This is a genomic window from Actinacidiphila glaucinigra, assembly GCF_900188405.1.
Classification (GTDB): Bacteria; Actinomycetota; Actinomycetes; order Streptomycetales; family Streptomycetaceae; genus Actinacidiphila; species Actinacidiphila glaucinigra.
The window spans coordinates 1-57671 of record NZ_FZOF01000034.1; the positions used below are offsets into that span (position 1 = coordinate 1).

46 protein-coding genes and 4 pseudogenes (1 of these 50 running past the window's edge) are annotated in these 57671 nt (G+C 68.5%); 22 read left to right on the top strand and 28 right to left on the bottom strand.

Annotated elements, in window-relative coordinates; all coding sequences use genetic code 11:
- The first annotated feature begins 48 nt into the window (after window positions 1–48).
- The 3 genes from CHF15_RS38365 to CHF15_RS38375 all read left to right on the top strand — a co-directional run bounded on the left by CHF15_RS38365 (window position 49) and on the right by CHF15_RS38375 (window position 2815).
- Window positions 49–798 carry an MFS transporter gene (locus CHF15_RS38365; protein WP_143681727.1) on the top strand — a complete coding sequence of 250 codons (750 nt, stop codon included), beginning with the start codon at window positions 49–51 and terminating at the stop codon, window positions 796–798.
- 478 nt (window positions 799–1276) lie between these two features.
- Complete coding sequence (locus CHF15_RS38370) at window positions 1277–1582, top strand: DUF427 domain-containing protein (RefSeq protein ID WP_089228577.1); 306 nt, start codon at window positions 1277–1279, stop codon at window positions 1580–1582.
- A gap of 99 nt (window positions 1583–1681) precedes the next feature.
- Complete coding sequence (locus tag CHF15_RS38375; protein WP_089228578.1) at window positions 1682–2815, top strand: PP2C family protein-serine/threonine phosphatase; 1134 nt, start codon at window positions 1682–1684, stop codon at window positions 2813–2815.
- Window positions 2816–3121: 306 nt separating this feature from the next.
- Here CHF15_RS38375 and CHF15_RS38380 read toward each other — a convergent pair whose 3' ends face one another.
- The 10 genes and pseudogenes from CHF15_RS38380 to CHF15_RS38430 form a co-directional block, all read right to left on the bottom strand.
- The gene (locus tag CHF15_RS38380; protein WP_089228579.1) at window positions 3122–3706 is read right to left on the bottom strand and encodes an RNA polymerase sigma factor; all 585 of its coding nucleotides are present in this window, start codon (window positions 3704–3706) and stop codon (window positions 3122–3124) included.
- 636 nt (window positions 3707–4342) lie between these two features.
- Entirely contained in the window at window positions 4343–4717 is a 375-nt protein-coding gene (locus CHF15_RS38385; RefSeq protein ID WP_179280153.1) for a transposase, read from the bottom strand.
- A 60-nt stretch (window positions 4718–4777) separates the two neighbouring features.
- Window positions 4778–5242: a DUF5709 domain-containing protein gene (locus CHF15_RS38390; protein WP_089228581.1), complete on the bottom strand. Its 465-nt coding sequence runs from the start codon at window positions 5240–5242 to the stop codon at window positions 4778–4780.
- Window positions 5243–5803: 561 nt separating this feature from the next.
- A complete protein-coding gene (locus CHF15_RS38395; RefSeq protein WP_089228582.1) occupies window positions 5804–7210 on the bottom strand; it encodes an FAD-dependent oxidoreductase in 1407 nt (468 codons plus the stop codon).
- A 345-nt stretch (window positions 7211–7555) separates the two neighbouring features.
- The gene (locus tag CHF15_RS38400) at window positions 7556–8311 is read right to left on the bottom strand and encodes a ferredoxin reductase (RefSeq protein WP_089228583.1); all 756 of its coding nucleotides are present in this window, start codon (window positions 8309–8311) and stop codon (window positions 7556–7558) included.
- Window positions 8281–8880 (bottom strand): molybdopterin-dependent oxidoreductase, encoded by a 600-nt coding sequence (locus CHF15_RS38405; protein WP_089228584.1) that lies wholly within the window; start codon window positions 8878–8880, stop codon window positions 8281–8283. The genes CHF15_RS38400 and CHF15_RS38405 overlap by 31 nt, the downstream gene beginning before the upstream one ends.
- A gap of 254 nt (window positions 8881–9134) precedes the next feature.
- Window positions 9135–9908 carry an SDR family NAD(P)-dependent oxidoreductase gene (locus tag CHF15_RS38410; protein ID WP_089228585.1) on the bottom strand — a complete coding sequence of 258 codons (774 nt, stop codon included), beginning with the start codon at window positions 9906–9908 and terminating at the stop codon, window positions 9135–9137.
- Window positions 9909–10199: 291 nt separating this feature from the next.
- A pseudogene (locus tag CHF15_RS38415) lies at window positions 10200–11211 on the bottom strand (IS256 family transposase); the annotation flags it as partial.
- Window positions 11129–13177, bottom strand: a complete 2049-nt coding sequence (locus tag CHF15_RS38420) for an AfsR/SARP family transcriptional regulator (protein WP_245939273.1) — start codon at window positions 13175–13177, stop codon at window positions 11129–11131. The gene CHF15_RS38420 and the pseudogene CHF15_RS38415, both read right to left, overlap by 83 nt.
- Window positions 13178–14444: 1267 nt before the next feature.
- Window positions 14445–14846 carry a winged helix-turn-helix transcriptional regulator gene (locus CHF15_RS38430; protein WP_245939274.1) on the bottom strand — a complete coding sequence of 134 codons (402 nt, stop codon included), beginning with the start codon at window positions 14844–14846 and terminating at the stop codon, window positions 14445–14447.
- 106 nt (window positions 14847–14952) lie between these two features.
- Between CHF15_RS38430 and CHF15_RS38435 the strand changes: the two genes are divergently transcribed.
- A complete protein-coding gene (locus tag CHF15_RS38435; protein WP_089228586.1) occupies window positions 14953–15798 on the top strand; it encodes an NAD(P)H-binding protein in 846 nt (281 codons plus the stop codon).
- A gap of 586 nt (window positions 15799–16384) precedes the next feature.
- Here CHF15_RS38435 and CHF15_RS38440 read toward each other — a convergent pair.
- The 7 genes and pseudogenes from CHF15_RS38440 to CHF15_RS38465 all read right to left on the bottom strand — a co-directional run bounded on the left by CHF15_RS38440 (window position 16385) and on the right by CHF15_RS38465 (window position 25193).
- On the bottom strand, window positions 16385–16672 hold the full coding sequence (locus CHF15_RS38440; RefSeq protein ID WP_245939275.1) for a hypothetical protein: 288 nt from the start codon (window positions 16670–16672) through the stop codon (window positions 16385–16387).
- 282 nt (window positions 16673–16954) lie between these two features.
- Window positions 16955–17187: pseudogene (locus CHF15_RS46110) on the bottom strand (ATP-binding protein); the annotation flags it as partial.
- 72 nt (window positions 17188–17259) lie between these two features.
- Entirely contained in the window at window positions 17260–18156 is an 897-nt protein-coding gene (locus CHF15_RS38445; RefSeq protein ID WP_089228588.1) for a Bax inhibitor-1/YccA family protein, read from the bottom strand.
- Between the two features lie 430 nt (window positions 18157–18586).
- The gene (locus CHF15_RS38450; RefSeq protein WP_089228589.1) at window positions 18587–19789 is read right to left on the bottom strand and encodes an epoxide hydrolase family protein; all 1203 of its coding nucleotides are present in this window, start codon (window positions 19787–19789) and stop codon (window positions 18587–18589) included.
- Window positions 19790–20968: 1179 nt separating this feature from the next.
- Window positions 20969–21481 (bottom strand): peptide-methionine (S)-S-oxide reductase MsrA, encoded by a 513-nt coding sequence (gene msrA, locus CHF15_RS38455; RefSeq protein ID WP_089228590.1) that lies wholly within the window; start codon window positions 21479–21481, stop codon window positions 20969–20971.
- 412 nt (window positions 21482–21893) lie between these two features.
- Complete coding sequence (locus CHF15_RS38460; protein WP_089228591.1) at window positions 21894–23093, bottom strand: epoxide hydrolase family protein; 1200 nt, start codon at window positions 23091–23093, stop codon at window positions 21894–21896.
- Window positions 23094–23861: 768 nt separating this feature from the next.
- Window positions 23862–25193, bottom strand: coding sequence for an aminotransferase class I/II-fold pyridoxal phosphate-dependent enzyme (locus tag CHF15_RS38465; protein ID WP_179280163.1), 1332 nt, complete (start codon window positions 25191–25193; stop codon window positions 23862–23864).
- A gap of 131 nt (window positions 25194–25324) precedes the next feature.
- Between CHF15_RS38465 and CHF15_RS38470 the strand changes: the two genes are divergently transcribed.
- On the top strand, window positions 25325–25891 hold the full coding sequence (locus CHF15_RS38470; RefSeq protein WP_245939276.1) for a pyridoxamine 5'-phosphate oxidase family protein: 567 nt from the start codon (window positions 25325–25327) through the stop codon (window positions 25889–25891).
- Between the two features lie 377 nt (window positions 25892–26268).
- On the top strand, window positions 26269–26676 hold the full coding sequence (gene msrB, locus CHF15_RS38475; protein WP_089228594.1) for a peptide-methionine (R)-S-oxide reductase MsrB: 408 nt from the start codon (window positions 26269–26271) through the stop codon (window positions 26674–26676).
- Window positions 26677–27976: 1300 nt separating this feature from the next.
- Here msrB and CHF15_RS46645 read toward each other — a convergent pair.
- Complete coding sequence (locus tag CHF15_RS46645) at window positions 27977–28258, bottom strand: hypothetical protein (protein WP_179280154.1); 282 nt, start codon at window positions 28256–28258, stop codon at window positions 27977–27979.
- A 349-nt stretch (window positions 28259–28607) separates the two neighbouring features.
- Here CHF15_RS46645 and CHF15_RS38485 point away from each other — a divergent pair, with 349 nt between their 5' ends.
- Entirely contained in the window at window positions 28608–30038 is a 1431-nt protein-coding gene (locus tag CHF15_RS38485) for a dihydrolipoyl dehydrogenase family protein (RefSeq protein WP_089228595.1), read from the top strand.
- 708 nt (window positions 30039–30746) lie between these two features.
- Window positions 30747–31430, top strand: coding sequence for a sigma factor-like helix-turn-helix DNA-binding protein (locus CHF15_RS38490; protein WP_089228596.1), 684 nt, complete (start codon window positions 30747–30749; stop codon window positions 31428–31430).
- A gap of 17 nt (window positions 31431–31447) precedes the next feature.
- Here CHF15_RS38490 and CHF15_RS38495 read toward each other — a convergent pair whose 3' ends face one another.
- Window positions 31448–31927 carry a MarR family winged helix-turn-helix transcriptional regulator gene (locus tag CHF15_RS38495; protein ID WP_089228597.1) on the bottom strand — a complete coding sequence of 160 codons (480 nt, stop codon included), beginning with the start codon at window positions 31925–31927 and terminating at the stop codon, window positions 31448–31450.
- 442 nt (window positions 31928–32369) lie between these two features.
- On the opposite strand from CHF15_RS38495, the gene CHF15_RS38500 reads away from it, so the two are divergent.
- From CHF15_RS38500 to CHF15_RS38525, 6 genes are all read left to right on the top strand, one after another.
- Window positions 32370–33350: an alpha/beta hydrolase gene (locus tag CHF15_RS38500; RefSeq protein ID WP_089228598.1), complete on the top strand. Its 981-nt coding sequence runs from the start codon at window positions 32370–32372 to the stop codon at window positions 33348–33350.
- A 672-nt stretch (window positions 33351–34022) separates the two neighbouring features.
- A complete protein-coding gene (locus CHF15_RS38505) occupies window positions 34023–34295 on the top strand; it encodes a hypothetical protein (RefSeq protein ID WP_089228599.1) in 273 nt (90 codons plus the stop codon).
- 206 nt (window positions 34296–34501) lie between these two features.
- Window positions 34502–37282 carry an ATP-binding protein gene (locus CHF15_RS38510; RefSeq protein WP_245939277.1) on the top strand — a complete coding sequence of 927 codons (2781 nt, stop codon included), beginning with the start codon at window positions 34502–34504 and terminating at the stop codon, window positions 37280–37282.
- An 82-nt stretch (window positions 37283–37364) separates the two neighbouring features.
- Window positions 37365–38084 (top strand): alpha/beta fold hydrolase, encoded by a 720-nt coding sequence (locus CHF15_RS38515; protein WP_179280155.1) that lies wholly within the window; start codon window positions 37365–37367, stop codon window positions 38082–38084.
- Between the two features lie 350 nt (window positions 38085–38434).
- Window positions 38435–38890 (top strand): SsgA family sporulation/cell division regulator, encoded by a 456-nt coding sequence (locus CHF15_RS38520; protein ID WP_089228601.1) that lies wholly within the window; start codon window positions 38435–38437, stop codon window positions 38888–38890.
- 455 nt (window positions 38891–39345) lie between these two features.
- The gene (locus tag CHF15_RS38525) at window positions 39346–39945 is read left to right on the top strand and encodes an SMI1/KNR4 family protein (protein ID WP_143681728.1); all 600 of its coding nucleotides are present in this window, start codon (window positions 39346–39348) and stop codon (window positions 39943–39945) included.
- Window positions 39946–40663: 718 nt separating this feature from the next.
- Here the strand turns inward: CHF15_RS38525 and CHF15_RS38530 are convergent.
- The 3 genes from CHF15_RS38530 to CHF15_RS38540 all read right to left on the bottom strand — a co-directional run bounded on the left by CHF15_RS38530 (window position 40664) and on the right by CHF15_RS38540 (window position 43865).
- The gene (locus tag CHF15_RS38530; protein WP_089228603.1) at window positions 40664–41806 is read right to left on the bottom strand and encodes an LLM class flavin-dependent oxidoreductase; all 1143 of its coding nucleotides are present in this window, start codon (window positions 41804–41806) and stop codon (window positions 40664–40666) included.
- Between the two features lie 456 nt (window positions 41807–42262).
- Window positions 42263–43135: a class I SAM-dependent methyltransferase gene (locus CHF15_RS38535; protein ID WP_089228604.1), complete on the bottom strand. Its 873-nt coding sequence runs from the start codon at window positions 43133–43135 to the stop codon at window positions 42263–42265.
- A 139-nt stretch (window positions 43136–43274) separates the two neighbouring features.
- Window positions 43275–43865, bottom strand: a complete 591-nt coding sequence (locus CHF15_RS38540) for an XRE family transcriptional regulator (RefSeq protein ID WP_089228605.1) — start codon at window positions 43863–43865, stop codon at window positions 43275–43277.
- An 80-nt stretch (window positions 43866–43945) separates the two neighbouring features.
- Between CHF15_RS38540 and CHF15_RS38545 the strand changes: the two are divergent.
- The 4 genes and pseudogenes from CHF15_RS38545 to CHF15_RS38565 all read left to right on the top strand — a co-directional run.
- A pseudogene (locus tag CHF15_RS38545) lies at window positions 43946–44248 on the top strand (FAD-binding protein); the annotation flags it as partial.
- Between the two features lie 570 nt (window positions 44249–44818).
- A complete protein-coding gene (locus CHF15_RS38555) occupies window positions 44819–45130 on the top strand; it encodes a hypothetical protein (RefSeq protein ID WP_220093382.1) in 312 nt (103 codons plus the stop codon).
- A 126-nt stretch (window positions 45131–45256) separates the two neighbouring features.
- Window positions 45257–46015, top strand: coding sequence for an SDR family NAD(P)-dependent oxidoreductase (locus CHF15_RS38560; protein ID WP_089228607.1), 759 nt, complete (start codon window positions 45257–45259; stop codon window positions 46013–46015).
- A 50-nt stretch (window positions 46016–46065) separates the two neighbouring features.
- The gene (locus CHF15_RS38565) at window positions 46066–46374 is read left to right on the top strand and encodes an ABC transporter substrate-binding protein (protein ID WP_245939278.1); all 309 of its coding nucleotides are present in this window, start codon (window positions 46066–46068) and stop codon (window positions 46372–46374) included.
- Between the two features lie 331 nt (window positions 46375–46705).
- Here the strand turns inward: CHF15_RS38565 and htpG are convergent, their stop codons facing one another.
- The gene (htpG, locus tag CHF15_RS38570; protein WP_089228608.1) at window positions 46706–48646 is read right to left on the bottom strand and encodes a molecular chaperone HtpG; all 1941 of its coding nucleotides are present in this window, start codon (window positions 48644–48646) and stop codon (window positions 46706–46708) included.
- Between the two features lie 284 nt (window positions 48647–48930).
- Window positions 48931–49554, bottom strand: coding sequence for a TetR/AcrR family transcriptional regulator (locus CHF15_RS38575; protein WP_179280157.1), 624 nt, complete (start codon window positions 49552–49554; stop codon window positions 48931–48933).
- 119 nt (window positions 49555–49673) lie between these two features.
- Here CHF15_RS38575 and CHF15_RS38580 point away from each other — a divergent pair, with 119 nt between their 5' ends.
- Entirely contained in the window at window positions 49674–50606 is a 933-nt protein-coding gene (locus CHF15_RS38580) for an NAD-dependent epimerase/dehydratase family protein (RefSeq protein WP_245939279.1), read from the top strand.
- Between the two features lie 102 nt (window positions 50607–50708).
- On the opposite strand, the gene CHF15_RS38585 is transcribed toward CHF15_RS38580, so the two are convergent.
- Window positions 50709–51374, bottom strand: a complete 666-nt coding sequence (locus CHF15_RS38585; RefSeq protein WP_089228611.1) for a TetR/AcrR family transcriptional regulator — start codon at window positions 51372–51374, stop codon at window positions 50709–50711.
- A gap of 94 nt (window positions 51375–51468) precedes the next feature.
- On the opposite strand from CHF15_RS38585, the gene CHF15_RS38590 reads away from it, so the two are divergent.
- Window positions 51469–52482: an NAD(P)-dependent alcohol dehydrogenase gene (locus tag CHF15_RS38590; RefSeq protein WP_245939280.1), complete on the top strand. Its 1014-nt coding sequence runs from the start codon at window positions 51469–51471 to the stop codon at window positions 52480–52482.
- Window positions 52483–52562: 80 nt separating this feature from the next.
- On the opposite strand, the pseudogene CHF15_RS46125 reads toward CHF15_RS38590, so the two are convergent.
- Window positions 52563–52985: pseudogene (locus CHF15_RS46125) on the bottom strand (Mu transposase domain-containing protein); the annotation flags it as partial.
- 159 nt (window positions 52986–53144) lie between these two features.
- Between CHF15_RS46125 and CHF15_RS38595 the strand changes: the two are divergent.
- Together CHF15_RS38595 and CHF15_RS38600 are read left to right on the top strand one after the other, a co-directional pair.
- On the top strand, window positions 53145–53657 hold the full coding sequence (locus CHF15_RS38595) for a winged helix-turn-helix transcriptional regulator (protein WP_245939281.1): 513 nt from the start codon (window positions 53145–53147) through the stop codon (window positions 53655–53657).
- Between the two features lie 220 nt (window positions 53658–53877).
- Entirely contained in the window at window positions 53878–55845 is a 1968-nt protein-coding gene (locus CHF15_RS38600) for a SpoIIE family protein phosphatase (protein WP_089228614.1), read from the top strand.
- A gap of 260 nt (window positions 55846–56105) precedes the next feature.
- On the opposite strand, the gene CHF15_RS38605 is transcribed toward CHF15_RS38600, so the two are convergent.
- Both CHF15_RS38605 and CHF15_RS38610 read right to left on the bottom strand, forming a co-directional pair.
- Window positions 56106–57176: a zinc-dependent alcohol dehydrogenase family protein gene (locus CHF15_RS38605; protein ID WP_245939282.1), complete on the bottom strand. Its 1071-nt coding sequence runs from the start codon at window positions 57174–57176 to the stop codon at window positions 56106–56108.
- A 267-nt stretch (window positions 57177–57443) separates the two neighbouring features.
- Window positions 57444–57671 carry the 3' portion of a hypothetical protein gene (locus tag CHF15_RS38610; RefSeq protein WP_089228615.1) on the bottom strand. The gene runs 216 nt beyond the window's last position, so 228 of the gene's 444 nt are visible here — the last part of the coding sequence; its start codon lies beyond the right edge, outside the window; its stop codon occupies window positions 57444–57446.

The window sequence follows — 57671 nt, forward strand, 5'->3', positions numbered from 1 at the left end:
TGCGGGGCGTGCGTCACGCGTCCCAGCCCCTGCCTAGCAGGGGCTCAGATGCGGGAGAGCACACGACAGCCAGTCGTGTACCTACCTGCAAGCCCGGTCCTTCACGGCCGGGTCAAGTTGACCTTCGCTACTGCCGGGGCGGCCACACTACTTGTCGTAGTGGCCCAAACAGTCCTGCTGCCGAGCATTCCACCGGACAAGAGTACGCACGTGCGTGATCTCGTAAAGACCGTGTCACGACGGGCCGTCCAGTTCGGGATGGCGGCAGGCGCTGTGGTGTTCATTGGGCAGTTCGCCGCATGGACGTATGTCACGCCGTTCCTGACAGACTATACCTATTTGTCCAGTGGTGTGATCACCCTGCTGTTCGTCGTCTATGGCTGCGGTGGCATCGTCGGCTCGCTCGTCGCCGGATCGCTGTTCAAGCGCGGGGTGATCGGCAGCTTCGTCGGATCGACGACGGCGGTGGCCGCAATGCTCATTGGGCTGGCGAGCGCGGGAACCCTACCGTGGCCGGCCGGCCTGTTGCTCGCACTGTGGGGCCTGATCTGGGGAATCGCGAACCCGGCAACGTTGGTCTGGCTGCTCGACGCGGCCCCCGAAAACCAGGAGGCCGCATCGGCAGTGAATGTCACAAATTTGCAGGTATCTCTGGCGTTGGGGTCCGCGCTCGGCGCGATTCTCGTGTCAACGACAACCCTGCAAACGGTGTTCTTCGTCGCGGGCTTCACCGTCCTCGGCTCTGGCGTGCTCGCCGCGGTGGCGGGGCGGTTCGTGACACTGGCAGGGAGGGATTGAGGAGACCGGAGCGAGGCGGGGTCGAGTGCCCGGGTGCCGCGGGCACTTACCTCCGCGGTCAGCCGGCTGCGACCGGTCCCAGCGGTCGTCATCTCGGCGAGGGCCCGGACCAGCTCGGCGGTGGCCGTGTGCTGCGGGCACCGGGTCACGACGTGCCGGCTCGAACTCCTGATGGCGCCGTACAGCGCCCCAGCCGCTGCCAGGTGGTGCGGCGCGGCCGGCCAACGCCAATGAGCTCACCTCGCGCCGATCGCTCGTAGCGTGAAGACGCCGGTAAGAAGCGGAGTCCGCCCGACGCCAACCTCTGGCCGAATGCGTGAACTGGTTGTGACTTCACAACGTGACGTCCGACTGAAGCCCGCTGTCTCAAGCGGGCTTGAAGAGCCATCACGCAAGGGATGGGTGCCTTTGAGCCCGACTCGGGCGGACACGAGGGCAGATCCGGCCCAAGCAATGGGATCGATAAGGGGAAAGACTGATGAAGGCAGTGGTTGGGGAAACCGTCGTGGCCGAGGCCGCGAGCGAGACGGTGATCAGCATCGAGGGAAATGCCTACTTTCCGCCGGACTCAGTTGCGGCCGGCGTGCTCCGCGAGAGCTCAACGCCCTACACCTGTCCTTGGAAGGGGCGGGCGCAGTATCACGACGTTGTGGTCGGTGAGATGGCGCTGAGGGACGCGGCTTGGTCTTACCCGGACATCAAGGAGTCGGCGGCGACCCGTGTCGGTCACGACTTCAGCGGTTATGTCGCCTTCGATGTACGCCAGGTGCGGATCGAGATCTGACACAGCACACCGATAGCGCCGGACGATCGTAGGTGCCGTCGTGCGGGCCCCTCTGAGCCCGTGCGGCGCGGCGCGGGCCGACCAAGGAGAGGAGTCAGGATGGACACGTGGTGGCGTGACCGGCTCCGTGGCGCGAAGGACCGGAAAACCGCCTCGGCGTGCGCCCGTGACTACGCCCTCAGTGCCGTGGCCGCGCTTTTGATCGTGGCCGTGCCGGTGGCGGATCTGTTCCTGCCGACGGACATCCACGTGGCGCACATCCTGGTGGTGCCGGTGGCACTGGTCGCCGCCTTCGCCGGGCCCCTGCGCGGCGCCCTCACGGCGCTGCTCGCCGTGCTGGCTCTGGTCGCCGCCGGCATTGAACGCGATGCCGTGACCACGCAGAACGTCCTGGTGCAGTTGGCGTCGCTGGTGCTGGTATCAATGCTGCTGGTGGTCTTCGCCCTGTCGAGCGAGCGGGGACGGCACGAGCTCGCCTGCGAGCGCCGGATCTCGGAGGCGGCCCAGCGGGTCGTGCTGCGGCCCCTTCCGTGTCGCTCGGGACCGCTGACGATCGCCTCGGCGTACCGCTCGGCCGACGACGGCGCCCGCGTCGGCGGCGACCTGTACGCGGTCGCCCGCACCGCGAATGCCACGCGCCTGCTCATCTGGGACGTGTGCGGCAAAGGACTGAACTCGCTCGGCGAGACCGAGACCGTGCTCGGCGCCTTCCGGGCAGCGGCCCACCGCCAGGTACCGCTGCCGGAACTGGTCGCATCGCTGGAGGCCAGCTTGCGCTGGGACCTGGTGGAGTTCTGCGACACACCGGCCGAGGCCGACGTCGGGGAGCGGTTCGTGACGGCCGCGGTCGTCGAGGTCCCCGACGACGAGCCGTGCGTCCACGTGGTCAGCTGCGGTCACCTGCCCCCTCTCCTGCTGCACGAGGGCCGGGCGACCCTGCTCGACGTGGCGGACCCCGCCCCGCCGCTCGGCCTCGGCACCCTGGCCGAGAGCACGTACGCCCCCAGCACCTTCCCCTTCGTCGGCGGCGATCAGATGCTGCTCTACACCGACGGCCTCACCGAGGCCCGCGACGCCGAGGGCGGCTTCTATCCCTTGATGGAACGCGCCGCCGGTCTCACCGGCTCAGGCCCGGCCACGCTGGTGCAGGCGGTCACCCGCGACCTGCTGGACCATACCCACGGGCCGTTGTGCGACGACATGGCCGTCGTCGCCCTCCAGCGCGAGCACTGACGCCGTCGAGAACTGACTCCGGTCGGCGCCGGCAGATGGAGTTCGAACTTTACGCACGATCCCGCGAGCTCCAGCAGGTCAACGAACAGCCACGACAGGCCAACGCCCGTGAGCGACAGGTGGCGCTCGCGCTTCAGGACGCGATGCTGCCCGCATCACAGCGACTTGCGCGCCGCAAGGCCGCGGTCGGCGGCGCAGTCTGTCTCTTCCGCTCGGGTGGACGACTGCCGGGTCCCCAAAGTTGTGCGCGACGCGCGTCCGAGTTCCCTGGCCCGCGCTGCCGGGCCGACGTCGTTGCTGCCGAATTCAGCCCGCAGCGCTGAGATGTCCGCCGGCCATCAGCTGAGCCCGCAGTTTCCTTCGGGCGTCGAACATCGTCTTGTAAAGCGTGTTGCGGTTCGTCTTCAGCTCACTGGCCAGCGTTTCCAGGGGAACCCCGTTGATGACGGCGGTGAAGACCCGCCGCTGGCGGGCCGTCAGTGCTGTCTCGACCGCGTCCCGCGTGGCTTCGACCAGCTCTCTCGCCTGCCAGTGGCCTGCGGGGTCGATACCGGAGCGGTCGGGCACTTGCGCCAATTCGTCGAAGTCGAGCTGGGTGTTTGAAACACGCCGGAAGTGGCGGCCCAGCGCGCTGGAAACTTCGAGTACGACGAATCGGAAGGCCCATGTGGTGAACCTGGCGTCGCCTCGAAATTGCTGAATTTTTTTCGTAATTCTCATCAGCGCGTCGGCTGCCGCCTGGTAGGCGAGATCGTTCAGCTCGGGCCCGCCAATTCGGTATCGGGGTCCCCGGCGGAACATTTCGTCCATGGCGATCCGCACCAGCAGTTCGTGAAGCCGCGTGCAGGCCTGTTCGTACTGCGGACCGCGACCGCCCTCGAGCGCGTCCACCCATGCGGCGGATTCCGGGTCGAGTTGCCCTCGGCTCGTGGCGAGTCCGGCTGCCGGGGCTCTGCCGTTGGTTCCGGCTTGTGCGTCCGGAGCAGGGTGGCACGATTTGTCAATGCCTGCACAGTGCATGGTCATCAGTCCCCAGGTCCTCTTGTGCGGACAAGCCAATCACGTGACCATCTACGGGCCGTCTACGCGAAATCGCTGCTTTCTCTCTCGCCATGCCCGTATCCCAAGGATTTCAGGACGGGATTGCGGCGTATTTCGACGAGCGACTCGCGCGCAGCGTGGGAGGCGTTTTCCCGTACGGTCGACAGCGGCTACAGCCGTGGAGGCCTTCGACCCTCCAGGCCGGTAGTGGGCGGTCACGCTGTGCGTAGCGGGCGTGTGCGGCGGTAGTCGCCAGCCGAGTTGCCGGGCTCCCTGCAGTCCCTGCTCACGCAGCCAGGTGCGGATGGCCCGGGATCTACAGCCCGTGTCGCCGATGACGTGCGAGGGCAGGATCCCGGGGCCGACCTGGTCCGATCCGGGGCACGTGGATGACCTGCATGACGGCGGTGAACTGGGTGCAGTCGTCGGTGATCGTGAAGCCGATGAGTCGGCCCAGGCCATCGCAAGCAAGGTGGATTTTGCTGGTCAGGCCGCTCCTCGGGTGTCCGATTCCCGGGCTGCGGAGCCCACTTTTCGGGCCCCGGCGGCCTGCTGGTGGGCTCGTACGATGGTGGAGTCGACCGACGCCATCCAGTCGATGGCACCGGCGACATCCGCCGTCGCCTGGAGGGCTCTCAGCATCCGATCGAAGGTGCCGTCGGCCGCCCACCGACGGAACCGCGTGTGCAAGGTGGCCCAGGGCCGGTATCGGCCGGGCACGTCCCGCGAGGCGGGCCGTCGGAACTTCCACACGATCCCGTTCAGGATCATCCGGTCGTCCCGCCGCTTCCGCCTCGACTCAGCATGGGGCAGCAGCCGCACTAACTCCCGCTCGGCATCGGCCAGTTTACGGAGACGCATGACCCAACCGTGATCTACCAGGCACGATCGCTTGACGACACGCTCCATCTGCCCTGGCAGTCACTCAGGAGCCCCTCGGGTGTCGGGCACCACGTGGACGGCCGCCTCCTCGGCGGAGGCGGCGCCGTTGTCGATGCCCACATCCCGCGCCCAGTAGTCGTCGCCGTCGTATCCTGCAGCGAGAACGTCCGTGTCCCAGCCGAGGAGACGTCCCGCGCGCTCGTCGCCGACCTGGTCGTCGATGAGCTCTCCGTCCGTGCCGATCGTGTCGCCCAGCCCGTCGCCCTCGTCCGATGAGCTGACTTCCGGCACCTCGCGCCGAAGTCGATGCGCGAGATCCTCGTGGGAGGAGCCCTCCCGCGCGGTGACGCCCCAGTCGTAGACGGCGAGGGGCCTGTCGGCGGGTGAATAGCCCCGGTCCAGGACGTCCTCGTCCAGTTCGTCCTCGTCGTACTCCTCCTGCGAGCGCAGGGGGTTGGAGGCGGCAAGGTCTTCGTAGGGCGGAGGGTTGTCTGGTGAAGTCATTACGGCCTCCATGCCGTCGGAGTCCCGTGACGGATCGGTGTCGGCGCCTCGGTGTCGGCGCGGCGGGAGAAGACCATTCAAGTGGCCCGGTATCGACGCGGCGTCTATCCGGCATGGTCACCCGGGCGGCAAGCCGGCGACTCCTCCGATGCGGGCGCCTGCTCGGCCTGCCGACGGGGCGCAGTCCTCGGGGGCCGCGGCCAGTGGCCTTCAGCCACGGTGCACGAGGAAAGGCGGCGAGGTCGGAGCTGCCTGGGATCAGGTCGTGGCAAGGGTCGCCGGATCGATCGGGGGTCGAGCGCGCGAAGATCAGCCGCCTGATCATCCTGTCTGCCACGGGTGTGCCCGAGCCTCTGCGGCCGGTTAGGCCATCCCTCGGCGACGAGGTTGGCGTCGGTGCCGGCCACGGCGTTGCGGGTGCGGCCCAGATGGGTGGCGAGCCGGCGGGTGGAAGGCACCGTGTCGCCGGGGGCGAGGTGGTCGGTGCGACAGCTTCGCGCGGGGTGTGCGCCCCGCCCCGGGGGCGGACAGATGCGTCCGGCCCCGGGGCCCCGTCCCCCGTCAGCCGGGCAGGATGTTGTGGTTCACCCGGAACATGTTGGTCGGGTCGTACGCCTTCTTCGTCGCGGTCAGCCGCCGGTGGCGCTCGGCGCCGTAGACCTCGCTCAACCGCTCGGGGTCGGTGGCCTCCTCGACGGAGAGGAAGTTGACCATCCTGCGTCTGTCCGCCCAGGGCTCCATCGCGTCCATCAGCGCGTCGAGTTCGCCGGTCAGGAACCCGGCCTGGTCCGGCGTGCCCACGCCGAAACCGAAGAGCACGAAGGGAAGCCCTCTGGTGGAGACGGCGTTGGGCACCGCGGGCTCGCGGTCGAGCGCACCGCCGAGCATGCGGATCTCGACGCTGGCCAGCGGGGAGCCCGACCCGGGTCCGATCAGTTCGATCACCTTGTCGGCCGCCTCGGCGGGGAACGCGCACAGCATCGTGGTGCGGTCGTAGTAGGGCATCGGCGCCGGCGGGTCCATGTGGATGGCGCCCATGGCGGTGTAGGGCATCTCACCCACGGTATCGATGAGTGCCGGGGCGGCCGCGCGCAGGGGTGCGATCAGCCGCTCGCCCTCGGCCACCGGACCGAGGTAGGCGAACCGCACGTGCACCACGAACGCCCCCCGCAGCGGCTCCGGCAACTCCGGCAGCGGAGGGAGTCGTTGCACGGCGAGGGAGGAGGACATCTCCTCGGGCATGTCCGACTGCCACGTGCGCCAGGCGTGCAGCACGTCGGCGAGGTGTTCGCCGGGGAAGTGGATGCCGCCGCCGTAGAAGTGGGTCAATGGGAACAGGTCGAACTCCAGCGCGGTGACAACGCCGAAATTGCCCTTTCCACCGAGCAGGGCCCAGAAGAGTTCGGGATCGCTGTCTGCCGTGACATGCCGCAACTCGCCGTCAGCGGTCACCACATCCAGCGAGCGCACGTGGTCCGCCGCGTATCCCAGGCTCCGGCCGAAGACCGGACTGAGTCCACCCCCGAGGGTGTAGCCGGCCACGCCCACCAGCGGAGCCGAACCGCTCACCGGGGCCAGACCGACTGCGGCGGCCTCATCGATCGCCTCCTGCCAGATCACTCCGGCCTCGACCCGCGCGCGTCTGCTGCCTGCGTCGACGGCGATGCCCTTCATACGCCGGGTGCTGATCAGAACCCCGCCCCGGGCGGGGTCGACCTGCTGGTGTCCCGTGGTCTTCACCGTCACAGGCCGGCCCTCGCGGGCCGCGAACCGGACCGCCGCCCGTACGTCGGCCGCGTCGGCGGCACCGACCGCGAGCGCCGGCTCAAGGGAGACGTTCAGGTTGTAGATCCGGCATTCGGCGTCGTACCCCTCGTCGCCGGGCAGCAGAACCGGACCGCTCACCAGCGATGCGAGTTCGGCCGCCTCGGCGGGCGACACGGGTCTGAACGGATCGTCAAAGGTCATGATTTCCTCGTGAATTGTGCCGCGGGATCGGCGTGCGGTCGCCCGTGAGTCCCGCGCGTGCGAGTTGGTGCTGCATTGGTGCCGGCCAGGGCCCTATACCTGGCGTGCAGGCGTTCAGCGCATATATTACACCTCTAATCTAAGAATCCCCCTGGGGTGCCCCTAAGCTGGTCGGCACCGGGCCGCTTGCGATCCCGGGACGAGGCAGTGGGACAGCGGGCCAGTGCCTCGTCGCGGCGGTCACATCAACGGCGAATCCTTCGCGCAGGGCCCTGCAAGTGCGTGGCCGTCGACACGGCGTGGGTGGCATCCCCATCTGGGTCGCCGGCCTCTGCGGACGCGGTCTCAGCCTCCACTGTGGCCGAAGCGCTCGGTACGTACTCGCTCAGGTGCATGTCCCAGGAGCACCAGGTAAGCAGCCGTCTTCTCGACGAACCCCGTGGGCCCGCAGACATAACAGGTCGGCTCGAAGTCGGAAGGCCAGCCGCCGCGGGCCAAGTCCTCGGGAGAGATGCGCCCCGGCGGGCGCGGTGAGTCTTCCGGGGCCTCTCTGCTGTACAGGTACGTCGTATCCAGCCCCGGCGCCCCCTGGCGGAGCTCCGAGCGGTACAGCAGGTCCGACGGGGTTCGCGCTGCGTACAGCAACCGGAACGGGGCTCGGCTGCCGGCCGCCTCCCGTGCGCGGATCATGCACATGAGAGGCACGAGTCCTGACCCGCCCGCTACCAGCACGATTGGCTCTGTCTGCTGCTGCCTCCAGATGAACCAGCCGCCGACGGGCCCGCGCAGCTCCAGCCGGTCCCCGGGCACGAGCTCGTCCACGAGGTAGGGCGACACTTCCCCGCCGGGCGTGCGCTGGACTGTAAGGTCGAGGTTCCGGCCGTCGGGGGCCGAGGCGATCGAGTAACTGCGCTGGGTGCTGTAGCCGTCCTCTGCGGTCAGCCTGACGTCCACATGCTGGCCGGCCAGGTGCCCGGGCCAACCTGGCACATCCAGTGTCAGAGTGACGGCCGTCGCAGACTCCACGCGCCGACCCGTTACCTCGGCGGTCCGCCAACGGAGTCGGTCGCCTAGTCTCCCTGGTACCGCTGTTCTCTCCATGGGTCTCCGTAGTTGTGGTACCCGGCGCTTTCCCAGAAGCCGGGCACGTCGCTCTGCCGCAGTTGGATCTCGCGGACCCACTTCGCGGACTTCCACAGGTACAAGTGCGGGACCAGCAGCCGCGCGGGGCCACCGTGTTCGGGGGCCAAGTCCCTGCCTCCGTAGCCGTAGACGATCCATGCTTTGCCGTCGACCAGGTCGGCGAGTGGGATGTTCGTGGTGTAGCCGCCGTACGAGGTGACGAGAACGTGCTCTGCCGCCGTCTCCACGTCCGCGAGCACAACGTCCAGCGACACGCCCTGCCATTGGGTACCGAACTTCGACCACTTCGTCACACAGTGCAGATCGACGGTAGGAGACTCCGCCGGCAGTGCCATCAGGCCTGCCCAGTCCCACACGTGCTGCTTCCCGGCCTCCGTTGCCACGGACAGCTTCCAGTCGTCTTGCCGGATGCGGGGAGTGGGCCCGGCAGACAGCACAGGAAAGTCAGTCGTCTCGTACTGCCCGGGCGGCAGTTTCGTACCGGCCGACGGCCTTCGCCCTTGGAAGCCACGCGATATCAACCCCATACTCTTCACCGTCCTCATTTCGTCCAGTGGGCCACTACGGGTCCCATCGGAGGTAAGCGCCCGGCGGAGGCGACCTCTTACCTGTACCGGCGCGGCAGAAGATGGCCATTCAGGCGGCGGACTCGTCGATAACGCTTGCCAGATCGCCTGCCATACGGCTCCTTCGTGCACGGGCAGCCTTCATCGACGCCTCTTGGTCGCCCCGCCCGGGTGGGTATCAGGTGGCCGCCCCGGGCGGGGCGTGAGAGATGCATCTAGTAGCGGCCTGCCATGACTCCGCCGTCGACGTTGAGGATGGCGCCTGTGATCCAGCTCGAGGCCGAAGAAAGGAGGAAGACGATCGCGGAGGCCACGTCCTGCGGGGTGCCGACCCGGCCAAGCGGGTGCAGGCCGCTCAGCTGGTCCATCGCATCGTCCAACTGGTCCGCGGGAAAGACCTTCTCGAACAGGGGCGTCCTGGTGACAGCAGGAGCCACGGCGTTCACACGGATGCCCTCGCTGGCGAGCTCGATGGCCAGGTTGTGCGTAAGGGCGTGCAGGCCGGCCTTGGCCATCGAATAAGCCGATGAGGGTGTCACGGCGAGGGCCTGGTGCGCCCACATGCTCCCCACGTTCACGATGGCGCCGCCCTGACCGCCGGCGACCATGGCCCGAACGACGGTCTGAGTCAGGAAGAACGTCGCCCTGTTGAGGTCGTGGTAGGAGTCGTAATGCGCGACCTCGTAGTCGAGGAAGAGCTTGGGCAGGAAAAACCCTGCCGAGTTGACGAGGAGGGTGGCGTCGGGGTGGTCCTCTGCCAGCTGCTTCTGCGCCTCGACGACCTGGTCCCAGTCTGCCAGGTCGGCCTCGATCGACCATGCGCTGCCGGAGCGCGACAGGCTTGCGACGGCGTCGTTGAGCTTGCGACCCGGGCGGCCGACGATCACCGCGCTGCCGCCTGCCGCCATCACGTCCTCGGCGGCCTTGAGGCCCATGCCGCTGGCGCCACCGATCACGACGATCTTCTTACCTTCGAAGTCCGTGGCCATACGAATCACTCTCCACTGAGCGGCGAACACTACTTGCCTGTGTGCTTGCCTGTGTGCACTCGAGCCTGCCAGGACGGGATCTACCGCAGCTCTACAAGGCATCTACGGCGCCAATCGCTGCGGCCCCGCGGTCGGGCAAACGGGAGCTGCGTAGACCCGTCCTGCCTGCCGCTTCTGGTCTTCTGCGTGCTACCGCGCGCGAAACCACGGAAAGCCGCTGTACGGTCTGCTGCAACCAAGGCGGCACCCACTCACTGGCCGCCGAGCATGTCGGCGGCAGTGTCCAGTTGAGTGCTGTTCGGCGAGGACGGCGCCGAACAGCCGGGGCAGGGCAGCGGGGTTGGGGAATACCTGCACGGCGTCCGTGCGGCATCTGACCTCTCGGTTGAGGCGTTCGAGCGGGTTGGCTGACCAGATCTTCTTCCAGGGCCTGGTGGGGAAGTCGGCCCAGGCGGTGCGGCCGACCTTTTGGGGAGCCGGCGAGTACATTGCGCACGAAGTGCACCCGGCAGCGTTGCCAGGCTGCGCCGATCAGGAGCTTGCCGATGGAACTGGTCAGCCCGGCGTGCGCGTCGACGACCGCCAGTTGGACCCCGGTCAGGCCGCGGGTGCGCAAGGAGCGCAGGAAGCCGGTCCAGAGCACGGCTTCCTCGCTGTCGCAGACGGCGAAGCCAAGGATCTCGCGGCGGCCGTCTGCACTGACGCCGGTGCCGATCACCACGGCCTGCGAGACCACACGGTGGTTGACCTGGGCCTTTCAGTAGGTGGCTCCAGGAAGACATACGGGTAGGTGGTGTGGCCCAGTGGCCGCTCGCGGAACATCCGGACCTCCTCGTCCAGCTCCGCGCAGATCCGAGGGACCTCCGACTTGGAGATGCCGCTGTCCTCGCCGAGGGCCTTGACCAGGTCGTCCACGCTGCGGGTGGACACCCCGTGCAGGTAGGCCTCCATCACCACGGCGAACAGGGCCTGATCGATGCGGCGACGGCGCTCGAGCAGGGAGGGGATGAACGAGCCGGCCCGCAGTTTCGGGATCTGCAGTTCGATGTCGCCGGCTGCGGTGGTCAGCAGCCTGTCGCGGCGGCCGTTGAGGTGCGTCTGATGCGGGGCCGCCCCGATCACCGCGGTGGCCTCCGCCTCAATCAAAGCCTGCAGCACGGCCCGCAAGGCACGGCGGATCATGTCAATCGCCGTCCGATGCGCGAAGTGACTCCAGCAACTCAAACAGGGCGGACTGCTCGAGAGCCGTCGTGTGCGTCCTGCGCGTCGAAAACCTTGCCGCCCGTCGGGCGGCGTATGACAGCGCCGCCCGGCAGGGCATGCCCCCACTTCGGGACTGCTCGGTCCCGGCTACGGACCGTGGCGTCGTCTCCGCAGGGTGCCTGTGACAACAACCTGGATGCCGGCCCCGGCTCGCCCTGCAAACGGGCCGGCTTGCCCTGGTCGAATAACCCTCGCCCTGCCTGCTCCGCTGCGTACGCGGCAACAAGCCGGTTCCAGCAGTAGCGGCCCGGGCCGATCTCCGAGACGAGGTGCGCTCGGGTGAGGCGCGACAGGACCTGGCGGACCCTGCCCTCAGGCCGTCCGCCCAGGTCTGCGACCTGCGATGCCGTGAACATGGGGTTTGGGTAGGCGCTCAGATCGCGGAAGAGTGCGGCTGTCTCCGTGTCGAGCAGGCGGTACGAGCGGGTGATGGACGCGCGGACGTCGAGCGCCTGGTCCTCGTCGGTCGCGAAGGCGTCCAGGGTGTTGTGCTCCGGCGCCTCGTACTCGTCGGCCAGGCTCGCCAGACGCAGCTGCGGCCGGTATGCCGCGCGGGCGGCGACGTTGGCCAGGGCCAAGGGGAGCTGCCCTGCCAGCCGGATGATGCGGTCGACGGCCTCTGGTTCAGCCGCTGTCCTCGCTGCGCCGAGTCGGAGCGCGAGGACGGTGCGTGCGTCCTTCAGGCTCAGGGGCATGAGTGTCAGGGGAAGTGCCTGGTAGGCAGCGACGAGGGCGTGCAATTGCATGCGGCTGGTGACCAGGGCCATGGAGCCGGCACTTCCCGGGAGGAGATGCTTCAGCTGGTCTGTGTTCCAGGCGTTGTCGAGCACGACGAGGACTCGCCGGTTGGCCAGCAGGCCGCGGAACATGAGCCCTCGTGCCTGCGTGGTATCGGGCATGTCCTCAAGGCGGACCCCCAGGGCCTGCAGGAAGCCCCCCAGCACGTGCGCGGGGTCCCTCGGCTCCGCCTCTGGTCCGGCTCCCTGCAGGTCCGCGAAGAGCTGGCCATCCGGGAACCGGTCAGCCAGACGGTGGGCGACGGTGATGGCGAAAGCCGTCTTGCCCACGCCGGCCAGTCCGCCGACCGCGCAGATGGCCACAGAGGACGACTCCTCCGCATTGGCGCACAAACGTTCGATCTGCTCCTGATCTCTCTCGCGACCGACAAGGCTCGGCAGGGCAGCCGGGAGCTGAGCGGGGACGTGAGGACGCGGCGTCCTTGTCGCGCCCTTCGGGCGCTCGGCGCTTGGTGCCAGCTGAATTCGGCCGGAGAGAATGCGCTCGTGGACGTGCTGGAGTTCTGGCGACGGGCTGACGCCGAGGCGCTGACGCAGCAGGTGGCTGGTCGTGTGGTAGATCGTCAAGGCCTCGGACTGGCGCCCGGCACCGTAGAGCGCAGTCATCAGGAGGCCGCATATGCGCTCTCGAAGCGGGTGTTCCACATGGAGGGCAGACAGTTCCGTGACGGCCTCGGTGTAGCGCCCTCTCTCCACGTCGCAGGCGAGCTGCTCCTCCGAACAGGCGAGACGCAGCTCGCCGAGGACGCTGCGCTGCTGGTCCGCGAACGGCCCGGGGACCCCCGCGAGGGGCACTCCTTTCCACATCTCGAGGCCCTCGGTCAGTAGGCTCGCCGCGGACGCCAGGTCGCCGGAGCCGCGGGCCTCCCTCGCCCGTGCCATCGTTGCCTTGAACCTGTTCAGGTCCAAAGCGTCCGGTCGGATGCGCAGCAGGTAGCCCCCGTCGACCCGACTCACGGAGCTGTCGGCGTGCTCCCCCAGTGCCTGCCTGAGCCGGTAGACGTAGGTGCGCACGGAGCCCACGGCCGACGGTGGGGCGTCGTCGCCCCACACGTCCTCCACCAGTCTCGAGAGGCTTACAGGCCTGCCCGCCCGGAACAACAGCGAAGCGAGCACGGCGCACTGCCTCGGCTGGCCGGCTCCGGCCTCGACCCCCTCTTTGTGCAGCCGGACTGGCCCGAGCACTGAGAACTCGACGCCTGTGTGCATGGTGCGTACCGCCCTGGAGATCCTTGTGAGACTTCACTGCCTGGCTGTCCGCAGGGGACCGCTTTCCTCAAACATACCGCAGGTCGGACCAATTTACGGGACTAAATCGTCCACTTCTGGAGTGAGAGGGTGCGCCTCCCTTGCAGGTGGCAGCTACTTTGGTGTTTGGTCGATCCCCTGACATATGGACGAAGGCGTCTTCCCTACGCGCACACCTCGCCGGACTACCTCCACCCGTCCGGGGGCAGTGATGTCCGCTCGACACGGAGACCGCGACGAAACCGCCTGTGGGGACGGCAACAGGACCTCTCAGCGCTCCCTCACCCCGGACGGCGGCCGGCACGGCCCAGGCCTCGATATGGCCGATCGCCACGTCCAGGGCGATCCTCATGGGCTTGACGCCCTGGGCCGTCTGCGCGAGGAGGTGGCCGCCTTGCAGGGCGGCCATGGGGCGCGTGGCGAGCTCTCCGGCGTCCGCGTCGACAGGACTCCCGAGTCCTTCATTCGCTCCACCCCGGCGCGGAGCAGCCCCTCTCAAGTGCCGAAGTACCGGGCGAGCACCTTGCGCGCCTCTTCGTCCTGGTCGGCCAAGTCGCTTGCGACGGAGCAGAGCGGACAGCCGGCGGCTCCGTTTCGGAGGCTGCTGTTCTCGATATGTACTTCCCGCCAGCGCTCCAGCCCGCGCGGGGAGTCGAGCCGCTGCAGTAGCTGGGGGACCGCACCCCGTATGAGCTGGCCCAGCGGACCGGGCCCAAGCGCCAGCGGCCGGCCTGCCCCTACACATCGGTGTGGCCGCCACCTGGGCGGTCGCGGCGATGGCCTCCGCACATCCCGGCCGCGGCGGCATCCGCGTCGTCCCCGACCACCATCAGGCGCTCCGCGCGTTCCTCGACCCGCCGCCGGTCCATCGAGTTCCATCTGCTGCAGCAGCTACGCCGGGTCCGCGAACCGATCTACGAGGTGGAGACCGGCGATCGGCCCTGGGCATCGGGCCCCGCACCGGGGTGGCGCCGCCAGCGCCTTCCAAGCGCTGCCGGCCGACCGCTCCGGTGTGTCCTGCACCGCCAGGACTGCTGGATCGACGACGGCCAGGCACTCACCGGAGCCGAAGCCACCACATGGGCCGCCCGGTGGGAGGTACGGGCCTGCCAACTGCTCAAACCCGATCTGCTGACCAACAGGCCGTTATCGGGTACCGACGCCGCAAAGAGGGCGTTGCCAGCCAGTGGAACCGGATGCAATCCGGGTCGTTCTGGTAGCTGAGAAGTCAGCCGCGGGGCGACCCCGCGTCGTCGTAGTGTCGCCGGGCCCGATCGACGTGCTCGAGATTGGTGGCGGCCCACTCGGCGAGGTGCGCGAAGAGAGGGGCGAGACTGCGGCCGAGCTCACTGATCTCGTACTCCACGCGCGGCGGCACCTCAGGGTGGTAGGTGCGAACGACCAGGCCGTCGCGCTCCAACTGCCGCAGGCGCTGAGTCAGCACCTTGGGGGTGATGCTCTTGATGCGCCGCTGCAGCTCGACGAACCGCTGGCGGCCGAAGGTGTGGAGCGACCAGAGGATCGGTGTGGTCCACCGGCTGAACACTATGTCCACGACCGGGGAGATCGGGCAGGCCACCTCGGGGCCGGCCGTGGCATCGCCGGCCGGCCAACTCATCTCGGTCGCCATGGATTTCAGTCCTCTGAGGTAGTTACTTTCCTCTAGGTACCTACTATACCGAGGCTGTTAGCGTCGCCGTCATCGCGAGAAACCACTGACAACACGGGAGTTGAGCATGATCGTGGTGACGGGTGCCACCGGGAATGTCGGGCGGTCGCTGGTGCGGACCATGGCGGAGACCGGCGAGCGGGTGACAGCGGTGTCGAGGGGGATAGCCCCGCTGGACCTGCCTACGGGGACCAGGCACGTGCAGGCTGACTTAACCAAGCCGGAGACCCTGCGGCCCGCCCTCGACGGTGCCGAAGCCTTGTTCCTGCACGATGGCGGCGCAGGAGGCCACGGGCTCGACCCGCGAGCCATCCTGGACGCGGCCAAAGTCGCCGGGATCCGGCGGGTGGTGCTGCTCTCCTCGCAGGGCGTGCTGACCAGGCCGGAGTCGCCCTCGCACGGAGGTGTCATGCGGGCCATCGAGGACGCCGTGCGCGACTCGGGCCTGGCCTGGACGATCCTGCGGTCCGGCGGCTTCGCATCCAACGCCTACGCCTGGGCGGATTCGGTACGCGCCGAGCGGACCGCCGCCGCGCCGTTCGGTGACGTCGGAATCCCCGTGATCGATCCGGCGGACATCGCGGAGGTCGCGGCCGTGGCCCTGCGCAAGGACGAACACACGAGCCAGGTCTACGAGCTGAACGGGCCGGCAGCCGTCACACCCCGGCAGCAGGCCGAAGCAATCGCGACGGCCCTCGGCGAGCGGGTGCGGTTCGTGGAGCTCACTCGGGACGAGGCACACGCCCGGATGGCGGCGTTCATGCCGGAGCCGGTCGTACAGACCACACTGGCCGTCCTCGGCGAGCCCAACGCCGCCGAGCTGCGGCTCAGCCCGGACGTCCAGCGGGTCCTCGGCCGCGCGCCCCGCCCCTTCGCCGAATGGGCCCGCCGTAACGTCGAAGCCTTCCGGTAAGGAGTAACGAGTTCGCCTTCGGCGCCGCGGTCTCAGGGCGCCGAAGGCGAAGGCCCGGCCTGCGAACCCACCCCTCTCTCACCTCCGCAACGCCCCTCCCACTCAAGGCGCCCTCTTGGCGCCCCGGCTGAGCCCGGACCTGCCGAGCGCGCAGGCCCGGCACTCAAGGAGCCTCTCGGCACCCCAAGTGTCGGAGCCCGCCTCCAAAACGGTCGCCATGACCGTCACCGTTCAGGCGTGCGCCGAATAGCTGCAGGGGCCGGCACTGTGCGAAGCCCGGCGATGATCACACGCTCCTCAGCTTTCGGCGAAGCGCACCGTCGACGCTCTTGGCTTCGTTGACGAGCGTGACGCCGGCTGCGCAGACTGCGAGCAGCCGGTGTGGCCGATGTTCAGACTGACCATCGTGACGGTGCAGAACAACCGGCGGGCCGCGACCGGCTCGAAAGACGGCCTGAACCTTGCCAACGTGGCGTGCCAGGGCGGATGCTCGACTGCTCAGCAGCGCCCCGGCACGCCCGCGGTCCATCTACTGGCCCACTACCGCTACGAACACCGGTACTGGGTCACCGGACTGCGTATCGGGTCAGTAGGCGACGGAACCGTACTCGTAGCCGAGCTGGAATTGCAGGTAGAACTTGGTGCCGTCCTTGACGTCGGTTGCGGCGAGTCCCCAGGTGCCGCCGTCGATCCAGCGCCAGGCGTTGCAGGAGGTGCCGCCGCTGCTGGGCAGGAAGCAGGTGCGGACGTAGTCACCCAGGGTGGGCTTGACGTTGATGTCGTTGCAGTTGGATGTGGCGGTTGCTGAGCCGGATCCGGGCCACCTGTCGTACGGGGCGACGTAGGTGGTGGAGAACGACTTCGCGGTGCCCAAACAGGACTGGGCGGCCGCGGGTGCTGCGTTGGCTGTGGCGGCAGTTGCGGCCGACAGTCCGCCGACTGCCAAAGCGGCAGCCGCCAGAGCTCCTACTGTGCGTGAACGGATACGCATTCTTCTCCCCCTTCAGCGCCGGTGGACTCCGGCGCCCCACAGACTGTAGGAAACCCCGCCACTCCTCGAACAGAGGTCGCGAGTACACCGGTTGGGGCGTTGCCAAAGGGGAAGGGTGTGCTCCCTGTGGAGACCGTGGCACGACGGACGCGCACGAGATCCAATGGGGAGCTCGAGGTGGACTTGGTAGCCGCCCTCGGTGGTGGGTCCCCAGCGGAAGGATCCGTTCAGCAGGGCGGCACGCTCGCGAAGCCCGATGAGTCCGTGCCGCGCGCTGGGTAGCGGAACCGTTTTCCGGGTGGGGGCCCGTTGGTGACGGTGACCTGGACGAGGTCGGCTGCCCGGCGGATCCGTACGGAGGCCGCAGCGCCTGGAGCGTGCTTCCTCGCGTTGGTCAGGGGCGACCGAAAGACGACCGGGAAGTCGCTCTCATGCCGTTACGCACCGTGATCGACGGAGCTATGGGTTCGTCAGGCCGACTTGTCGCCGCCGTTCAGGATGGAGAACAGCTGCAACGCCTCCAGGTAGATCCACACCAGGGTCAGTGTGAGACCGAAGGCCGCCAGCCAGGACTCCTCTCGCGGGGCTCCGTGGGCTATGCCGTCCTCGACCTGCTTGAAGTCCAATGCCAGGAAACACGCGCCGAGGATGATGCCGATGACGCCGAACAGGATGCCCAGGCCGCCACTACGAAGGCCCAGGCCGTCACCACCGGCGAAGGCGGAAATCAGCAGGTTGGCGACGGTGAGCAGCAAGAAGCCCATCGCGGCGGCCATCGCAAAGCCGTGGAAACGTCGGGTGACGCGGATCCAACGTCTTTTGTATGCGATCAGCGTGCCAGCGAAGACCGCCATCGTGCCGAGCACGGTCTGGACCACCACGCCGGGGCTGATGTTGGCGGAGGTGACACTGGAGATGGCTCCGAGGAAGACGCCTTCGAACGCCGCGTACGCCAGGATCAGTGCCGGGACCGGCTTGGCCCTGAATGTTTGGACGAGCGACAGGGCGAAGGCCAGTAGGGCGGCTCCGACCGCGATGCCGCACGACGCACCCAGGTTGGCCTCATCGGCAGGCAACAGCACCCACGCAAGGACGGCGGCGAGCACAACCACGCCAAGTGTCCCTGCTGTACGGGCGACGACATCGTCAATGGTCATCGCAGTGCCCAAGGCTTTCGGCAGAGCGGCGGGCTCGGCGTCGGGCGCGGCCTCCGCGTTCTGCACGGTCGTGCTCCGGTTGGCCGTGCCCTGCGCGTAGGGGTTGTCCGCGGCCGAACCATCGGCGCGCAGGTTCTGCTCCCTGAAGACCGCGTAGCTGTTGCGGCGGTTGAACACCCCCCGCGAGAAGACAGGATTGCTGCTCTTCATCTCACTCATTCCTCTGCAGTTGCACCCCTGTTCCGGTCTCGATACGGATCTGGAGATCCGCGTACCGGCCCTGGGGGATGCATCAAAACGGCGTTCATCGATGACAGGGATTCCGACTGCCTGCGGGCGGCGGGCACTCTTCGGAGTCGAGTCGCACACTGACGTCGCAGCGTCAGCTCGCCGACCGGCTCGTGCCTGGGCCGATTCAGCGTCCGTGCCCAGCCTTGCCGTCCTCCTTCAGGATCACGCCACGTGCCCGCCCGAAGCGCCCACCGAATGACTCCTCGCCGACCGAGGCCTGGCAGTTGACGTTCGGCATGGACGCGTCGCGCGGTGTGACCGCGGCCCCCGGGGCGGCTGTGCGGCTCGGGGCCGAGTCGCGCAGCCGCCCTGGGGGCTACAGGCCGTGCATCACGTCGGGCACGATCTACTAGCGAAGGGACCGGAAACCCGCGCGGAGCTCGTTGACGAACAGGGCCGGCTGCTCCCAGGCGGCGAAGTGACCACCCTCGTCGAGCCTGTTGTAGTGGACGAGGTTCGGGTAGGCCCGCTCGGTCCAGCTCTTCGGGGGCTGGAAGAGCTCGTCGGGGAAGACGCTCACGGCGACCGGGAGCTTGACGCCCTTCGGCGCGAAGAACGGGGAGATCCGGTTCTCGGCGTACAGACGGGAAGCGGAGATCGCGGTGTTCGTCAGCCAGTAGAGCGTGATGTTGTCCAGGACATCGTCCCGGGACAGGCCTTCGGTCACCCCGTCGAAGGCCCGGGAGATCATCTCCAGGCTGGCCGCGTCGTGGTCGAGCAGGAAGGCCGCCAGGCCGACCGGAGAATCCGCCAGGCCGGTCAGCGTCTGCGGGCGGGAGGCCATCATGTAGGCGTAGTAGACGTGCTTGTAGAAGAAGTCCAGCTGCTCGACGGCGCGCTTCTCCTCGTCGTTCACCAGAACCACGCCGGGCGGCAGGGGGTTGCCGGTCGATACGGCCTGCTCGATGACGGGCGGGAACACACACGCCAGATTGGTGTGGATACCGACGAGGCCCTCGGGCTCCTGCACGCCCATCATCTCGGTGATGAGCGCACCCCAGTCGCCGCCCTGTGCCACGTACTTGGTGTAGCCCAGGCGCTTCATCAGCTCGGCCCAGGCCTGGGCGATGCGCTCCGGGTCCCAGCCGGTCGAGGTCGGCTTGCCGGAGAAGCCATAGCCGGGCATCGAGGGGATCACCAGGTGGAAGGCGTCCGAGGCGTCGCCGCCGTGGGCGGTCGGGTTCGTGAGCGGCTCGATGAGCTTCATCTGCTCGATGATCGTGCCCGGCCATCCGTGCGTGACGATCAGCGGCAGGGCGTTCTCGTGCTTCGAGCGGACGTGGATGAAGTGGATGTCCAGGCCGTCGATCTCGGTGATGTAGTGCGGCAGAGCCTTCAGCTTCGCCTCGGCCTTGCTCCAGTCGTACTCCGAAGCCCAGTACCGCGCCAGCTCCTGAAGGGTGGCCAGCGGGGTGCCCTGCGAATGGTCCGCGACGGTCTCCTTCTCGGGGAAGCGAGTCGCGATGATCCGCGCGCGCAGGTCCTCGAGCTCCGACTCCGGGAACTCGAACGTGAACGGACGGATCGCATCCCGGTCAGGGGTGACGGACATGTTGGTCTCCACGATGTCTAAGTGATGTACAGAAGGAAGTGGGATGTGACGTCGAGTTCGCAGACGAATCCGCACGTTGTCAATCCTGCTTGCCGGCGCAGCGGGCCGAAGCCTGCTCTGCCTTCCGGCGCACTTCCATAATGGGCCTGGGGCGCCGCATCGGTAATCTGGATAATGACCTAGATTCCGCAGAGGCGGTGCTGTTTTTCCTAGGTAACGTGACGCGGTACCGTCGGCGAGGGTCAGAGCAGTCATGTGACGGAATTCCGCGGTCGTCGCCGTGGTGACGGGCCCGGCAAGGGAGTTTCCGCTTCATTGTGCGCGGTCACGAAGGGATCACACGTCAGCACGGTGCCGGAACTGCCCCATGTTTACGCCCCTGCCCCACGCCGGTGACCGGCGCCGCGGACAGGCAGAAATTCCGCGGTGTTCGCCCACGCCCCAATGACTGCCGGCCGCCTCCGGCAGCTGACGGGACCGCGTCCAGACGTCTGGGGGCGCCCGCACTCCGGCTTGGGATTCCATCGGCTGCCAGGCAGCAGAGCGATGCGAGGGCGTGGTGCAGGCCGACGGCCGTGAACTGCGCAGCCTGGCCGCGGACCTGAACGATGCGCGCATGCTCCGGGGTGGGTTCCGCTGTCCGTGCCCCCTGAGCCCTCCTGCTCCGACCCGGCCGCACTACAGGCAAATCGAATGACACCCGGGGCAGTTGCACGGCCAGGCGACAAGAACGACGGTGTCGCAACGGACCCCTTGGCGAGACCTTCAGATTCGGCGATGAGAGCCGACGCAACTTGGAGGCCGTCCACTCCCCCACCGCACCGCCAGCGGGCGCAGCTCGGACGCAACAGCCCTTTCAACGCCATGAGGGTCCCTGCCTACTTTCAGGCAGGGACCCTCACGTGGACGCGACGCAACCGTCATACAGTCAGCAACTGCCTGGTGCGCCGCAGGAAGCTTGGCGAATGCTCGATTCCGACCCATTGCGTGAGGGGCGGGTTCGAGATTGTTCCCGGCCATGATGAAGACCGGCGTCGCGGTGGCGGTCGCTGGGGGCCGATGGCCGCGCTCAGGGCGAAGGTTCCGCTCCGCACGAGGGCGTCATACCCCGCAGTGACAAGGCTGCTTGCGCTGAGTTGCACAGAGGATGACCAGCGCATCCAGGCCGAAGGAGCCGCCTCAGGCGTCTGCCCGTTTCGGCAGCCGCCAGTTCGGGCGCGGAAAGTGACAGGTGTAGCCGTCCGGATAGCGTCTCAAGTAGTCCTGATGCTCTGGCTCGGCCTCCCAGAAGGTGTCGGCCGGTACGACATCGGTCACCACGTTGCCCGGCCACAGGCCAGATGCCTCGACGTCCGCGATGGTGTCCTGAGCGATCCGCCGCTGCTCGCCGTCGAGATGGAAGATGATCGAGCGGTAACTGGCGCCGACGTCGTTTCCCTGCCGGTTCTTCGTCGTCGGGTCATGGATCTGGAAGAAATATTCCAGGATGGTGCGGTAGTCGGTGACAGCGGAGTCGAAAGTGATCTCGATCGACTCTGCATGGTTTCCATGGTCGAAATAGGTCGGATGGGGCATGTCACCGCCGCTGTATCCCACCCGAGTGCTCACGACGCCGGGGAGCGTCCGGAGCAGGTCCTGCATGCCCCAGAAGCAGCCGCCCGCAAGCCATGCTTTTTGCTGGAATTCAGTCATCGCTGTTGGTCCTTCTTCCATGTTCGGGAACACCCGCGCATACGGGCCGGTGCCGGCCCGAGGCGATTTCTCCGGGTGTATCTGTCGCAGGCGACATGCTCTGCCGGCCTTCTCCAGGGGTCGCGTCCGCTCGCAGGGAAGGTGCCGGGTTGAAGAAAAGGACGGGTCCCGCGCTCCGGTCCCCCGCTGTCGGGGCGCGGGGCCGGAGCAAGGGGGTGCGGGACCCGCCGTTTGAGGGGGCCGTATGAGAATCGGCTCGGTACCCGCTGTTCAGGCGTTCGCGTCCGGTCCGGGGTGCTCGTGGACCTGGTGCGCAGCGTGGCCGCGTGCCCCGGGCGGCCAACCAGCTCGTTGAGGAGCAACTCGGCCGCCCGGCGGGCTGGGGTCTGTGCAGTCGTTTGTCGACGGTGGATTACCGCAGGGATCGGAAGCCCGCACGGACCTCGTTCACGAGCTGCTCAGGCTGCTCCCAGGCGGCGAAGTGGCCACCCTCGTCGAGCCTGTTGTAGTGGACGAGGTTCGGGTAGGCCTGCTCTGCCCAGCTCTTGGGGGCCTGGTAGACCTCGTCGGGGAAGACGCTGACGGCGACCGGGAGCTTGACGCCCTTGGCGCCGAGGAACGGGGTCTTGTTCTCCGCGTAGAGACGCGCTGCGGATATCCCCGTGTTCGTCAGCCAGAAGAGCGTGATGTTGTCCAGGACGTCATCCCGGGTGAGGCCTTCGGTCTGTCCGGCGAAGGCGCGGGAGATCATCTCCAGGCTCGGCGCGTCGTGGTCGAGCAGGTAGGCCGCCAGGCCGACGGGCGAATCCGCGATTGCGGCCAGCGACTGCGGGCGCGAGGCCATCATGAGGAACTGGGCGATGTTCTGGTACAGGTGGCCGACCTGCTCGACCGCGCGCTTCTCCTCGTCGTTGGCCAGAACGACGTCGCGGGGCAGCGGGTTGCCGACCGCGAGCGCCTGCTCGACGGCGGGCGGAACCGTGCCGGGCAGGTTGACGTGGATGCCCACCAGCCCGTCGGGCTCCTGAACGCCCATGAGGTCCGAGATGATCGCACCCCAGTCGCCGCCCTGGGCCACGTACTTCGTGTAGCCCAGGCGCTTCATCAGCTCGCCCCAGGCACGCGCAATGTGCTCGGCGTCCCAGCCGGCCGAGGTCGGCTTGCCAGAGAACCCGTAGCCGGGCATCGACGGGATCACCAGGTGGAACGCGTCCGAGGCGTCGCCGCCGTGGGCCGTCGGGTTCGTGAGCGGTTCGATGAGCTTCAGCTGCTCGATGACCGAGCCGGGCCATCCGTGGGTGACGATCAGCGGCAGGGCGTTCTCGTGCTTGGAACGAACGTGGATGAAGTGGATGTCCAGGCCGTCGATCTCGGTCATGAAGTGCGGCAGGGCCTTCAGCTTCGCCTCGACCTTGCGCCAGTCGTACTCCTTGGCCCAGTAGCGCGCGAGTTCCTGCATCGTCTCCAGCGGCACGCCCTGCGAATGGTCCGCAACGGTCTCCTTCTCGGGAAAGCGCGTCGCCTCAATGCGTGCACGCAGCGCTTCGAGCTCCGACTCCGGGAACTCGAAGGTGAACGGACGGATGGCGTGCTGGTCAGGGGTGACGGACATGGTGGTCTCCTTGATGTCTGCGTTATTTGCAGGAGAAGGCGGGATGTGACGCCGAGTTCGCGGACCTGTCTGCGACTCGCCTCTCTCCGCCGGCCGGCGCTGGGCCGTGTGACCCGGCCCTTCTTTCCGGCGCACTTCCATGATGGTCACGAGATGCCGCCTCGGTAATCTGGCACGTGACCTAGATTCCGCAGGGGCGGTGTCGTGCGTCCCCGGTAACCTGACGCGGTACATCGTTGGTGTCACGGCCAGTCGTTCGACTTACCCACTACCTTCAGCGTTGCCTCTCCGGGTGAGGACGGCTGCGGCGATTGACGAGAATCGATCAGGGCTGCATCGAACTCTGCGGAAGACACACCCGGACTTCAGACGGGCGACGCCTCGTTCCACCGAGACCCGCCGCCCCACTGCCGCCGACATGGTGCCCCAGCGTCATCCCCCGGACGGGCCGCCCCGTCGGACCCGTACGGTCAGCCGGACGGCGAAGGCGCCAACCGCGCCCCCTGTCGGCGCGTGAAGTGTGCGACGAACCAGCACTTGGCGTCGTTACCGGGCCCAGCGCCGTGAGCGGATGCCGAAGGACGCCGCACAGTACGGTGGCCTGGGTGCACGGACGTGTCCGGTAGCTGGTCTGGCAGAAGATGCCAGTGAGGCGGTCGTGGCATCGGCTATCGCCCGGTGGGCGGCGCGGGAAGGCGTGACCGTTTCAGCACCAGTGTTCTGAGGGGGCTTGCCGGACGCCGCCGCCCCGGCGCCCTGTGCCGCTCGTCAGCCGAAGCGTACGGTGCGGTGTGGGCGGATCGCAGCGGTGACGGCGTCGGCCAGGGCCGGCACCTCGTCCGCGGTGAGAGGTGAAATGGTGATGCGGATGCCGGGCGGCGAGGAGAGCCGGAAGCGCGCGCCGGGTGCGACCGCCCAGCCTGCCTGCAGCAGTCGGGTCACCACCCCGGTCTCCTCCGGTACCGGCACCCAGACGTTCATGCTGCTGCGGCCGTAGGCCGTGACGCCGCGGTCGGCCAGTGCCCGCACGAGACCGCCGCGGCGCGCGGCGTACGCGGCGGAGACCGCCGCGACGTCCACGGCGTCGGTGCGCCAGAGGTGGGTCACCGCATGCTGGAGCAGGTGGCTCACCCAGCCAGGGCCCAGGCGGTAGCGGCCGCGGAGCCGGTCGAGGGTCAGGGGGTCGCCGGTGAGGACGGCCAGGCGCAGGTCGGGACCATAGGCCTTGGCGGCCGAGCGGACGAGCATCCAGTGCCGTGTACTGCCGGAGAGCGGGTGGAGCGGCAGTTCGGTGAGTCCGTGCACGTGGTCGTCGTCGATGACGAGGACCTGCGGGTGGTCCGCAAGGATGGCGCGCAGGTCCTGGGCGCGGGCGGCCGAGATCGTGGCGCCGGTGGGGTTCTGGCCGCGGTCGGTGACGATCAGCGCCCGCGCGCCCTGCCGCAGGGCGACGTCCACGTCGTGCGGCAGGGGGCCGTCGTCGTCGACACCGATCGGAGTCGGCCGCAGCCCGAGGGCGGGGACGAGGTCGAAGACGCTGCCCCAGCCGGGGTCCTCCACCGCCACCGCGTCGCCGGGTCGCAGGTGGGCGGTGAGTGCGCGCTCCATGGCGTCGAGCGATCCAGAGCTGAGTCCGACCGGGCCGTCGGGGACGCCGTCGGCGTCGAAGGCGGCGCGGGCCAGACGCCCGAGCTCGTCATCGACCGGAGCCTGTCCGTACAGCATGGGTTGCCGGGCGTGCCGGGCGGCAGCCTCGGCCAGTGCCTCACCGAGTGGCGGGAGCAGCGCGGGGTCCGGATTGCCGGCGGAGAGGTCGCGCACTCCGGGCGGCACCTCCAAGCGGATCTCGTCGTGCGCGGTGATGGCGGGACGCGGCCGCACCCGGCTGCCGCGCCGGCCCGCGGTCTCGATGACGCCGCGGTCGCGCAGCAGGCGGTAGGCGGCGGCGACGGTGTTGGGATTGACGCCCAGTTCGGTGGCGAGCTCCCGCAGCGGTGGGAGAGCGGTACCCGGCGTAAGCGCGCCCTGTCCGACGGCCCGCTCGACGCTCGCCGCGATCTCCGCCGCGCCCCGACCCGTAAACGTGTACTCTCCTATCACAATATCCATTATGCGCTAGTTCAAAAGGATCGCGTGACACCTCCCCCACCCGCCACGGTGATGCCTGCACCGCCACTGACCGCACTGCCCCGACCCGCTGCCGCGAGCGCGCCTCGTACGACCGCGACCTGGTGCACGCGATCCTCGACGCGGACTACCCATGCCACCTCGGCTTCGTCCGCGACGGGGCGCCGGTCGTGCTGCCGACCCTCTACGCCCGCGTCGGCGAACGGTGCTACATGCACGGCTCCGTCGGCTCCCGGCCGCTGCGCTTCGCCGGCGAGGACGCCGCACTCGCCGTGTGCCTGGCCGTCACGCACGTGGAAGGGCTCGCGCCGGCCCGGTCCGCCATCCACCACGCGATCAACTACCGCTCTGTGGTGGTGCGCGGCATGGCCTGCCAGGTCACCGAACGCTCAGGCGCGTTGGACGCCCTGATCGACCGCATCGTGCCCGGTCGCGCTGCGGCCTCCCGCCCCGCGAACGCCAGGGAACTGGCCGCCACCGCCGTGGTGGCCCTCGACCTCCACGAGGTCTCCGCCAAGGTACGCACCGGTGACCCCAACGACGACCCTGAAGACCTCTTCCTCCCCCACTGGGCGGGCGTGCTCCCCGTGATGCGAACCTACGGGAAGCCTGTACCGGCCGACGACCTCGACCTGTCGATCAGCGTCCCTGGCTACCTCACGGAACGCTGACGCACGTCCCACGTATTACCCTCCGTCACTGAGACCGCGTCATCGAGGACTTGCGCAAATTGGTTCCGGACAACGTGACTTGACGTGGCGCGTGTCGGCCGGATCGGTCAAGAACGAGCCGCTCGGCCGCTGCGTCTCCTCAGCACCTGCCGCGTTCAGCATCGAGCCGACTGTCGGCAGAGCCGGTGACCGCACCTCGGATGCAGGTGACAGGGGTCACGGCTGTCGTTCCGGGCGGCCGGAACACCCCAGATCCATTGACTGTTACATCCCGCGGGTGCCGGAAAAGGGATGTATGTCCCCAGCTCGGCCTCGCGGCGTTGCAGCCAACCCCGCACCTCCCCTTCTTCCCGACTCTGCTGTAAGGATCGACTTCTGTGCCGTATGACATCGAAAAGCCGGACAAGCAGTGGCGCGCCGAACTGGCCCCTGCCGAGTACCAGGTCCTGCGCCGCGCCGCCACGGAGACGCCCTTCACCGGCGAGTACACCGACACCAAAACGAGAGGCGTCTACTCCTGCCGCGCCTGCGGCGCTGAACTCTTCACCTCCACGGAAAAGTTCGACTCCGGCTGTGGCTGGCCCTCCTTCTACGACCCGAAGGACAGCGACGCAGTCGAACTGGCCGAAGACCGGTCCTACGGCATGGTGCAGACCGAGGTCCGCTGTGCTCGCTGCGGCTCTCACCTCGGGCACGTTTTCGAGGGAGAGGGATTTGCCACCCCGACCGACCAGCGCTACTGCATCAACAGCATCTCGCTGCGTCTGACAACCGACGAGAGCTGATCGTCACGTAGCGCGCTCTCGACGCACTCGCCGAGGAAGACATGAGTCCTCGCCCGACGGTCCGTTCTCCGCCACTGGCCCCATCCAAGCAATCGCGCCCCCGGCGGCCGATCATTTCACGTCCGTCATGGCTGACGGCCATGCCGCGGATCCGCACCGCGGGTGAGGGGCTGATGCCAGGGGAAGGCGTCCGGGGTGGACAGTGAGACCCCGCGCGTCAGGTCGCAGACAGTCAGCCGCGCCCGCTCACAGGCATCGAGGCCGACCGGCACAAGGCGGCCCAGTGCTGATGGCAGTTCGCCGCCGGCGGCGACTCCCCGACCCCGGGCCACTGCCTGTCCTTGCATCACCTGCAGCACAGCGAACTGCGCGACGCCCAGCACTACGCAAGGCCCTTCTGTCAGCGGCATCTGGGCGCGGCCCCCGCAACGGCAGCTCGACCGAGGGCACCGACCACGCCAGGCACGCGGACAACAGCAAGCTCTGCCTGACCGCGCTCGACCAGCGGGGCCCAGGCCCGCAAGCCCACCTCGCACGGAGCGCACCCGACTCCATCACGCCGCTCACTCACGCCACCGCCCGAACAATCCATCCGGCACGCGTCGCGAGAAGTGCAGTAGAGCAGAAGCGGGTAGCGGTGCGGTGCCCCCGCTGACCATCAGTGCCCGGCAGATGGGCCTGCCTGCCCGGCGGCCAGAGGCTTCTCCCAGGGCTGACCCGGCGGGCTGTTCCGGCACGGCGCTGTTCGTATCCCGGGCTTCAGTGGGGGCGTAAGCGGCCGCCTGTCGACTGGGCTGCACTAGGCACCGGCGCCGTATGGGCCGCACGGAAGAGGCCCAAGTGACGCAGGGGATCAGTACGCGCGGTCACATCAGGACGTAGGTCTGGTTGACCGCAAGGGAACGCAACCAGTGCGACCCGTGGGAACCCGCAGGAATTGCCACCCGATGAAGCGTTTCTCGATCAAGTAAATACCTTTGGCACTCGTTAAATTTGCAAGCGTTACTTGCGCCAAAGCTAAACGCCACGTACCTTTTCGGTGTGTGGGTCGGCGCTCACTCATCCGCCGACCCCCTGCCCGATCGCATGTGCCCATTGCGGCAGCCGGGCTGTACGTGCCGCTGTGCCGGCACCACCACATCGGTGAACACGCGGCGCACCCTGCGTTGCCCTTTCACCTGTCAAGGCTCATGTCTGAAGGACATCTCCATGGATCTGAAGCTCGAAATGATCGCGCTCCGCGTCTCCACATCTACCGGGCCAAGGCCTTCCGCAGGAAGGCCGGCTTCCGTCTCGACGTCTATTCACGGCCGGTGACGACTTTCGCGTGGCGCACATCACCCCGCCCGCCTCCGAGTGCTCGATCATCTTCGGCAAGGGGATGACCGGCGCCCCTGCGGGTGCGTTCCAGGTTCTGCGCCTCATCGTGTCCGACATCGACGAGGATCACGCAGAACGCGCGAGCCGCGGTATCGGCGTCAACGAGGTCTTCCACGACGAGGGTGGTTACCTCCACCACGGCCACGAAGGCGGCAGGGGCGTCCACGACGGTGAAGTGCAGCGGCGCATCACCGCCTTGCATCCCGATCGCGCGTCCTACGGCTCCCCACCTCACCTTCAGCGACCCGTACGGCCAAGGCTGGGTACTCCAGGAAGTGAGCAAGCGGCTCCGCGACCGCTGACTTCGCCCCGTCCACCCCACCACTGGGCGCCGGACCGGGCTATGCCGTCAGCCGCCGGTCCCGCGCGATACAGCACAGGCACAGCCTGACGGAACGGTGCACGGTCCCGACCCCACGGCGGCACGGAGGTCCGTCGATGGGCCGCCCGCCTCGCCCTTCGGCCGCAAGCGCCCGTGAGCGCCGTGTCGGCAGTCATCCGAGCCTGCACCAGCTGACCCCAGTACCCTCCACACCCCGAACGGAGCAGTGATGAACGAGACCACCCGCACCTACGACGTGATCGTCATCGGCGCAGGGCCGGTGGGCGAGAACGTGGCCGAACGCGCTCGTGCCGCCGGGCTGAGCACCGTGATCGTGGAGCGCGAACTGCTGGGCGGTGAATGCTCCTTCCGGGCCCGCGACGCCAGCAAGGCCCTGCTGCGCCCGGTAGTGGCGCGGGCTGACGCGCGCCGGGTCCCGGGGCTTGCTCAAGCGGTCGCCGGGCCACTGGACGCCGGAGCGGTCCTCGCTCACCGCGACAAGATGGCCTCCTACCGGAAGGACGAGGACCGGGCCGACCGGCTGAACTCGGTCTCCGTCGATCTGATCCGCGGCCACGGCCGGCTCGACGGCCCCCGCAGGGTCCGCGTCGAAACCCCGGACGGGGGCACGATCACGCTCTCGGCGCGGCACGCCGTGGTCGTCTCCACCGGCACTCACGCGGCCGTGCCCGCACTCCCCGGCCTGGACACCGTCCGCGCATGGACCAGTCGTGAGGCAACCAGCGCCGACAAGGTCCCTGGACGCCTGGCCGTCGTCGGCGGCGGCGTGGTGGCCGTCGAGATGGCCACCGCCTGGCAGGCGCTCGGCTCTCAGGTCACCATGCTGGTTCTCGAGGACGGGCTGCTGCAGCGGATGGAATCCTTCGCCGGCCGGCTGGTTACGGACGGCCTGCGGGAGGCCGGCGTCGACGTCCGGTTCACCACCTCGGTGGCCCGCCTGGCGCGTGAGAACGGCGAGGTCCGGATCGCCCTTGCAGACGGCGGGCACCTGGTGGCGGACGAGATCCTGTTCGCCACCGGCCGCGCGCCCAACACCTGGGACCTGGGGCTGGAGACGATAGGGCTCACCCCAGGCGACTGGCTGAAGGTGGACGACACCTTCAGGGTGACCGGCGTCGCCGACGGCTGGTTCTACGCCGTCGGCGATGTCAACCAGCGTGCCCTGCTGACCCACCAGGGCACGTACCAGGCCCGCATCGCCGGCGCCGTCATCGGGGCGCGCGCCGGCGGCGAGGTGGTCGACGACACCCTGTGGGGCACGCATGTCGCCACCGCGGACCACATGGCCGTGCCACAGGTGGTCTTCGCCCACCCGGAAGTCGCCTCCGTCGGCATGACCACTCACGACGCCGTCGGTTTCGGGCACCGGATCAAGGTGGTCGACTACGACCTGGCGCACGTGGCGGGCGCCCACGAGTACGCCGAGGAATACCGCGGTCAAGCGCGCATGCTCATCGACCTCGACCGCGACACCGTGGCCGGCGTGACCTTCGCCGGGCCCGGCGTGACGGAACTGCTGTACTCGGCCACTGTCGCCGTCGCGGGCGAGGTACCGATCGACCGGCTCTGGCATGCCGTACCCGCCTTCCCCACGATCGGCGAGATCTGGCTGCGGCTGCTGGAGACCCACCGGGGCTGAGGCGCCGGGGCCGGACACCGGGCCTTGAGGCTTCCGGCGTTCGCCACCGACCGCTGGCCTCGCCTCCGCGTTGGTCCCCCTGCCGTAGGGCACCTCCTGCACATCGTTCCGCTCACCTGTCGTGAGACCCCGCCTCCGCGATGCGCCTGCTGGGCGATGAGTGCCGACGGGCCTTGGGCCACCTGTCCGTCATGGCTCTGGCCGCCGGTACCGCGTCACGTTACCTAGGAACGACGCCGGCACCGCCACGGAATCTAGGTCACGTTCCGGATTACCGCGCTCACGGCCCGCGCCCATGATTGAAGTACGCCGGGAGACGGGAGCGCGCCACACGGGGGCGCCGAACGGCTCGACACCGAGTTGCCCGGCCGTCCCGGGTCGTGCGGCCCCGGGCGGTGGACTCCCCCGCCAATGCCTGCGGACGCCGGACGTTGCATCCCTGCACTTGATCGCTGCACCGCGACCGCCACCGCGGTGACAGCGGTGCCCATCCCCTTCTGCCAAGGAGGGGTTCCTTGCCAGTTTGGAGAGATACGTGTCTTCAGCAATAGCGGTGCCCGATGACACTTCGTGCCTGCCGACCATCACGGACTGCGCCAAAGGACGACATAGGGGGAAGGCGGCGTCCGAACGTCTGCGAGACCTCTGGCTGAGCGGACAAGGGCGGCATCGCCGTGTCGCAGTGCCCGTCCCCACTCGAGGACAGACATGAACCGCTCGCTCTCTCGCACCGAGCCCGTCGCCCCGATCAGGCACATGGACGGAATGGACGTCGGCAGCAGTCCGATCGAGTGGGCGGTCTGCGAGGAGAGCACGCTCACGCGGTTCGAGCGCCAGACCATGCCCTTCCTCGGCCGATTGCACGCAGCCGCGACGCAGATGGCATCTGCCCATGCCGACCCCGACGAGCTGGTTCAGCAGACATATCTGCAGGCCTTCGAGGCTTTCGAGCTGCTCCCCGAGGGGGCTGGCCTCAAGGTCTGGTTGTTCCGGATCCTCGCCCGCACCGCGCTCGACGCCGCCGGCCAGGGGAACCGGCCCGGGGACTTTGTCCTCCAGCCCACAGCACAAAGCTCGCAAGGGGTCTTTGCTGAGCGGGTTCCGATCCCGGGTGAACACGCGGCTCGGGTCACACAGGCGCTGGACCTCCTGCGCGACGAGGATGTGTCAGCCGCGCTGCAGTGCCTAACGGACGAGGTACGGATCGTGGTCTACCTGGCCGACGCCGAAGACTTCACTCCCGCCGACATCGCGGAGATCCTGGGCATCTTTCCAGGCTCGGTTCGCTCACGGCTCCGGCACGGGCGGAACCTTCTCCTTGAAATTCTCACCGCCGCCGCCCAGCGGCAGGGGCTTCTCGACTGGCGGCACGATCGCGTCCATACCAACTGACGCCCCCGCCCGGGAAGTCACTGGCTCGCGGTGACGTTTGCGGTCAGCCGCTCCAGGAGAGCCTTGACGTTCCCCGCCTCCGTCGCGGTGAGACCTGCAGCCTGCCCGATCGTGGCCGGAATGACCCGCGCACGCTTCCGCAGTTCGGCACCCTGTTCGGTGAGGCTGATCTGCACCGAACGCTCATCACTCGCCTGGCGCTCGCGCCGGATCAGCCCGTGAGCCTGAAGGCGCTTCAGCAGCGGCGTCAAAGTGCCGTAGTCCAGCTGCAGGAGCTTGCCCAGCGACTTGATGGGCAGCGCACCGTGTTCCCACAGCACCAGCATCACCAAATACTGCGGATAGGTCAGGTCGAACTCATCCAGCAATGGCCGGTAGCGGTTGGTCAGGGCCCGCTGCGCGGCGTACAGGGCGAAACACATCTGGTCGTCGAGGAGCAGGCTGACCTCGTCAGCCTCCGCCGCCGGCCGCTCGGCGGCGGGCCGGTTCTCACTCATCGCAGCTCCTCTCCACAAAATGCTTGCGCATTAAACTGTACACCTCACAACTTCAACGCAGGCCATTATATTGCGCGCACTTAAAATTGCCACGCTGCGTCGCGGGTCCTGTGCGCGAAGTACGCGGCACCCATGACGAAGTTGTCCCGCCACGCGAAACCCGATCAGCGGAAATCGCCGTACCGCACTCCTTATTGGCACCGAAGAGGGCCATGTGAATCACGTGCTTGATCGCGTCACCCGCCAAGGCCCTGGCGTGGCGCCGGATGCTCAGCGGGTGAGCAGGGTTCACGGTCACATTACCGATGCTGCAAGACGCGCTTTCGCGGTTGGATCGCCAGACAGACTCGGTGCGCAGGGCGGCCCGCGATACCGGCAGCCACAGCCCTGTCCGACTCCCCCAGCCTGCACCGATTCCCTTCTCCCCCATCAGGAGTACGTGATGCCTGACTGTGCCGGTGTCCCCTTGCAGCAGCCGGTTCTCGAACCGGCTGCTCGCGAGTTCACCGAAGCCACCGCCGCCCCACCGTTCCCATGTGATCTGGGACCGGCGGCGGGCCGTAGGGCGCTGGAGAGGGCCCAGGCCGTGGAGCATCACCATCTTGAGGTGGAGGACACTTGGGTCGCGGTTTCCGGCGGGCCGAAGGGAAGCGTCGCGGTGCGCCTTGTGCGCCCGAGACATGCCGCCGGCCCGCTGCCCGCCGTCTTGTACCTCCACGGCGGCGGCTGGGTCTTCGGGGGCGCGCGCACCCACGACCGCCTGGTGCGTGAACTGGCCATCGGCGCGCGGGCTGCCGTGGTCTTCCCCGAGTACACCCGTTCTCCTGAGGCCCGCTATCCCCAGGCGCTGGAAGAGTGCTACGCGGTCGCCCGATGGACGACCCGCCACGGGCGTGAGCACGGTATCGACCCCACACGAATGGCCGTGGCCGGCGACTCCACGGGCGGCAACCTCAGCGCAGCACTGACGTTGCTGGCCAAGGAACGCGGGGATGTCTCCTTCCGCCATCAGGTGTTGTTCTATCCCGTCACCGACGCGGACTTCGGCACACCCTCCTACCGTCGGTTCGCCGAAGGCTACTTCCTGCGCCGCGATGTCATGCGGTGGTTCTGGGACCAGTACACAACCGACGAAGGGCAACGCGCACAGATCACGGCCAGCCCGTTGCGCGCCACCGAACAAGAGCTCGCCGGCCTGCCCCCGGCCCTGGTCATCACCGCGGAGGCCGACATCCTGAGGGACGAAGGCGAGGCCTACGCCGAGAAGCTGCGCGCTGCCGGAGTGCCCGTGACCACGACCCGCTACGAGGCGACCATCCACGACTTCGTCATGCTCAACGCGCTGTCGGCAACCGATGCGGCCCGCGAAGCCGTCGCCCAGGCCATAACCACCCTCCGGCAGGCGCTTGGCACCGAAAGCTGACTCCAGACGAGCCTGCGGCACGTCACAGTTGCCGGAGCAAGCACTGCCTGGCAGAACGATCGCGCATGGACGTCGCCGCTTCGAGAGACCAAACGCACACGGGAGCAGCTCGAAGCCGTGCACCGGCCTCCGAAAATCACGCAGGCGGGATTCCGGCCGGAGCATGCACGGCCCGGGCAGACCCGGGAGTATCCGCAAGCGCGCCGGCTTGCCCGTGGCACCCCGCACGTTGGCCCGCGGCAACAGCGTCGACCATGACCGCAACCTCGTCCACGGTGCCGACAAGGACAGATGCCAATGTCCGGCAGCGAGAGTCCAGAAGGTACGTGCCGGGCGTCGCGTCCCGTAGCTGATCAACCACCCCGGCCCCAGACGTTCGTGTCGACGGCCGCGCGCCGCAACGCCCGAGCCGGTAATGGCCGCGGCCCCGGTCGGCGGTGACCTGATCGCCGATGATGACGGCCGACGAGCGAGTCGGGACACGTAGGCCTCGACGCCGCCGCGCAGCGGGATGTCCCTTAAGCATGTATTCTCCTAGCGCAAACCACATTACGTACTAGCGCAAAGGGCTCAGTCATTTCCGTCTCGCTCTCCACTGCCGATGCGTACGCAGGCGCCAGCAGCGCCGCGCCGGCCCGGGGCCGACGGCGGACCTGCTGCGATCACAACCTGGTGCCGTCGATCCCCGGTGCGGACCGCTTTCACCGCGTCGCCCCCGTCCGCGACAGGGCGTCCGCCACGCCGCCGGTCCTCCACGCCGGCTCCGGTGAGCGGCTCTACGTGCACGGCCCCACCGGTTCCCGTCCACCGGGCAGCACCGGCGAGGAGGCCGGGCTCCCCCGCCGAAGCGGCGGGCCGGCCGTGGCCCGCACCTATCGGGCGCCCGGGGTCGTCGACGACCTCGACATCCCGGTCACCGGTCCCGGCCACCTCGCCGGGCGCTGACCGCAGCCCGCACACTGACCCCGCCCAAAGCCTCCGCCCGGCCGACGAACAGCCGGCCGTCGACGACTTCGGCCGGCACGGTCAACCGGTCTCGCCGAGGCACCCCCTTCATCCAGGCGCTACATGTCGCCTCCTGAGCCGGGCGCCGTCAGGTGGCCCGGCTCCCTGCCCATCCCCTGGCTCACGGAAAGAAATGGAAGCACGCAGTGATCGGTAGTGACTCTTCCCAGCGCGATACGGCCAATGCGCTGATCGGTCGGGACCGCGAGCTGCAGGCGATCCGCGAGCTGGCGGGTCTTGGCACCGGAGGCGGAGCACTGCTGGTCTCAGGAGATGCCGGGGTCGGGAAAACAGCGGTGCTCGACGCCGTCGCGGCGGCAGCCCACGCCGAAGGTGCCCGGGTGCTGCGAGCCGCCGGCGTGGAGTTCGAGGCGAACTGCAGTTACTCGGGTCTCAACCAGATCCTGTTTCCCTTCCAGTGCGAGCTCGAGAATCTGGAGGTGCCCTTCCGCGACGCCCTGCGCATCGCGCTCGGCTTCGAAAGCGGCTCACCGCCCCAAACGCTGATGGTCTCCAACGCCGTGCTGCTCCTGCTGCGGACGGTTGCGGCAGGAGACCCGCTTCTGTTGGTGGTCGACGACCTGCCCTGGCTGGACCAGGCCAGTGCGGCCGCCTTGGGCTTCGTCGCACGAAGGGCGGCCGGCATCGGAGTGAGCTTTCTCGCCGCCTCACGTTCCGGGGCTCACACCGCGAACGACTGCGGTGCCCTGCCCGAATACCGGCTGCAGCCGTTGTGCGAGGAGTCGTCTGCCCGCCTGGTCGCCCACACTTCGCCCCACCTGGTCCCCAGCGCCCGCCGACGCCTGATGACCGTCGCGTGCGGTAATCCGCTCGCCTTGCTGGAACTGCCGTCCGCACTGCCGACCACGCGAGGGCCGGCAGGCGACGGCGCCCCGGCCGTACTGCCGCTTAGTCGACGTCTCGAAGCGCTGTTCGGTTCCCGCATCACCGGGCTGCCGCAGCCCTCCCAGCGGCTGTTGCTGCTTGCGGCACTGGAAGGCGTCGGGGACCTCGGCGTCCTGCAGGCGGCCTCGCGACAGACCGATGACGGCTACGACCTGGAAGACCTGGGACCCGCCGAACGTAACCAACTGGTCTCCATCGACGAGGGCGCACGGCGCCTGAGGTTCCGCCACCCCCTCATCCGCTCGGCCGTCGTGGAGAACTCCACCAGCAGCCAGCGGCGAGCGGTCCACACGGCACTGGCCCAGGTACTGGTGGACCAGCCCGAACGCCGGGCCTGGCACCTGGGCGAGGCCACCTTGGAGCCGGACGAGAGCGTCGCCGTCCTGCTGGAAGACGCGGCGCGCATCACGCTGCGCCGCGGCGACGCCGTAGGCGGCATGCGCACCCTGATCCAGGCCGCGGACCTCACACCGCCCGGAGCCGGCCGCAGCCGCCGCCTCGCCACCGCCGCCTACATCGGCGCCGAGGCCACCGGGTCACTGCCCAGCGCCCAAAGACTCCTGGACGACGCACGGCACACGGCCACCGACTCCGAGAGCTCACTTCACTCGGCGGCGGCCGCCGCGGTTCTCATCCTGAACAGCGACAGCGACGTCGACACCGCACACACCCTGCTGGTCGACGCGATCGAAGCCGGAACCCACGGATACGACTGCGCGGACAAGGCACTCATCGACGCTCTGCACACCCTCGCCCTGGTGTGCTTCTTCGGCGCCCGGTCCGAGCTGTGGCAGCCGTACCACCGCGCTCTGGACAAGCTGACGCCCACAGCCCCGCCGGTGCTGTCCGCGCTGGCCAAAACCTTCTCCGACCCCGCCCGCACAGGAGCCCGGGCCTTGCAGGAACTCAACGCCCTGACAGCACAGCTGACCGAGGTCACCGACCCGGTCCAACTCCAGCGAATCGGCTCGGCAGCCCTGTACGCCGACCGCCTCGGAGACGTCCGAGAAGCACAGTGGCGCCTGGTCCGCATGGGACGAGACGGGGGCCCGGCCCGCCGGCACATGGCCGGCCTGATCCACCTCACGCTGGACGACTACCTCACCGGGATGTGGGACGAAGCAGCCCAACTCGCGGAAGAGGGGGTCCAGTTGTGCGATACCCATGACTACACAGGCTTCACCTGGTACTTCCATTACGCCAAAGCCCTCCTCGCCGCCGCCACCGGCGAGGCCGACAGCGCGGACGCGCTCACCGGGAGGATCATCCACTGGGCGACGCGCCGCAAAGCGTTCGGCGCCGCGCACTACGCGCACCACGCCGCAGGACTGGCCGCCCTGGGCCGCGGTGACTTCGCAGGCGCATACGAGCACGCCACCGCCATCAGCCCCGCCGGCCACCTCGCCTCGCACGCCCCGCACGCGCTGTGGGCGACGATGGACCTGGTCGAGGCGGCCATGCGAACCAACCGGCACACCGAGGCCGCCGCCCACGCCGCCGCGATGCGGGAAGCCGGCATCGCCGGACTCTCCTCACGGCACGCTCTGCTCACCCAGGCCTGCACCGCCCTGAGCACCTCCGACGACGACCAGGCCATCGACCTGTTCGCCCACGCCCTCCAGGTCCCCGGCGCACAGCGGTGGACGTTCGACTACGCCCGCGTCCAACTCGCCCACGGCGAGCGGCTGCGGCGCATCAGGGCCACCACCGAATCCAGGACACCACTGGCAGCAGCACTGTCCGCCTTCCAGCGCCTGGGAGCCCTTCCCTGGACCGAGCGTGCCGAGACCGAACTACGCGCCGCCGGCTCCGCCAAGCGGCGGCCCGGCACCGTCACACCCCACACCCTCACCCCCCAGGAACTGGAGATAGCCCGGTTGGCGGCCTCGGGCCTGACCAACAAGCAGATTGCCGAACGCCTGTTCCTCTCCCACCGCACCGTGGGCGCCCACCTCTATCAGATCTATCCCAAGCTGGGCATCACCTCCCGAAACATGCTCCGCGACGCCCTCGAATCCTGACCCCCGCCGCCCTCTGCCTCCTCCCACCACCCCGGCAGCAAGCAGCGAGGCACTGCCACTTCGCTTCAGAAAGACCCAGCACGTGAGCACACCCCCCACCCTCGTCCTGGTCCACGGCGCCTGGCACGGCACCTGGTGCTGGCAGCCGCTGATCGAGCAGCTCCCCGGTCTCGACGTACGTACCGTCGCCCTGCCCAGCAGCGGACAGGACCCCGCAGCTTTGGGCGGCCTGTACGACGACGCGGAAATGGTGGCCAAGGCCATCGCCGACGTCGGGGGACCGACCGTGCTGCTCGGGCACTCCTACGGGGGATGCCCTGTCACCGAAGCCGCCGCGGCAGCCGGCAACGTCGAACGCGTCATCTACCTCAGCGCCCTGATGCAGGACGTCGGCGACTCCGTCCTGTCGCTGGTCGGCGGTGCCTATCCGCCCTACTGGGACGTGCACGAGGAGCCCCAGGGCCACGCCGACCACGGCTACTTCGAAGCGGCCCAGGCCTCGCACGTCCTGTACAGCGACGTCGAACCGCACCTGGCACAACAGGCCGCCGCCAGACTCAGCCACCAGTCCCTGGCCTCGGTCACCCAGCCCCTCACCCAGGCCGCCTGGCGCACCATACCCAGCACCTACATCCTGTGCGAGCACGACCTGGCCATCCCGCTGCCACTCCAGGAAGCCATGGCCACCCACGCACAGCGCACCGTACGGCTGCAATCCGGGCACAGCCCCTTCCTCTCAAAGCCGGCCGAACTCGCCCGCATCCTCCGACAGCAACTCGTCCCCCAGCCGCCGCAGCGGTAGCCACCTGCACCTGCGATCCGGCAGGCGCCCGTGGCCGGACCCCGCAATTGATCCGCGCAGGGCTCAACTCCCCACGACACAAACGAACGACGGACCCCGAGGGCGACCGCCGGAGCCCATCCGGACAGAGCCGTCTTGCGAGGATGACCGCGCAACTGGCCCTGGCGCGCGTACGCCGAAACCGGCAGAAAAGGTAGATCTCTCACAGGCATCACCCCAGTCATTTCACCCCGGTGCCGCGCATTTCGACTCCGCGCCTAAGCCATGAGCCTGGTCGGGTTACCGATGCCCGGTCGGTGTCCCCCGAGCCACAGTGGAGAAGTAACCGGCAGTTCGAAAGGGGCCTTCCCATGCCATACCAGCAACCGCACTTCCCGACGCGCAAGCCATCCGTACGCCGCATGAGGTCACTGCGCTTGCGTGCCGACAGGATCCTCTCGCCCTCGTTCCGCATCCCCCACGAGGCCGAGTTCCGCTATGACGAGACCGACCCCCTCGTCGTTTCGCTGGCCCTGCACACGCCGGAAGGCTCCGTTGTCCACTGGACAGTCTCGCGTGACGTACTCCTCGAGGGAACGGCAGAACCCAGCGGAATCGGGGACGTGCGGGTGTGGCCCTCACGTGTCCGTGCCCGCCGGGTGGTGCTCCTGAAGCTTGAAGTACAGGACATGTCGAGCCTCTTCGAGATGGACCTCGCGCAACTGCAGAAATGGCTCGAGAAGACATTCCAACTGGTCCCTCACGGCGCAGAATTCGATCACATCGACTGGACCACAGCCCTCGCCGCCCTCATACGAGAGAACTGACGGCCCCGCTCCGCGAAGAAGAGCCGCCCACAAGGCGACGCACGCCGGGAAAGGTCTCTTCGTCAGCGTCCCAACCCGCTCACACGCCGCCCACCGTCCACCAGCCAGCCAGCCGGATCGGTACCGGGCTCCGTCCTACATAACGATCCGACACCGGGCGGCCTGTACGCGGCCGCCTGCGCGGGAAGCACTGCCTCCCACACGCAGGACCACCGCCTTGTAGGTTCGATCCGGTAACCGTGCCTGCACTGCTCCCGAAGACCCAGGTGTTGTAGTTGGAGCTGCCGGAAGTGCCCTTGCGGTGCGGTCGTCCGCCGCCGTTGACATCACGCGTGGATGTCATTCGATGCTCTGGTTGCAGGAGGGGAGCCGGACTCCCGGACACCATGACGGTGTACAACACCTACTGAACGGCCGGGGTGAACGTCGGCGACGTGGTCAGCAACGGAGACTCCATGCAACAGCAACCCGAACCGGGCGGCCCCCTGGCCTGTCTCACTTCTTTGGTCACCCCACCGGCCGCAGGAGGCAACGTCCTGGACTGGGACGGTCTGACCGAGCGGTATCCGCGTGGGTTTCCTGACGACTACAAGGAGTTCATGCGCGTCTACGGTGAGGGCCTCTTCGACGATTTCCTTGGAGTGGTTCCGCCTGTGTCCGAGGTGTATCCCAACGATCCCGGTGCCAACGTTGAAGGGGTAACAGCGGATGCCGAGCTGACAGCCGAAGAGCTGGAGTACGATGCGCCCGAACTGCTCATCGGCTGGGGTTTTACCGTGGACGCCGACCTGCTGTGCTGGCGGGCGGACTCGCCGGACCCCAACAAGTGGCGGACGGTGATCTGGCGCCGGCACTGGGCGGAGCCTGAGTGCTGGTCCCACTTCGACTGCGGCATGGTCGAGCTGCTGTGCCGCTTCGCGGCCCGGGACATCACCGAGCACTGGACCTTCGAACTCCGTTATGCCGGGGCGCGCTTCTTCCACGACCGTGACGTCAAGCGATACAGGCAATCGCGGATCGACCCCTGGGGCGCTGAGGGCCCTCCGAAGCTGTGAAGTGCACCAGGTTGGAAGACTGAGGCTCAGGAGCGCGCACCACCTGGGCGGACGCCACCTGCGGCATCGCGGTCCCGTCACCGCTGTTCCCCGTGACTCCCCGTTCGGCACCGCCTCACCTGGCACGACTGTGGCACGTCAACTCGCCGCCAAGGTGATCTGAGCCGGCCCTTCCCCCTCACCTCGCAGTGGCTGTGGGAAGACAACGACTCAGAGCCGTCGGAGGAAACACGTCTGGTGGATCGCCGGGGAAGGCGCCACTCCGTTCGGAGCCGAGTTCGGGTTCACGACGGCCGAGCCGGGATTCGTTGGGTGGGTTAAACACTGGGCCGCCAACAAGCCCTGGTTTGACTCCGCGTGACGAGGCAAGACCTAGGGCTTTCGGTCCAGCAGGCGCACGAGCGGGCGGCGCAGCGACTTGGACCCGGAACTGCTTCGGCGCGAGTGATCATGGCCCCGCAGGCTTCCGACGTGTCGGGCAGTCCGTGGACCTGCCCGGTAAAGCACGACGTTGGCGCCACGATCTTCGAGGCTCGCGCCAAAGTGGCTGGCTGAAGTCCCAGAGCCGACCGCCCCAGCCACAACGTGTGACCGCATGCCTATCCGCCACCGGCTTACAGGGGGGCGTCCGATGTACGGCCGTGCGGGCGGGACTGTTGTTGTCGCTGGTGGCGCCGGAGGCGGTGTCCTCTTCGCCGCCTCCGGCGGTCCGTGCGGCTCAGGACTCGGCGTTGGGGTGCTTCATGCCGAACGCGTCGGCCACGAGGGAGTAGGAGCGCCGGCGGGCGTCGAAGTCGTGGATCAACGAGCTCAGCATCAGTTCGTCCGCGCCCGTGCGTCCGTGCAGGTCCTGCAGCCGTGCGCGGACGGTGCTGGGAGTCCCGCAGACAACCGAGTCCATCCAGCGCTCCACGAACTCCTTGTCCTCCGAGGTGTACGGGTAGGTCTCCGCCGTCGAGGGCGAGGGGAGCTCGGTCTGCCTGCCTTGCCGCGCCAGCATCAGCATCAAGGCCCCTGACTTGGCGATCCGCACGGCGTCCTGTTCGGTGGGAGCACAGACGACGTTCACCGAGACCATGATGCGAGGGGAGGCGAGTGCCTCGGAGGGGCAGAAGGCCGCGCGGTACAGGTCGACGGCCTTCAGAGCCTGTAGGGGGTTGATGTGGTAGGCCGCGGCAAAGGGGAGGCCGAGCCGTGCGGCCGCTTCGGCGCCGGTCGTCCCCGAGCCGAGGACCCACAGGGGGAGGTTCGGAGCCGCAGGCACGACGTGCACGCGGTCGCCGGAGTACGGGTGGCCGTCGGGGAAGTCGTTCTGCAGGAAGCGGCGCAGCTCGTCGACCTGCGCGTCGAACGCCGGAGTGCGGGTGTCGTCCGCCTCGCGGCCGAGAGCCTGCATGACCTCGGGCAGGCCGCCCGGGTTCCGCCCGACGCCCAGATCGATCCGGCCCGGGTGGAACGCGTCGAGCACGCCGAACTGTTCGGCGACGACCAACGGCCGGTGGTTGGTCAGCATCACTCCGCCTGAGCCCAGCCGTATGGTGCTGGTGACGTGTGCCAGGTGGGACAGAAGCACCGCCGGAGCGGGGCTGGCGGAAGCGGGGAAGCTGTGGTGCTCCGCCACCCAGAAACGCTGGTAGCCCCAGCGTTCGGCGTCCTGCGCGAGAGCGGCGGTGTGCTGCAACGCCTCGGCCGGGCTTCCGTGCTCTCCCATCACCGTGAGGTCGAGGACGGAGAGGGGAACCGGGCTGCTGCCCCGTGCTACGACATCCGCGGAATCACCGGCTCCCCCGGACTTCGAATGGGTCGGCGAAGTCGGCTGGTCGCCGGGGTTTGGGCTGGTCACAAGAACTCCAGACGTCATTGGCACATGCACGCCGATTGCGGCACCTGGGTGGACGGTCAAGACCCGCGGCTTCCGGAGTGCGATGAGCGCCGAAGCCCTTGCGCTCCACCGCTCCACCGATCCGGACCCCGAGGTCCGCTTGAGGCTAACATAACCGGACTCGCAAGTTCGTTTCGCGGGCTCCGAAACCGGCGTCCCGAAATCAACCGTGCCGACGCGTGACCAACGCCGCGCCGAAGGTGAGGGCCCGTACGGCGGGCCCGCACGGTGCGCGCCGCGTTTCGGAGCAGGGCACGTCCCTCACCCCGGCGTGCCGACCCCTCGCTCCGCAGGAGGCGTTCCGCCAGGACGCCTCGGCTCCGGCGAGTCCGCGGCGATGCCGACTGCCCACCCCGCGCCCACCAGCGACGCGTGGTGAGTCGTTCCACCTCGATCCGGCGTCCTTCCGGCGCGGCCTGATGGTGGCCTTCGAATTCAGGCGCGGCGGGCGGCCCAGACAGTGCGCTTGGTGCGTACAGCGAGGTCGTCGCGGCGGAGGACGCTGTTCGGATCATCGGCGTCCAGGAGCGCGTCGAGAGCGGTGAGGTCCTCGGCGCTGAGGGCGGGGGCGGCAACGCTGCGGATGCGCTGCAGGCTCCCCAGGGCGTAGCGGCCGATGGCCTCGGTGCGTGCGCCTTCGATGTTCACGGTGATGGTGCGCTCGTCCTCGACGCCGAAACCGGCGGCGGTGAGCATCGGTCCCCAGTCGGCGCCGCGGTGGGGTACGTGCTCGGCGTGGAAGCTGTCGGTCGCGGCGTGCGCGCGGTCTTCGAGGCCGGGCCGCTCTGCGGGGGCGTCGGCCGGCAGGAAGCGGGGGAAGCCGTCCAGCTCGACGACGGCGAACAGGCCGCCTGGCGCGAGGAGTTCGTGCACGCTGCGCAAGGCGCGCTCGGGGTGGGCCATGTGGTGCATCGACGCGGAGGCCCACACCAGATCGGGAGTGCCGAGGTCGGGCCAGCGGTCGGAGTCGAGGTCGGCCTGAACGGTGCTCACCCGGTCCCGCACGCCGCGGGCGCACGCCTTCTCCCGCAGCAGCTGCAGGTGGCCGGCGGAGGCGTCGACCGCGGTGACGTGGGCGTCGGGAAAACGGTCGAGGAGGGCGAAGGTGCCCGCCCCGGTGCCACTGCCCAGGTCCGCGATCTGGCGCGGCTCGGACTTCAGCGGCAGCCAGGCGGTGATCTCCGCGATCTGCTCGGCGAGGACCTCGGCGTCCAGCTCGAGGATCTCCGCCTGGCCGCTGTCGTCATGCTGCTCGTGGCGGTGGCCGTGCGAACCGTGCTGGGGGCTGTGCTCGTGTCCTGGGGTCATGACGCCACCGTAGACAGCGCATGCGCCAATCGCACGACCTCTTGCCGATTACGCAAGCAGGTCGCTGGATACGCTGCCCACCACGCAACATCATCCCTCGCGCGAGGGCCCCGTACCGTGGGCGCTACTCGCAGGGGCCTTACGCGCCGTCGTCTTCGCCGTTCTCGTCGGCGGAGCGCTGGTGGCCGCGGCGGGCGTCGCGGTCGAAGATCCCCATGATCTCGCACGGCCCGCCCTCGGCGCCGATGGCGTGCGGCATCATCGTGGGGAACTCCGCGGCCTGGTTGGCCTCGATGCGGAAGCGGCGGTGACCCAGCATCAGGACGGCGGTGCCGGAGAGCACGACGAGCCATTCCCGGCCGGGATGGGCGCGCATGCGGGCGGGGTTGTCAGGTGGCGGTTCGGTCATCCGCTGCCGCGTGACGGTCATGCCGGGGTCGCCCTTCACCGGCCAGCGCATGAGGCCGTGAGCGCCGTCGATCATCGGGCTGATGACGACGTCATCGGCGGCGTTCTCCACGAGCTGGTCCAGGGTGGTGTCCAGAGCGCGGGCAAGCGTGACGAGCTGGTCCAGGGCGAGGCGGCGCCGGCCGTTCTCGATCCGGCTCAGCGAGGACTGACTGAGGTTGGCCCGCCTGGCCAGTTCCTCCAGCGACCAACCCTGAGCGACGCGCAGGGCGCGGATCCGTTTGCGTACGAGGCTGTCCAGCGCGCCATCTTCTTGCGTCATAGGCAACATTGTATGTGCCAGCAGCATGGCGGGCTTAGGCAGATGTTCGGCACGTTGGGGCACGTACGAAAGGGCGCGACATGTCTGCGCAGACCTCCGACTACGACAGCGACACCTGGCCCGGCGGGACGGTGGACGTCGTAGTGATCGGCGGCGGTGCGGCCGGCCTGAACGGCGCGCTCATGCTCGCACGTTCGCGCCGCTCGGTCGTCGTGATCGACAGCGGTACCCCGCGCAACGCACCCCCCGAGGCCATGCACGGCTTCATCGTCCTGGACAACACCCCGCCGCCCGAGATCCTCCAGCGTGGCCGGAGGCAGGTGCGCCAGTACGGCGGCCGGATCGTCTTCGGCGAGGTCGCCTCCGCCGAGGCGGCCGACCCGGTCGACGGCAGAGCGGCTTGCACCAGGTCACCTTCTTCCCTCTGGAACGCAACCAGCTGACATGACCGGCCGCCCGGCACACGGGCAACCCGGGCGCCCTGTCGATTCCGTGTCAGGACCGGCTGACCTGCGCTTTCCCTGACACGTGCGGCAGCGCTTCCGAACATCGCGGGCACGACGTTCCTCTTCGGCCGTCGCGGACACCCGCCCATTGCGCGCTGCCTCCAATCATGCGCCCGGAGCCTGACTCCAATGCGGCGTGCCGCTGCGCCGGACAGTTCGCGAGCAGGCCAGGCGGAGAAGCATCAGCAGGGAGGCGGCTGCCGAGTACGCGGCCACCGCGGTGCGGTTGAGTTGTGCGGTGCTGGTGGACGCGATGGGCCGCCTTCACCACCACCGCAACACTGGTGCGGCCGGCTCGGCGGTCGCGTCGGCCGGGCGGGACCGTAGCCGGGGTGCCAACTTTCGGGTTGCCCGCCCGTCCTACGTGGGTGAGCCTCCAGGAAGAGGCATCGCCCCGAACCGGGCGCCGGGGCGCCCTGCGGACAGGACACACGCTGGGAGGAATAGGTGGCGGCTGACCAGATGACCGCGCCCGGGGCGCAGATACCGCAGTCCGAAGGACTGCGCGCCATGCTCGTCAACACGACGCTGAAGCCGTCACTCGAGATCAGCAACACCGACGGGCTCATCGAGCTGAGCGCGGGCATCATGCGCGGCCACGGCGTGCAGGTGGAGACGGTCCGCGCGGTCGACCACGACATCGCGACGGGAGTCTGGCCGGACATGACGGAATACGGCTGGGCCAGTGACGCCTGGCCGGAACTGCACGAGCGAGTCCCGGCCGCGGACGTCCTCATGCTGTGCGGGCCCAACTGGTGACCCGCCGCAGCGCGGGACGCCGGCACCGCAATCCGCCGGGCGGTCCCCCGCGGCCGACCAGGCAACCCCGAGGAATAGCCCGGGCGGTCGTTCCGTCTGTCCGTCACAACGAGGAGGAGTGGGCCCATGACTGGGGCGACCGGCAGGGTGGCATTGGTGACGGGGGGCAGCAGCGGGATCGGGGCCGCGATCGCGCGTCTCCTGGCCGCACGCGGGATGCGCGTGGTGGTCAACTACCTCCGCAGCGACAAGGCGGCCGCGGAGGTCGTGGCCGCCATCGCGGCCGCCGGCGGCCAGGCCATGGCCGTGCAGGCCGACGTACGCGAAACAGCGGCCGTCGAGCGCATGGTCGAACGGGTGTCCGCGGCATGGGGCGGCGTCGACGTCCTCGTGCACAACGCGCTCATCCCCTATGCGGTCGCGTCGTTCCAGGACATGACGTGGGAAGAACTCGGCGGCAAGCTCGACTCCGAGATGCACGCGGCGTTCACGGTCACGAAGGCCGTCCTGCCCGCCATGACCGGGCAGCGGTGGGGCCGCATCGTCTACCTCGGCACCGGCCTCAGCCGCCGGCCCCGGGAGGGCATGATCGCGCTGGGTACGGCCAAGGCCGCACTGGAGCAGTTCGCCCGCTACCTCGCCCAGGAGCTGGGCCCGCAGGGCATCACCGTCAACGTCGTCGCCCCGGGCCCGGTGGAGGAGACCCGCATGTCGCAGCACGTCCTGGACGACGCACTCAAGCAGCGGCAGGTGGCCGCCACTCCCCTGGGCCGTCTCGCCCACCCGGCTGACGTCGCCCAGGCGGTCGCCTTCTACGCCGACGAGGACAACGCCTTCATGACGGGCACCACAGCCGCGGTCGACGGCGGGGTGTCCATGCAGTGACGCGGCCGCTCGCGTGCACGCAGCCAGTGATCGACCACGGAAGGGCGTACATGCACACCATCGATCTCGCGTACGTCGGGCGAGGCCTGCACGAGGAACTGGTGGCGTACATCGCCGATCAGGAGGGCCACTACGCCGAGGAAAATGTCCATGTCGCGCTGCGCGACGGGTGCACCTGGGACGAGGAGCGGCTGCGCCGCTGCGCCACCATCGGGCTCGGGCGGGCGCTGCTCTCACGGTTGACCGAGGGCACGCCCTGGGTCGCGCTGCACGTCAACACCGACCATCCGTTGTTCTGGTTCCTCGCCCGCCCGGGCCTGGCGTCCCTGGCCGACCTGGCCGGCCGGCGGCCATGCTGATCGCCGCCGGACTCAACCTCCACCGCCTCGACGCCTGGTGGACCGAAACTCCCATCGGCACCACCCACATCAGCCGCCTCGCCCGCCTCGGACTCGAACTGGCTGCCTGACCGCACCGAATCCGCCAACAAAGTCCTGAAGCCCCAGGCTTCCTCGGCAGAACGTGGTGAAGACGCGAACATGGCCTCCACCACGCCGGAGGGCCTGTGGGCCGTCCGAATTCACGACCACCGTCTTCCGAGGCCTGCGGCAGGCAGCCGCGTGCCGTGGCTTCGGTGGGCCGCGACGTCGTCGCGGGCGGGTCACGGCCCACCGGGCGGGTCCGGCTGGATCAGACGGCGAGGTGGTCTGCCATCAGCTTGGCGAAGCGCGCGGGGTCCTTCAGCGCGCCGCCCTCGGCGATGAGAGCCATGCCGTAGAGGAGTTCAGCGATTCCCGAGAGACCGGCACCGGCATCGTCGCCGCGTTCGGTGTGGGCCTTGTTGAGGCTGTCGACCAGCGCGTGACCGGGGTTGAGTTCCAGGATGCGCTTGGTGTGCGGGACGTCCTGGCCCATGGCGCGGTACATGTTCTCCAGGGCCGGGGTGATGTCGTGGGTGTCGGAGACGAGACAGGCCGGGGAGACGGTCAGGCGGGTGGACAGCCGGACCTCCTTCACGTCCTCGGTCAGGACCCCGGTCATCCAGGCCAGCAGGTCGGTGTACTCCTTCTGCCGACTCTCGCGATCGCTGTCGGTCTGGGCGTCCTGCTCGCCTGCCTCCAGGTCGACCGTCCCCTTGGCGACGGACCGCAGTTGCTTGCCGTCGAATGCGGGCACCGTGGTGACCCAGATTTCGTCGACGGGGTCGGTCAGCAGCAGCACCTCGATTCCCTTCGCACGGAAGGCCTCCATGTGCGGGGAATTCTCGACGGCTTCGCGTGAGTCCCCGGTCAGGTAGTAGATCTCTTCCTGGCCGTCCTTCATGCGCTCCACGTACTGCGCCAGCGTGGCCGGCTCGTCCGCCTCGTGCGTCGAGGCGAAGGAACACAGGCCCAGCAGGGTGTCGCGGTTGCCGTCGTCGCCCAGCAGGCCTTCCTTCAGAGCGGGGCCGAACTCCCTCCAGACGGTGGCATAGCGGTCGGGGGCGCTCGTCATGAGGTCCTTGATGGTGGCCAGGACCTTCTTGGTCAGGCGCCGGTGGATCATCTGGATCTGACGGTCCTGCTGCAGGATCTCGCGGGAGACGTTGAGCGAGAGGTCCTGGGAGTCGACGACGCCCTTGACGAAGCGCAGGTAGGGCGGCAGGAGCTCTTCGCAGTCGTCCATGATGTGGACGCGCTTGACGTACAACTGCAGGCCGCGCCGGTGGTCGCGGGTGAACAGGTCGTGCGGCGCGTGGGAGGGGATGAACAGCAGGGCCTGGTACTCGAAGGTGCCCTCCGCCTGCAGCCGGACGGTCTCCAGCGGGTCCAGCCAGTCGTGGGCCAGGTGCTTGTACAGCTCGTGGTACTCCTCCTCGGTCACCTCCTCCCGCGACCGCGCCCACAGCGCCTTCATCGAGTTCACCGTCTCCAGAGCCGCCTCAGCCGGCTCGCTGCTCTCGGCGCCGGAGCCGGAGTCCATGTCGGCAGGCGTCGTGGCGTGCGCGGGCATGCGGATGGGCCAGGTGATGAAGTCCGAGTACCGTTTGACGATCTCCCGGAGCTTCCAGCCGTCGGTGTAGTCGTGCATCTGGTTCTCGGCATCGACGGGCTTGAGGTGAAGGGTCACCGCTGTGCCCTGGGGCGCCTTGCCGACGCTCTCGACCGAGTAGGTGCCCTCACCGCGTGAGGTCCAGCGGGTGCCCTGACTCTCGCCGGCCCGCCGCGTGACCACGGTGACCTCGTCGGCGACCATGAACGCGGAGTAGAACCCGACGCCGAACTGTCCGATCAGACCGGCCGCCGCGTCCGCGTCCTTGGTGTCCTTCAGCTCCTTGAGCAGCTTCGCCGTCCCGGAACTGGCGATCGTGCCGATGAGAGCGACGACCTCATCACGCGACATGCCGACGCCGTTGTCCCGCACCGTCAGCGTCCGCGCCTGAGCATCCGCCTCCAGGGCGATGTGCAGATCCGAGACGTCCGCCCCGAGTGCGTCGTTGCGCAGCGCTTGCAGCCGCAGCTTGTCGAGCGCGTCGGAGGCGTTGGAGATCAGCTCCCGGAGAAACACGTCCTTGTTCGAATAGATCGAATGGATCATCAGCTGCAGGAGCTGACGGGCTTCCACCTGGAACTCGTGGACCTCAGCCGACATGACGAGCAAACCCTCCGAAGATCAGAAACGACGACTACCACATGCACTTTAGACCGATCACCCCAAGTCACCAGCGGCAGTCAGGCCGCGCCGCCGAACGCGCACAGGTACGCGGCAGGCCGCCCGAGGAGTGCCGGGCGCGCCGCAGACTCGGGGCCGTGAGGGAGAGCCGGACAGGTGACGCTCGAACGCCCACCGGGACGAAGGCCACACGGTGGTGCAGCCGCTCAGCCGTCGGGTTCCCGAGCATCGGTGCCCCCGGCGCGGGGACCACTGAGGGTCTGTCAAGATTGGGGCGGCCCGTCGGTGATCGATGGTTGCCGGCAGCCGCGCAAGGTGTTCTCCAGGGAGATGCGCCAGTGACGCTCGGCCTGCACTGTCGTTCCCAGCGCCCCCCGCAGTTCCAGGCTCGCCAGGCCGTGGACCAGGGCGTTGAGCTGGACGGCGACGTCGTACGGGTCGGCCGGGGCGAAACGGCCCGCCTCCATGCAGCGGGCTACGGCGCGCGTCAGGGTTTCGAAGGTGCTCTGGATCTGGGCGAGGGCCGCCTCGTCCGGCCGGAAGCCCGCCACGGGGCGGCCGAACATCAGGTCGTACAGGTGTGGGTTCGCGCGCGCTGCGGCCCGGTAGGCATGCCCGAGGGCCATCAGGTCGGCTTCCGGGTCACCGTCGGAGGACACCCCGGCGAACTCGTCGGCCAGTCTGGCGAACCCCTCCAGGAACATGGCCTGCAGCAGGCCCGCCTTGTCGCCGAAGAGGTTGTACACGGCGGTCGTCGACGCACCGACCTCTTGCGCGACGCGCCGGGTGCTCAGGGCTTGGGGACCCTCTTCGGCAAGCAGGCGCCCCGCCGCGTCCAGCAGATGCCGGCGGAGTTCGTCGTAGTCGCGGATGCGTGGCCTGCCCATGTTGACAAGGGTATCGCAACGATGTTTCATAACGGCGTTACCAAATACCCGCCCTGCCCGGACGAACCATGGGGGCAGGGAGAGCAACTGCAGGAGGCCTTGTGTCCGCTGGATCCGAGTTGCACGTCGTCCTCGGCGCCGGTGGCGCCGTGGGGCGCACCGTCGTCGAAGAACTCGTCGCAAGGGGGCGCCGTGTCCGTGCGGTGAACCGCAGCGGCCGGCTCCCCGTGCCGGACGGCGTCGAAGTCATGGGCAGCGACGTCACCTCAGCCGATGGAGCCACAGCCGCGTGCGCCGGCGCCGGCGTCGTCTACCACTGCGCCGCGCCTGCCTACGACCGGTGGGTGAACGAGTTCGCGGCGATGACCGAAGCGGTGCGCAAAGGCGCGGCGGCTGCGGCAGCCAAGCTGGTCTTCGCGGACAACCTGTACATGTACGGCCCCGTGACCACGCCCATGACCGAGGGCATGCCCGACGCGGCACGCAATCCCAGGGGACGCGTCCGCGCCGAGATGGCACGCTCGCTTCTGGCAGCCCATCGTGCCGGTGACGTGCGTGTCGCGCTGGGCCGGGCATCCGACTACTACGGTCCCGGGGGCACGAACAGCATCGCGGGCACGAACGTGTTCGCCGCGGCCCTGCGAGGAAAAGTCGCACGCTGGGTGGGAGACCTCGACCAGCCGCACTCACTCAGCTACCTGCCGGACTTCGCCAAGGGCCTGGTGACCCTCGGCGAGGACGCGCGGGCCGACGGCCTGGCCTGGCACATCCCCGCATCAGCGCCCCTGACAGGCCGCCAGTTCCTGGAAATCGTCTTCGCGCAAGCGGGCCTGCCCGAGAAATACGCTGCGGTCGGCCGCACGATGCAGCGGAGCCTCGGCCTGGTCAACCCGACGGTCCGGGCCCTCGGTGAAACCTGGTATCAGCGCGACCGCCCCTTCGTCACCGATGCCACCAAGTTCACCGACACCTTCGGCCCGCTGCCCACCACACCCCACCCACAGGCCGTCGACGCCACCCTCGCCTGGTTCCGGACCACGCTGAACCGCTGACGCCGGGCTCCTCATGGCCCGCCGGTGTCCCTGGACTCGTCCGACCCCACCGGTTCGGGAGGACGGGGCACCGGATCGCCACCGGGCGCCCCTGTTGTCTCGTCAGCTCGCCGCTTGCTGAAGGCCGTTGAGGATGAGGTCCAGTCCTGCTTCGAACTCGTCGCCGTAGGAGTACCCAGGACGCATGACGTGGGCGGTCGCGATCTCGGTGAGGTACGGGTACTCGCCGTCGCCGAAACCGCTCATGATGGAGCCCGCCAGTTCGGCGGTCTCCTCGGGGGACCCGAACGGCAAGGTCTTCTCCTGCAGCGCGAACCCGTAGATGTAGCTGTCGAGAACCGAGACGGCGTGCGCAGTCAGGGTGAGGGAGAGGCCGCCCTCACGCAGGCAGCCGAGAACAGCGTCGTGATGGCGCAAGGTTGCCGGGCCTGGAGTGGAGCGTGACTCCATCAGCCCGATCGCCCAGCGGTGGCGGGACAGCGCGAGACGCATGGAGATCGCACGCTGCCGCATCGCCTGTCGCCAGTCGTCACCCGGCGTGGGCAGTTCGACCTCGCCGAAGACCACGTCGACCATGCCGTCGAGCAGGTCCTCCTTGTTCGCGACGTGGTTGTACAGGGACATCGCCTCGACCCCGACGGCCTCGCCCACCTTGCGCATGCTGATCGTCTCCAAGCCGCCGGCGTCGGCGAGTTCGACGGCGGCACGCACCACCCGCTGCCGGGTGAGGGTCTTGCGGGCGGGCTGCGGGGTGGTTCGTCGGGTCACGGTGGGCGGTCACTTCCTCTCGTAAGCCTTCGGCATTGACGAGTTTACGCCGTAAGTGCTGTACTTACGGCGTAAGCACGATGGGAGGAGGACCATGAGCGAGCCGATCACGGCAACCGGTGGGACCCAAACGATGCAGGCCGTTGTGCAGGAGCGTTACGGCCCCGAGCCCGAGGGCGTGCTCCGCATGGCGCGGCTCTCCCGGGCCCGCATCGGTCCCCGTGGGGTCTTGGTGCGGGTACGTGCCTCCAGCGTGGACCGGGGCACCTGGCACCTGATGGCGGGCCTGCCGTACGCGGTCCGGCCCGTGAGCGGGTTGCGCAGGCCCAAGCTCCCCAACCCCGGTCGCAACATCGCCGGTGTCGTCGAGGCCGTCGGCTCCGAGGTGACCGGGTTCGCACCTGGCGACGCGGTCTACGGCACAGCGGCCGCCGCGTTCGCCGAATACGCCGCCGCCCGTACCGACAGGATCGCTCCCAAACCGACCGGACTCACCTTCGAGGAGGCGGCCACGGTACCCGCCAGTGCGCTCACGGCACTCCAGGCGGTTCGCGACAACGGCAAAGTCCAGGAGGGCCAACGGGTCCTGATCACCGGAGCCTCCGGCGGCGTCGGCACCTTCGCCGTCCAACTCGCCCGCACCTTCGGCGCCCAGGTCACGGCCGTCGCCAGCACCCGCAAGCTGGACGCCGTACGCGCGCTGGGCGCCGACCAGGTCATCGACTACACGCGCGGGGACTTCCTTGCCGGCCCGCACCGCTACGACGCCATCATCGACATCGCGGGCCATCGCAGCCTGCGGGACCTGCGCCGCGCCCTCACACCCCGCGGCAGACTGGTCATCACCGGCAGCGAGACCAACGGCCTCTGGCTCGGCGGCACCGACCGGCAGATCCGCGCGCAAATGCTCTCCCCGTTCACCGGCCGGCATCTGGGCACCTTCATCACCTCGGAGCACGCCGACGGGCTCCGCGACCTGACCGCCCTCATCGACGCGGGCGTGCTCAGCCCTGTCGTCGACCGCGTCTACCCGCTCGCCGAGACCGCCGCGGCCGTCCGACACCTCCTCGACGGCCGCGCCACGGGCAAGCTCGCGCTCACCCTTTGACGCCGAGGTTCTGCCGATGAGCAATCGGGCCGCGGCTGACGTCCATGGCCCGGGCACCTACGTACCCCGAGGCCGCTCCTCACACGCTCGTCGACGAGCTGGTCCGGTACCGAGTAGGCGACCGACTCGACCGAGATCGTGGAGTCCTTGCCGACCCGGCGGATTTCGCCGAATGCGGTGGTGAACGGCTGCTCAGGCACCGGGTGCAGCCGTAGCCGTTCCTCAGCCAGAAGCTCTGCCGGGGCCTGTCGGGTCTCGCGGTGGATGCGGGCGTTCACCTCCGTCACAAAGTCCACGCAGGCCCGATGGAGCTCGTCGAAGTCGCCATAGTCGGGTCGAGGGTTGACCGCGGTGGGGACCAGGTCCCGCTTCGCGATCCGCACCCTGGCCTCCGTGCCGCCCTTCGAGGCCAGGTCGGCCGGCACTCACGTCCTGACGCCTGTGCCGTAGTGGCGTGCGATCGGCATCAGTTCGGGGTTGCGGACCGCGACCCGAGCCACGTGCGTTGACGATCAGCAGATCAAGGTTGGTCATGAACACGGCCACGGAACGACGGCAACGGCCACTCGCTGGTGCTTTGAAAATCGAAGCAACGAAGCCATGCCGCAAGCGAAACGCAGGGTAGTTTGGAAATCAAACCACCCCGGTGCGACAATGGAACGGTGAGTACGCGCATCGATCCCCGGGACATGTCGGGCCGCCCCTGCTCGCTTGCCGCCTCTCTCCAGGTCATCGGCGACCGATGGGCCCTGCCCGCGATCCGCGAGGTCATGCTCGGCAACCACCGGTTCCGACAGATCGCCAGGAACACCGGCGCCCCCACGGACCGCCTCGCGGCACGCCTGAAAGCACTGGTGGAAAGCGGCATCCTCGAACGGCGCCCACTGCCGGACGACGCACGCCACAACGGCTACTACCTGACCGAGGCCGGGCGCGACCTGGGGGCCATCACCCGCGAGCTCATCGGCTGGGGCGACCGCTGGGTCGTCACCGCACCACCCAGCCGGATCCTGCACCGAGACCACGAACTCGTCACCCACACGGTCTGCGAAACCTGCGGTGAACAAGTCCACGGCGAAGACATCCACCGGGAGGAACTCACACCCGGCTGGGACCAGTCCGGCCCAGTGCGCTCCCCGGCAGGCAAGACCTCTCCTCAAGCCGGCACGCCGTAAGCCTGGGCGAGGCACCCGAGTGCGCTCCACGCACGAACTGCATGCAGTTCTCAGCGGAGGCGGCGGGCGGCGGGCGGCGGGCGGCGGGCGGCGGGCGGCGGGCGGTAAGGGGTCGGACAGATGAGGGGGCTGCCGGAGACCCCTTATCGAGATATCGCGACAGAATGCGCGAAAATGGGTGAAGAGGCTGTTTCAGCATGGGCCAGCCAAGGAGCCACGGATGGACGCCTCGGACGAACTTCTTCGAAGGGCTTGCCCGTCGGCTCTTCTGACGCTGGAGGGTGCCGTACGCGGCCTCAACGACGCGATGGCCACGGCGCTGGACAGGCCGCTGGAACGGTGCGTGGGACGTGACTTCAAGGATCTGTGGCCTGCGAGCCAGCAAATGCCGGCCGAGAGTCTGGTGGCCCACGCGGCCAGGGCGGATGCGGTCGCCATGCGGGAGCTGGAGTTTCCCGGGCGGAACACGGTACCCGTTTCCTGCTTGCTCGAGGCACGACAGGTGCGGGATCCCGCCGGTGGCAGACCGCTGATCTGGGTGCGCGCCCTGGACACGCGAAACGACGTCACCAGCCTGCTGATCCCGTTCCGGCTGGCCACCGCGGCCGCCGGACTCGGCCTGTGGATGTATTCATCCCAGGAGGACCATCTTGAGTGGCTCGGTGGCCTGCCCGCCTTGGTCGCGCTCATCCCGGATCCGACCGCACCGCTTTCCAGAGTGATCTCGGCAGTGCACCCCGACGACAGGGAATCCTTCCGGCAGCTCCTGCGGTCGGCCTCCACACGGCAGTCCCCCTGGGTGAGGCTGCGATACCTCACCCAGCACGACGGCTGGCACCGACTGGCCGTTCAAGTCCGGAGGCTCCAGCTGGGCTTCGACGGCCCCCAACGGACCTTCGTAGTCGTCCGCGACGACACCAAGCAGGAGAAGCGCAAGCAGAAGGCGCAGGCAGCGCTGACTGCCGAGCGACAGCGCGCCAAGGACACCGCCGACTTCTCCTCTGCCTTGATCACCGCAGCCACAGAGCAGGAACTTCAGCAGGTCGTCCTGACCCGGCTCGCCGCGACCTTCGGCGCCGGCGGCGCGGTGCTCGCCCTCGTCGACGACAGCCGCCTGCGCATCTCCACCGATGCCGGGATAGACATTCACGAGGTCGAGGCCCTGCACGGCCTGCGGCTGGACCATCCGACCCCGCTGTCCGAGGCGATCCTCACCAGCAAGCCGCAGTTCATCCCCGACAGGGCGGACTTCGTCCGCCGCTGGCCGCACGCCCCGCTGCTACGGTTCCTGCGGCTCGGCTTCGACTACGCCATCTCGATCACCCCGCTCAGTGAAGCCGGCGATCGACCACTCGGGGCGTGGGCGATGCTCTATGACAGCGGATACCTGTCGCCCCTGGATGAGCAGACCCTCGTGGGCACGATGGCCGACCTGGCGGGCCAAGCACTCAAGCGGATCAGGTTGCAGCAGGCGCGAATGGAACTGGCCACGGCGCTGCAGCAGACCATGCTCCCCACGCTGCCCGAACACCTCCCGGGTCTGGAGGTCGCCGCCCGTTACCGGCCCAGCCGGGACGGCCTGGACATCGGCGGAGACTGGTACGACGCCTTCATGATGCCCGACGGCGCGATCGCCCTGGAGATCGGCGACGTCCAGGGGCACGACGTGGACGCCGCCGCCTTCATGGGGCAGGTCCGCATGTCCATGCGCGCCATTGCGGCCCAGGAACCGGATCCCGGAACCGTGCTGACCCGTACCAACGAACTGCTCGTCGTGACGGCCCCCGCACGATTCGCCAGCTGCGCAATGCTGCACATCGACCCGCTCGACGGGCGGGTCATCGGCACCAGTGCGGGCCACGTACCGCTCCTGTGCGCACACGCAGACGGCAGCCACGAGGTCCGCGAGCTGCCGGGCGGGCCCGTCCTGGGCGTCCTGCCCGGCATCGAGTACCGCGAGGCGATATTCACCCTGGACGACGACAGCGCGCTGGTCATGGTCACGGACGGAGTGGTCGAAGGGCCGGGACTGACGCTGGAAGCCGGACTGGAACGAGCCGGAACACTGGCCGCCCGCGCCGTCCGCGACGGACTGAACGCCGAAGAGACCGCCGACCGCGTCCTCGACGCCGCGATCGCAGTCGACCACCTCGACGACGTGGCCGTGCTCGTGATCCGGCGCGCATGAACAACGTCCGTGTCCTGCCACCCTCCGCGTCTCCTATAGGGCACAGCCCATCGACTGCGGCGAGCTCTCCCACGGTTCTGTCCTGGATGGTGGATGGCCGCCGAGCTCTACCGGGGCAGAGCGGGTACGCGTTCGCGAGATCGATGACGATGAGGGCCGTTTCCTGCCGGGAGCGGCCCTGACGAGTAGACGAGTAGCGCTCCGTCCGGCTGACGAGCGATGCGGGTCCGCCCGCCGCCCGGCACCGGCCGGGCGGCGGCCTACCTGACGTCGCCGTCCGGGCCGTCTTCGAAAGCGAAGAATGGCTTGGCGCCACGTGCGGGTGTTTCAGCGAGGGCGATGGCTTCGGCGAAGTGTTCGAGTCGGAACGGCCGGCCCTGGGGAATGCTCAGCACCCCCTCGGCGACGAGAGTGCGAACCTCGGAGAGCGCGCTCAGCGCATCCTCGGGTGAGGCGGTACCGAACCACCGGTTCAGCCAGAAGCCACGGACTGCTTTGGTCTCGTAGATGACCGAGCGTGCCTGCAGCGGGATCGTCAGCGCCGCCGGGTCGGTCTGCCTGTGGGTGGACAGAGCGCCGTAGACCACGGTCTCTCCTCCCGGAGCCAATGCCTGGGATACCTGGGCACCCACATGACCGGCGACACAGTCGACGGCCTTGCGCACACCGGTCGACCCCGCGATCTCGGCCACGCGCTGCAGCAGGTGCTCGTCCTCGGTGCAGATGACCTCGTCACCACCGAGCGCCAGGATCTCCTCGACGGCATCACGCCGCCGCACGACGTTGATCGTGCGAACGCCCAGATGCCTGGCCAGCTGAATGACTAGCCGACCGACCGTCGAGCCCGCGGCCGTCTGCAGCAACCATTCCCCCGGCTGTACGTCGAGTTCGCGCGTCACGAGGAGCAGCGCGGTCAACGGGTTGACAGCGAGCTGACAAGCGTCGGAATCGCTCAAATGATCGGGAACCGGAAGGAGCCTTCGCGTATCGGAAACAAGGTATTCCTGCCAAGTGCCGGCCACAGGCGGCCCGGGTACCGCCGGGATGGCAACGTTCACCACGCGCTCGCCGATCGTCAGCCCCTCGGTATCAGGGCCCAGGGCCTCAATACGGCCCACGCATTCCATGTGACCACCGATAGTGGGAAACTCAGGGGAGAAACCATAGCGTCCACGCAGAACGTGCAGATCGCTGGCATGAATCGGAGTAGCCTTCACGCGGATCAATGCCTGACCGGCTTCGGGCGTGGGAACAGGCCTGGATTCCAGCCGCAGGACATCGATAGGCTCGCCGACCTTTCCGGCGACGAGCGCGCGCATGGATTTGGGCATGAGTGACCTTTCACCTCTCAGCACCCGACAAACTCGGCGGGTGTTCTGACAAAAAACGATGCCGGTGCCGTCACCCTCGTCGGCGCCCAGGCTCCGGGCCCTTCCTTCCCAACGAAACCAGCCCGTGCGCGGAGTGTCGTCAGCGCCTGGCACCTCTGGGCCTTCACCGACTCGTCGAGCTGCGCGATCAGGACCGCCCGCCGCAGCAGGCAGCCAGATTGCGCGACACGCCCCTCCAGATAGCGGAAGAAGCGAGTGAGACACCGTTCAGCCGCGGTCCGCATCCGACGGATCGGCACAGTACTTCGCGTACTCAGTCCCAGCGAAATGCTCGCCCAGCTTCCGGGAGAAGTACTGCAGCATCGGCAGCGGACGGTGGTTCATCACAAGGTGTTGCGTCTTCCCCTCCTCGTTCATATAGACGACGGCAATGTTGGCGATCGGCCTGCCGTCCACCGTCGCCGCGTAGTCCTCGACGAAGCCGTTCTCTCCGTA

Coding starts and splice junctions, on each gene's coding strand:
- CHF15_RS38365 (WP_143681727.1), top strand. CDS start 49: ATGCGGGAGAGCACACGACAGCCAGTCGTGTACCTACCTGCAAGCCCG.
- CHF15_RS38370 (WP_089228577.1), top strand. CDS start 1,277: ATGAAGGCAGTGGTTGGGGAAACCGTCGTGGCCGAGGCCGCGAGCGAG.
- CHF15_RS38375 (WP_089228578.1), top strand. CDS start 1,682: ATGGACACGTGGTGGCGTGACCGGCTCCGTGGCGCGAAGGACCGGAAA.
- CHF15_RS38385 (WP_179280153.1), bottom strand. CDS start 4,717: ATGCGTCTCCGTAAACTGGCCGATGCCGAGCGGGAGTTAGTGCGGCTG.
- CHF15_RS38390 (WP_089228581.1), bottom strand. CDS start 5,242: ATGACTTCACCAGACAACCCTCCGCCCTACGAAGACCTTGCCGCCTCC.
- CHF15_RS38395 (WP_089228582.1), bottom strand. CDS start 7,210: ATGACCTTTGACGATCCGTTCAGACCCGTGTCGCCCGCCGAGGCGGCC.
- CHF15_RS38400 (WP_089228583.1), bottom strand. CDS start 8,311: ATGGAGAGAACAGCGGTACCAGGGAGACTAGGCGACCGACTCCGTTGG.
- CHF15_RS38405 (WP_089228584.1), bottom strand. CDS start 8,880: ATGGGGTTGATATCGCGTGGCTTCCAAGGGCGAAGGCCGTCGGCCGGT.
- CHF15_RS38410 (WP_089228585.1), bottom strand. CDS start 9,908: ATGGCCACGGACTTCGAAGGTAAGAAGATCGTCGTGATCGGTGGCGCC.
- CHF15_RS38420 (WP_245939273.1), bottom strand. CDS start 13,177: ATGCACACAGGCGTCGAGTTCTCAGTGCTCGGGCCAGTCCGGCTGCAC.
- CHF15_RS38430 (WP_245939274.1), bottom strand. CDS start 14,846: ATGGCGACCGAGATGAGTTGGCCGGCCGGCGATGCCACGGCCGGCCCC.
- CHF15_RS38435 (WP_089228586.1), top strand. CDS start 14,953: ATGATCGTGGTGACGGGTGCCACCGGGAATGTCGGGCGGTCGCTGGTG.
- CHF15_RS38445 (WP_089228588.1), bottom strand. CDS start 18,156: ATGAAGAGCAGCAATCCTGTCTTCTCGCGGGGGGTGTTCAACCGCCGC.
- CHF15_RS38450 (WP_089228589.1), bottom strand. CDS start 19,789: ATGTCCGTCACCCCTGACCGGGATGCGATCCGTCCGTTCACGTTCGAG.
- msrA (WP_089228590.1), bottom strand. CDS start 21,481: ATGACTGAATTCCAGCAAAAAGCATGGCTTGCGGGCGGCTGCTTCTGG.
- CHF15_RS38460 (WP_089228591.1), bottom strand. CDS start 23,093: ATGTCCGTCACCCCTGACCAGCACGCCATCCGTCCGTTCACCTTCGAG.
- CHF15_RS46645 (WP_179280154.1), bottom strand. CDS start 28,258: ATGCAAGGCGGTGATGCGCCGCTGCACTTCACCGTCGTGGACGCCCCT.
- CHF15_RS38485 (WP_089228595.1), top strand. CDS start 28,608: ATGAACGAGACCACCCGCACCTACGACGTGATCGTCATCGGCGCAGGG.
- CHF15_RS38490 (WP_089228596.1), top strand. CDS start 30,747: ATGAACCGCTCGCTCTCTCGCACCGAGCCCGTCGCCCCGATCAGGCAC.
- CHF15_RS38495 (WP_089228597.1), bottom strand. CDS start 31,927: ATGAGTGAGAACCGGCCCGCCGCCGAGCGGCCGGCGGCGGAGGCTGAC.
- CHF15_RS38500 (WP_089228598.1), top strand. CDS start 32,370: ATGCCTGACTGTGCCGGTGTCCCCTTGCAGCAGCCGGTTCTCGAACCG.
- CHF15_RS38520 (WP_089228601.1), top strand. CDS start 38,435: ATGCCATACCAGCAACCGCACTTCCCGACGCGCAAGCCATCCGTACGC.
- CHF15_RS38525 (WP_143681728.1), top strand. CDS start 39,346: ATGCAACAGCAACCCGAACCGGGCGGCCCCCTGGCCTGTCTCACTTCT.
- CHF15_RS38530 (WP_089228603.1), bottom strand. CDS start 41,806: ATGACGTCTGGAGTTCTTGTGACCAGCCCAAACCCCGGCGACCAGCCG.
- CHF15_RS38535 (WP_089228604.1), bottom strand. CDS start 43,135: ATGACCCCAGGACACGAGCACAGCCCCCAGCACGGTTCGCACGGCCAC.
- CHF15_RS38540 (WP_089228605.1), bottom strand. CDS start 43,865: ATGACGCAAGAAGATGGCGCGCTGGACAGCCTCGTACGCAAACGGATC.
- CHF15_RS38560 (WP_089228607.1), top strand. CDS start 45,257: ATGACTGGGGCGACCGGCAGGGTGGCATTGGTGACGGGGGGCAGCAGC.
- CHF15_RS38565 (WP_245939278.1), top strand. CDS start 46,066: ATGCACACCATCGATCTCGCGTACGTCGGGCGAGGCCTGCACGAGGAA.
- htpG (WP_089228608.1), bottom strand. CDS start 48,646: ATGTCGGCTGAGGTCCACGAGTTCCAGGTGGAAGCCCGTCAGCTCCTG.
- CHF15_RS38575 (WP_179280157.1), bottom strand. CDS start 49,554: ATGGGCAGGCCACGCATCCGCGACTACGACGAACTCCGCCGGCATCTG.
- CHF15_RS38590 (WP_245939280.1), top strand. CDS start 51,469: ATGAGCGAGCCGATCACGGCAACCGGTGGGACCCAAACGATGCAGGCC.
- CHF15_RS38600 (WP_089228614.1), top strand. CDS start 53,878: ATGGACGCCTCGGACGAACTTCTTCGAAGGGCTTGCCCGTCGGCTCTT.
- CHF15_RS38605 (WP_245939282.1), bottom strand. CDS start 57,176: ATGCCCAAATCCATGCGCGCGCTCGTCGCCGGAAAGGTCGGCGAGCCT.